Origin of the sequence: Methylobacterium sp. E-065 (genome assembly GCF_022829605.1) — a bacterium.
Classification (GTDB): domain Bacteria; phylum Pseudomonadota; class Alphaproteobacteria; order Rhizobiales; family Beijerinckiaceae; genus Methylobacterium.
In genome coordinates this window covers 56,659-111,815 of sequence record NZ_JAKSYD010000289.1, presented here as the reverse complement: position 1 = coordinate 111,815, position 55,157 = coordinate 56,659, and the positions used below count along the sequence as shown (strand labels likewise).

60 protein-coding genes and 1 tRNA gene are annotated in these 55,157 nt (G+C 66.0%); 45 read left to right on the top strand and 16 right to left on the bottom strand.

Translation table 11 applies throughout. The features are described 5' to 3' along the window. The first annotated feature begins 76 nt into the window (after positions 1-76). Both MKK84_RS32510 and MKK84_RS32505 read left to right on the top strand, forming a co-directional pair. Entirely contained in the window at positions 77-1,159 is a 1,083-nt protein-coding gene (locus tag MKK84_RS32510; protein ID WP_243926712.1) for a catalase family protein, read from the top strand. A gap of 54 nt (positions 1,160-1,213) precedes the next feature. After that, complete coding sequence (locus MKK84_RS32505; RefSeq protein ID WP_243926879.1) at positions 1,214-1,783, top strand: type 1 glutamine amidotransferase domain-containing protein; 570 nt, start codon at positions 1,214-1,216, stop codon at positions 1,781-1,783. Positions 1,784-1,895: 112 nt separating this feature from the next. Here the strand turns inward: MKK84_RS32505 and MKK84_RS32500 are convergent, their stop codons facing one another. Beyond that, positions 1,896-2,309: an ester cyclase gene (locus MKK84_RS32500; RefSeq protein WP_243926711.1), complete on the bottom strand. Its 414-nt coding sequence runs from the start codon at positions 2,307-2,309 to the stop codon at positions 1,896-1,898. 375 nt (positions 2,310-2,684) lie between these two features. Between MKK84_RS32500 and MKK84_RS32495 the strand changes: the two genes are divergently transcribed. The 3 genes from MKK84_RS32495 to MKK84_RS32485 all read left to right on the top strand — a co-directional run bounded on the left by MKK84_RS32495 (position 2,685) and on the right by MKK84_RS32485 (position 4,275). Beyond that, entirely contained in the window at positions 2,685-3,083 is a 399-nt protein-coding gene (locus MKK84_RS32495; protein WP_243926709.1) for a DUF1622 domain-containing protein, read from the top strand. 12 nt (positions 3,084-3,095) lie between these two features. Further along, entirely contained in the window at positions 3,096-3,428 is a 333-nt protein-coding gene (locus MKK84_RS32490; protein WP_243926707.1) for a DUF1622 domain-containing protein, read from the top strand. A 319-nt stretch (positions 3,429-3,747) separates the two neighbouring features. Then, entirely contained in the window at positions 3,748-4,275 is a 528-nt protein-coding gene (locus tag MKK84_RS32485; RefSeq protein WP_243926705.1) for a histidine phosphatase family protein, read from the top strand. Positions 4,276-4,335: 60 nt separating this feature from the next. Here MKK84_RS32485 and MKK84_RS32480 read toward each other — a convergent pair whose 3' ends face one another. From MKK84_RS32480 to MKK84_RS32455, 6 genes are all read right to left on the bottom strand, one after another. Continuing rightward, entirely contained in the window at positions 4,336-4,596 is a 261-nt protein-coding gene (locus MKK84_RS32480; protein WP_243926703.1) for a hypothetical protein, read from the bottom strand. 444 nt (positions 4,597-5,040) lie between these two features. Then, positions 5,041-5,697, bottom strand: coding sequence for a TetR/AcrR family transcriptional regulator (locus MKK84_RS32475; RefSeq protein ID WP_243926701.1), 657 nt, complete (start codon positions 5,695-5,697; stop codon positions 5,041-5,043). A gap of 188 nt (positions 5,698-5,885) precedes the next feature. After that, positions 5,886-6,374, bottom strand: coding sequence for a DUF892 family protein (locus MKK84_RS32470; RefSeq protein ID WP_243926699.1), 489 nt, complete (start codon positions 6,372-6,374; stop codon positions 5,886-5,888). 161 nt (positions 6,375-6,535) lie between these two features. Further along, a complete protein-coding gene (locus tag MKK84_RS32465; protein ID WP_243926697.1) occupies positions 6,536-7,207 on the bottom strand; it encodes a DUF2461 domain-containing protein in 672 nt (223 codons plus the stop codon). Continuing rightward, positions 7,204-8,568, bottom strand: coding sequence for an FAD-binding domain-containing protein (locus MKK84_RS32460; protein ID WP_243926695.1), 1,365 nt, complete (start codon positions 8,566-8,568; stop codon positions 7,204-7,206). Before MKK84_RS32460 ends, MKK84_RS32465 begins: the two co-directional genes overlap by 4 nt. Positions 8,569-8,979: 411 nt before the next feature. Then, positions 8,980-9,351 carry a DUF2958 domain-containing protein gene (locus MKK84_RS32455; protein ID WP_243926693.1) on the bottom strand — a complete coding sequence of 124 codons (372 nt, stop codon included), beginning with the start codon at positions 9,349-9,351 and terminating at the stop codon, positions 8,980-8,982. Positions 9,352-9,570: 219 nt separating this feature from the next. Here MKK84_RS32455 and MKK84_RS32450 point away from each other — a divergent pair, with 219 nt between their 5' ends. Next, entirely contained in the window at positions 9,571-10,140 is a 570-nt protein-coding gene (locus MKK84_RS32450) for a tyrosine-type recombinase/integrase (protein ID WP_243926691.1), read from the top strand. 337 nt (positions 10,141-10,477) lie between these two features. Beyond that, positions 10,478-12,247 carry a retron Ec67 family RNA-directed DNA polymerase/endonuclease gene (locus MKK84_RS32445; RefSeq protein ID WP_243926689.1) on the top strand — a complete coding sequence of 590 codons (1,770 nt, stop codon included), beginning with the start codon at positions 10,478-10,480 and terminating at the stop codon, positions 12,245-12,247. Between the two features lie 101 nt (positions 12,248-12,348). Here MKK84_RS32445 and MKK84_RS32440 read toward each other — a convergent pair whose 3' ends face one another. From MKK84_RS32440 to MKK84_RS32425, 4 genes are all read right to left on the bottom strand, one after another. Continuing rightward, positions 12,349-13,614 carry an argonaute/piwi family protein gene (locus tag MKK84_RS32440; protein ID WP_243926687.1) on the bottom strand — a complete coding sequence of 422 codons (1,266 nt, stop codon included), beginning with the start codon at positions 13,612-13,614 and terminating at the stop codon, positions 12,349-12,351. Between the two features lie 146 nt (positions 13,615-13,760). Next, positions 13,761-15,416 carry an SIR2 family protein gene (locus tag MKK84_RS32435; RefSeq protein ID WP_243926685.1) on the bottom strand — a complete coding sequence of 552 codons (1,656 nt, stop codon included), beginning with the start codon at positions 15,414-15,416 and terminating at the stop codon, positions 13,761-13,763. 241 nt (positions 15,417-15,657) lie between these two features. After that, a complete protein-coding gene (locus MKK84_RS32430) occupies positions 15,658-16,980 on the bottom strand; it encodes a tyrosine-type recombinase/integrase (protein ID WP_243926683.1) in 1,323 nt (440 codons plus the stop codon). Between the two features lie 204 nt (positions 16,981-17,184). Further along, positions 17,185-17,261: transfer RNA gene (locus MKK84_RS32425), tRNA-Met, on the bottom strand. Positions 17,262-17,504: 243 nt separating this feature from the next. Here MKK84_RS32425 and MKK84_RS32420 point away from each other — a divergent pair. From MKK84_RS32420 to guaA, 8 genes are all read left to right on the top strand, one after another. Further along, on the top strand, positions 17,505-17,936 hold the full coding sequence (locus MKK84_RS32420; protein WP_243926681.1) for a CHRD domain-containing protein: 432 nt from the start codon (positions 17,505-17,507) through the stop codon (positions 17,934-17,936). An 88-nt stretch (positions 17,937-18,024) separates the two neighbouring features. Then, positions 18,025-18,363: a hypothetical protein gene (locus MKK84_RS32415; protein WP_243926679.1), complete on the top strand. Its 339-nt coding sequence runs from the start codon at positions 18,025-18,027 to the stop codon at positions 18,361-18,363. 125 nt (positions 18,364-18,488) lie between these two features. Beyond that, positions 18,489-19,403: an aldo/keto reductase gene (locus MKK84_RS32410; protein WP_243926678.1), complete on the top strand. Its 915-nt coding sequence runs from the start codon at positions 18,489-18,491 to the stop codon at positions 19,401-19,403. Next, positions 19,393-20,136 carry an NADPH-dependent F420 reductase gene (locus MKK84_RS32405; RefSeq protein ID WP_243926676.1) on the top strand — a complete coding sequence of 248 codons (744 nt, stop codon included), beginning with the start codon at positions 19,393-19,395 and terminating at the stop codon, positions 20,134-20,136. The genes MKK84_RS32410 and MKK84_RS32405 overlap by 11 nt, the downstream gene beginning before the upstream one ends. 42 nt (positions 20,137-20,178) lie before the next feature. Further along, positions 20,179-21,546 carry an NTP/NDP exchange transporter gene (locus MKK84_RS32400; RefSeq protein ID WP_243926674.1) on the top strand — a complete coding sequence of 456 codons (1,368 nt, stop codon included), beginning with the start codon at positions 20,179-20,181 and terminating at the stop codon, positions 21,544-21,546. A 326-nt stretch (positions 21,547-21,872) separates the two neighbouring features. Then, positions 21,873-22,268, top strand: coding sequence for a hypothetical protein (locus MKK84_RS32395; protein WP_243926673.1), 396 nt, complete (start codon positions 21,873-21,875; stop codon positions 22,266-22,268). Continuing rightward, positions 22,265-22,684: a hypothetical protein gene (locus MKK84_RS32390; RefSeq protein WP_243926671.1), complete on the top strand. Its 420-nt coding sequence runs from the start codon at positions 22,265-22,267 to the stop codon at positions 22,682-22,684. Before MKK84_RS32395 ends, MKK84_RS32390 begins: the two co-directional genes overlap by 4 nt. A gap of 97 nt (positions 22,685-22,781) precedes the next feature. Continuing rightward, positions 22,782-24,338: a glutamine-hydrolyzing GMP synthase gene (gene guaA, locus MKK84_RS32385; RefSeq protein WP_243926669.1), complete on the top strand. Its 1,557-nt coding sequence runs from the start codon at positions 22,782-22,784 to the stop codon at positions 24,336-24,338. A gap of 4 nt (positions 24,339-24,342) precedes the next feature. Here guaA and MKK84_RS32380 read toward each other — a convergent pair whose 3' ends face one another. Next, positions 24,343-25,035 (bottom strand): SGNH/GDSL hydrolase family protein, encoded by a 693-nt coding sequence (locus tag MKK84_RS32380; RefSeq protein ID WP_243926667.1) that lies wholly within the window; start codon positions 25,033-25,035, stop codon positions 24,343-24,345. Continuing rightward, entirely contained in the window at positions 25,032-25,529 is a 498-nt protein-coding gene (tsaA, locus tag MKK84_RS32375) for a tRNA (N6-threonylcarbamoyladenosine(37)-N6)-methyltransferase TrmO (protein WP_243926665.1), read from the bottom strand. The genes MKK84_RS32380 and tsaA overlap by 4 nt, the downstream gene beginning before the upstream one ends. Before the next feature lie 178 nt (positions 25,530-25,707). Here tsaA and MKK84_RS32370 point away from each other — a divergent pair, with 178 nt between their 5' ends. Continuing rightward, entirely contained in the window at positions 25,708-27,201 is a 1,494-nt protein-coding gene (locus tag MKK84_RS32370; RefSeq protein WP_243926663.1) for an AMP nucleosidase, read from the top strand. Between the two features lie 134 nt (positions 27,202-27,335). Here MKK84_RS32370 and MKK84_RS32365 read toward each other — a convergent pair whose 3' ends face one another. Then, positions 27,336-27,482 carry a hypothetical protein gene (locus MKK84_RS32365; protein WP_243926661.1) on the bottom strand — a complete coding sequence of 49 codons (147 nt, stop codon included), beginning with the start codon at positions 27,480-27,482 and terminating at the stop codon, positions 27,336-27,338. On the opposite strand from MKK84_RS32365, the gene MKK84_RS32360 reads away from it, so the two are divergent. The 24 genes from MKK84_RS32360 to dprA all read left to right on the top strand — a co-directional run bounded on the left by MKK84_RS32360 (position 27,481) and on the right by dprA (position 49,746). Continuing rightward, on the top strand, positions 27,481-27,882 hold the full coding sequence (locus MKK84_RS32360; protein ID WP_243926659.1) for a hypothetical protein: 402 nt from the start codon (positions 27,481-27,483) through the stop codon (positions 27,880-27,882). The genes MKK84_RS32365 and MKK84_RS32360 overlap by 2 nt on opposite strands. Positions 27,883-28,116: 234 nt before the next feature. After that, positions 28,117-29,418 carry an SLC13 family permease gene (locus MKK84_RS32355; RefSeq protein WP_243926657.1) on the top strand — a complete coding sequence of 434 codons (1,302 nt, stop codon included), beginning with the start codon at positions 28,117-28,119 and terminating at the stop codon, positions 29,416-29,418. Positions 29,419-29,547: 129 nt separating this feature from the next. Beyond that, positions 29,548-29,949, top strand: a complete 402-nt coding sequence (sdhC, locus tag MKK84_RS32350; RefSeq protein ID WP_243926656.1) for a succinate dehydrogenase, cytochrome b556 subunit — start codon at positions 29,548-29,550, stop codon at positions 29,947-29,949. A 10-nt stretch (positions 29,950-29,959) separates the two neighbouring features. Then, on the top strand, positions 29,960-30,379 hold the full coding sequence (sdhD, locus tag MKK84_RS32345) for a succinate dehydrogenase, hydrophobic membrane anchor protein (RefSeq protein WP_243926654.1): 420 nt from the start codon (positions 29,960-29,962) through the stop codon (positions 30,377-30,379). Positions 30,380-30,411: 32 nt separating this feature from the next. After that, positions 30,412-32,229, top strand: coding sequence for a succinate dehydrogenase flavoprotein subunit (sdhA, locus tag MKK84_RS32340; protein WP_243926652.1), 1,818 nt, complete (start codon positions 30,412-30,414; stop codon positions 32,227-32,229). Between the two features lie 91 nt (positions 32,230-32,320). Next, on the top strand, positions 32,321-32,563 hold the full coding sequence (locus MKK84_RS32335) for a DUF433 domain-containing protein (RefSeq protein WP_243926650.1): 243 nt from the start codon (positions 32,321-32,323) through the stop codon (positions 32,561-32,563). After that, positions 32,560-32,934 carry a DUF5615 family PIN-like protein gene (locus tag MKK84_RS32330; protein ID WP_243926648.1) on the top strand — a complete coding sequence of 125 codons (375 nt, stop codon included), beginning with the start codon at positions 32,560-32,562 and terminating at the stop codon, positions 32,932-32,934. Before MKK84_RS32335 ends, MKK84_RS32330 begins: the two co-directional genes overlap by 4 nt. Before the next feature lie 24 nt (positions 32,935-32,958). Then, on the top strand, positions 32,959-33,783 hold the full coding sequence (locus MKK84_RS32325) for a succinate dehydrogenase iron-sulfur subunit (RefSeq protein WP_243926646.1): 825 nt from the start codon (positions 32,959-32,961) through the stop codon (positions 33,781-33,783). Between the two features lie 255 nt (positions 33,784-34,038). Continuing rightward, positions 34,039-34,623 (top strand): AprI/Inh family metalloprotease inhibitor, encoded by a 585-nt coding sequence (locus MKK84_RS32320; RefSeq protein ID WP_243926644.1) that lies wholly within the window; start codon positions 34,039-34,041, stop codon positions 34,621-34,623. Positions 34,624-34,710: 87 nt separating this feature from the next. Next, positions 34,711-36,624, top strand: a complete 1,914-nt coding sequence (locus MKK84_RS32315) for an ABC transporter ATP-binding protein (RefSeq protein WP_243926642.1) — start codon at positions 34,711-34,713, stop codon at positions 36,622-36,624. Between the two features lie 78 nt (positions 36,625-36,702). Continuing rightward, positions 36,703-38,097: an MATE family efflux transporter gene (locus MKK84_RS32310; RefSeq protein ID WP_243926640.1), complete on the top strand. Its 1,395-nt coding sequence runs from the start codon at positions 36,703-36,705 to the stop codon at positions 38,095-38,097. A 564-nt stretch (positions 38,098-38,661) separates the two neighbouring features. Then, a complete protein-coding gene (gene petA / locus MKK84_RS32305; RefSeq protein ID WP_243926877.1) occupies positions 38,662-39,168 on the top strand; it encodes a ubiquinol-cytochrome c reductase iron-sulfur subunit in 507 nt (168 codons plus the stop codon). 13 nt (positions 39,169-39,181) lie between these two features. Continuing rightward, positions 39,182-40,468, top strand: a complete 1,287-nt coding sequence (locus MKK84_RS32300; RefSeq protein WP_243926638.1) for a cytochrome b — start codon at positions 39,182-39,184, stop codon at positions 40,466-40,468. 24 nt (positions 40,469-40,492) lie between these two features. Beyond that, positions 40,493-41,398 (top strand): cytochrome c1, encoded by a 906-nt coding sequence (locus MKK84_RS32295; RefSeq protein WP_243926636.1) that lies wholly within the window; start codon positions 40,493-40,495, stop codon positions 41,396-41,398. Positions 41,399-41,698: 300 nt separating this feature from the next. Then, on the top strand, positions 41,699-42,574 hold the full coding sequence (locus MKK84_RS32290; protein WP_243926634.1) for an S-methyl-5'-thioadenosine phosphorylase: 876 nt from the start codon (positions 41,699-41,701) through the stop codon (positions 42,572-42,574). Between the two features lie 84 nt (positions 42,575-42,658). Continuing rightward, positions 42,659-43,246 carry an imidazoleglycerol-phosphate dehydratase HisB gene (gene hisB / locus MKK84_RS32285; RefSeq protein ID WP_091713594.1) on the top strand — a complete coding sequence of 196 codons (588 nt, stop codon included), beginning with the start codon at positions 42,659-42,661 and terminating at the stop codon, positions 43,244-43,246. 69 nt (positions 43,247-43,315) lie between these two features. After that, the gene (locus tag MKK84_RS32280) at positions 43,316-43,801 is read left to right on the top strand and encodes a DUF2628 domain-containing protein (protein ID WP_243926632.1); all 486 of its coding nucleotides are present in this window, start codon (positions 43,316-43,318) and stop codon (positions 43,799-43,801) included. Between the two features lie 19 nt (positions 43,802-43,820). Continuing rightward, positions 43,821-44,480: an imidazole glycerol phosphate synthase subunit HisH gene (gene hisH / locus MKK84_RS32275; RefSeq protein WP_243926630.1), complete on the top strand. Its 660-nt coding sequence runs from the start codon at positions 43,821-43,823 to the stop codon at positions 44,478-44,480. A 37-nt stretch (positions 44,481-44,517) separates the two neighbouring features. Beyond that, positions 44,518-45,261 carry a 1-(5-phosphoribosyl)-5-[(5-phosphoribosylamino)methylideneamino]imidazole-4-carboxamide isomerase gene (gene hisA, locus MKK84_RS32270; RefSeq protein ID WP_243926628.1) on the top strand — a complete coding sequence of 248 codons (744 nt, stop codon included), beginning with the start codon at positions 44,518-44,520 and terminating at the stop codon, positions 45,259-45,261. Between the two features lie 40 nt (positions 45,262-45,301). Continuing rightward, on the top strand, positions 45,302-45,781 hold the full coding sequence (locus tag MKK84_RS32265) for a DUF29 domain-containing protein (protein ID WP_243926626.1): 480 nt from the start codon (positions 45,302-45,304) through the stop codon (positions 45,779-45,781). A gap of 10 nt (positions 45,782-45,791) precedes the next feature. Continuing rightward, positions 45,792-46,595, top strand: coding sequence for an imidazole glycerol phosphate synthase subunit HisF (hisF, locus tag MKK84_RS32260; protein WP_243926624.1), 804 nt, complete (start codon positions 45,792-45,794; stop codon positions 46,593-46,595). Further along, positions 46,592-47,896, top strand: a complete 1,305-nt coding sequence (locus tag MKK84_RS32255; protein ID WP_243926622.1) for a dihydroorotase — start codon at positions 46,592-46,594, stop codon at positions 47,894-47,896. The genes hisF and MKK84_RS32255 overlap by 4 nt, the downstream gene beginning before the upstream one ends. Then, the gene (gene plsY, locus MKK84_RS32250; protein ID WP_243926620.1) at positions 47,896-48,498 is read left to right on the top strand and encodes a glycerol-3-phosphate 1-O-acyltransferase PlsY; all 603 of its coding nucleotides are present in this window, start codon (positions 47,896-47,898) and stop codon (positions 48,496-48,498) included. The genes MKK84_RS32255 and plsY overlap by 1 nt, the downstream gene beginning before the upstream one ends. Before the next feature lie 36 nt (positions 48,499-48,534). Next, a complete protein-coding gene (gene dprA / locus MKK84_RS32245; protein ID WP_243926618.1) occupies positions 48,535-49,746 on the top strand; it encodes a DNA-processing protein DprA in 1,212 nt (403 codons plus the stop codon). Here the strand turns inward: dprA and ruvX are convergent. Both ruvX and MKK84_RS32235 read right to left on the bottom strand, forming a co-directional pair. Continuing rightward, the gene (gene ruvX / locus MKK84_RS32240) at positions 49,736-50,248 is read right to left on the bottom strand and encodes a Holliday junction resolvase RuvX (RefSeq protein WP_243926616.1); all 513 of its coding nucleotides are present in this window, start codon (positions 50,246-50,248) and stop codon (positions 49,736-49,738) included. The genes dprA and ruvX overlap by 11 nt on opposite strands. After that, positions 50,245-50,814: an SMI1/KNR4 family protein gene (locus MKK84_RS32235; protein ID WP_243926614.1), complete on the bottom strand. Its 570-nt coding sequence runs from the start codon at positions 50,812-50,814 to the stop codon at positions 50,245-50,247. Before MKK84_RS32235 ends, ruvX begins: the two co-directional genes overlap by 4 nt. A 118-nt stretch (positions 50,815-50,932) precedes the next feature. Between MKK84_RS32235 and MKK84_RS32230 the strand changes: the two genes are divergently transcribed. The 5 genes from MKK84_RS32230 to gatB all read left to right on the top strand — a co-directional run bounded on the left by MKK84_RS32230 (position 50,933) and on the right by gatB (position 55,086). Further along, complete coding sequence (locus MKK84_RS32230) at positions 50,933-51,127, top strand: hypothetical protein (protein ID WP_243926612.1); 195 nt, start codon at positions 50,933-50,935, stop codon at positions 51,125-51,127. Positions 51,128-51,265: 138 nt separating this feature from the next. Further along, the gene (gene gatC / locus MKK84_RS32225; protein WP_243926610.1) at positions 51,266-51,553 is read left to right on the top strand and encodes an Asp-tRNA(Asn)/Glu-tRNA(Gln) amidotransferase subunit GatC; all 288 of its coding nucleotides are present in this window, start codon (positions 51,266-51,268) and stop codon (positions 51,551-51,553) included. A 72-nt stretch (positions 51,554-51,625) separates the two neighbouring features. Continuing rightward, positions 51,626-53,104: an Asp-tRNA(Asn)/Glu-tRNA(Gln) amidotransferase subunit GatA gene (gene gatA, locus MKK84_RS32220; protein ID WP_243926608.1), complete on the top strand. Its 1,479-nt coding sequence runs from the start codon at positions 51,626-51,628 to the stop codon at positions 53,102-53,104. Then, positions 53,101-53,400 (top strand): hypothetical protein, encoded by a 300-nt coding sequence (locus tag MKK84_RS32215; RefSeq protein WP_243926875.1) that lies wholly within the window; start codon positions 53,101-53,103, stop codon positions 53,398-53,400. Before gatA ends, MKK84_RS32215 begins: the two co-directional genes overlap by 4 nt. A 213-nt stretch (positions 53,401-53,613) precedes the next feature. Further along, positions 53,614-55,086, top strand: coding sequence for an Asp-tRNA(Asn)/Glu-tRNA(Gln) amidotransferase subunit GatB (gatB, locus tag MKK84_RS32210; RefSeq protein ID WP_243926606.1), 1,473 nt, complete (start codon positions 53,614-53,616; stop codon positions 55,084-55,086). Positions 55,087-55,157: the final 71 nt, after the last annotated feature.

The following is a 55,157-nucleotide window of genomic DNA, read 5'->3' as shown; positions in this document are numbered from 1 at the left end:
GATACGTCGAATCCCGAGTCCGCTGCTCTCTCCTGCCGCGATCCGCTTCAGTTCCCCGGTCACCGTGAGGAAGATCATGACCTATCTTCGATACGCCCCCGACATCGAGAAGCCTGCTGCGGACGAGCAGGAGACGATTGACGGCATCATCGCCGGCATGACGCAGCAATCCGAGACGGTGAAGAAGCGTGAGCACCATGCCGTGCGTGCCAGCCACGCCAAGAGTTCGGCCTGCGTAACGGGCAAGCTGGCGGTCGCCGCCGGCCTGCCGCCGGAACTGGCGCAGGGGTTGTTCGCCATGCCCGGGACGCATCCCGTGGCGGTTCGGTTCGCCCAAGGGCCGGGCGAGACCCTGGGTGACCGGGTGTCGACCCATCGTGGCATGTCGATCAAGGTTTTCGACGTCCCTGGGGAGAAGCTGCCCGGCCACGCGGTCGACACCCAGGACTTCGTGCTCGCGACCGGCACGACCTTCCCGTCCGGCACGGCGGCGGGCTTCCTGCGCGACGGCACGGTGATCGGCAAGTCGACGGGCCTGCCGGAGGGCGTGAAGAGCGCGGTGTCCTCCACCATGCGCAACCTGAACAAGGCGCTTCATGCTTTCGGCACCGAGAGCGCGTTCGCCGACTTCTTCGGGCACCCCTACAGCCATCCGCTGGCCGACAGCTACTTCAGCCAGGCGCCGGTCCGCTTCGGCGACTACGTGGCCAAGCTCGGGGCCGTGCCGACGGGCGAGGCGCAGCGCGCGTTATCCGAATGGCGGCTGGACCCGAACCAGGACGAGGACGGCTTCCGGCACGCTACGGTCGCCTTCCTAAGGGACAACGAGGTGGTGTTCGAGCTGAAGGCGCAACTCTGGGCCGATTCCGCGCGGCAGCCCATCGAGGACGCCTCGGTGGACTGGCCGGTCTCGGTCAGCCCCTACCGCACGGTGGCGACGCTGCGCCTGCCGCGCCAGGACGCCTACTCGCTGGAGCGGGTGCGCTACTTCGACGAGGTGATGACCTTCCGCCCGGCGCACAGCCTTGCGGCGCACCGCCCGCTCGGTTCGGTGATGCGGGCGCGCCTCCAGGTCTACCGGGCGCTGAGCGACTTCCGCCACCGCGAGAACGGCGTGGCGGCCGAGGACACAGCCGGCATCGACCGCATCCCGACGTGAGGAACGGCGTGAACGGCGCCTCCGTTGAACGACGACATCCAGAAGGACGATGACATGAGCTTACAGGGCAAGAAGATCGCGATCCTGATCGCACCGCGCGGAACGGAGGAGCCGGAGTTCGCCAAGCCGCATGAGGCCGTGAAGCAGGCCGGGGCGACCGTGACGGTCATCGGTCTGGAGGCCGGCGAGGCCGAGACGGTCAACAACGACCTCGATCCCGCCGGCCGGTACAAGGTGGACAGGACCATCGATGGGGCGTTGGCCGCAGACTACGACGGGCTCGTCATTCCCGGTGGCTGCGTCGGCGCCGACAAGCTCCGGGCGAGCAAGGATGTCGTGGCGTTCGTCCGGGACTTCTTCGCCGCGGGCAAGCCGGTCGGGGTCATCTGCCACGGCCCGTGGACCCTGATCGAGGCGGACGTCGTGAAGGGCCGGACGCTGACCTCCTACCCCACGGTCCGGCGCGACATCGAGAACGCCGGCGGCACCTGGGTCGACGAGGAGTTCGTCTGCGACAAGGGGCTCGTCACCAGCCGCACGCCCAAGGACCTGCCGGCCTTCTGCGCCAAGATCGTCGAGGAGTTCGCGGAGGGCCGCCATCCCGACCAGGCCCGAAGCGCCTAAGGGGTCGGGAAGCCAACGACTGGCCTCACTGCGTCCGGGGGCGGTCCATGGGCCGCCCCGTGCCAAGCCTTGACGACGTTCCGTGGGGGGGACGCCCTCGCGGAAGTCTCCATCAGCCCTCGATGGCGCCGATCTGCTTCAGGATGCCGAGTTCGTCGGACAATCCCCACCGCTCGACCATCTTGCCGTCGACGAAGCGGCCGATCTGCATGCCGCGGACCTTGATGGCCTTCCCGGTTGGCTTGTGGCCGTTGAAGTCCCCTTGGTGCGTGCCGGTGAGCGTGTAGGCGAAGGCGACGCTGTCCCCGTCGGCCACGAGCTTCTTCACCTCGACCTGCATGTCGGGAAAGGCCGAGCGGAGCTGCGTGAAGAAGACTTGGTATCCCTCGGGACCCATGTGCTGGCCCGGCGCCGGATCGTGGTCTTGGCAGTCCGGGGCTACGACCTCGGGGAATGCATCGAATCGGCCGGTGTTGACGAGTTCGCCGAACTTCTCAGTCGCCTGTATGCTGGTCTCGCGGGACATGATGTTCCTTGAAGCTTGAAGGTGGCCGGACGGTGCCGCGCCTCTCGATGCACCGGAAACTCCCTCCACGGCCGGACGCTGCCGGGGACGTCGTCCAAGACGGCGGATGTGGTCGACCCGTACGCCGTTGTCGGCTTCGATCGATTGAAACTCACGGAGCGAGCGATCGCCCGGCGCGGAAGGCTGCCGGCTGGGATGGACCGCGGGGATGCGGACGAACGTATTCGCCTGCTGCATCATCAATTGGGTCGGCTTTCAGATGACCGACGATCCCCTCGACTCCCTGCCGCCGGATCCTGCCGACGGCGACGACCATCGACGGGTGAGGCGCGAAATGGTGCCCCGCTCTGGGGGCGATCTTGTTCGAGGTTGCGTATGGAAGAGACGATCAAGGCGTTCACGCTGTGGCTCGCCGTCGGCACGGAGGCGGCCGCCGCACTGATCATCGGTTTGGCCACCATCGAGGCCGTCCTCTCGGCCCTGCTACTGTTCGTGCCCGGGGCAGCCTCGCGCATCGTCGGGGAGGGGCCGCAGGCCGCCAAGGAGCAGGTGCGGCTGAAGCTCGGACGGTGGCTCGCGGTCGCGTTGGAGTTCGAGCTGGGCGCCGACATCCTGCGGACGGCCGTGGCGCCGACTTGGTCGGAGATCGGCCAGCTCGCGGCCATCGCGGCGATCCGCACGATCCTGAACTACTTCCTTCAGCAGGAGATCGACAAAGCCGAACGGCGATCCCCCGCCGGGCCCTCAACCCCGCCGACCGCCGATCCGGGCTGAGGTGCCGTGTCCATGCTGCAACTCGACGCCTGGATCCGCACGTTGGCGACGCTGATCGAGTTCGGCGGCGGTCTGCTCGTCGTGTTCGGCTGTGCGCGAGGCTTGGTGCGACTCGCCGTAGGGTTCGGCAGCCGCACCAGCATCGTGGCCGCCCGGCTCGCCGTCGCCGATGGCATCGTGGCCGCACTCGGCTTCAAGACGGCGGCGACCCTCCTGAAGACGATCGAGCTGCGGAGTTGGGAGGCGATCCTGATGTTCGTGGCCGTGTTCGCGCTTCGCACATTCGTCAAGCAGGCCCTCGTACGCGAGGAAGCCGGGCTGAGGATCGACCGGCAGCTTGGTTGAACGCCGCCTGCGCGGTGACGACGAGATCCACGCGGTCGTCGACCGGACGCTCTTCCGGTCCACCCAAGCGGCAACACGAGCGACGCCCGCGATCCTGTGAGGGCAGGATCCGGAGCGCGGGCGTCTTCTGCTTACCAACCACGATCCGCTCCCAGCGGAACGGCGTGCGCGAACGTCGGCCCCAAAGGCTAGCTGCACGCATGCGACTCTGACTCGCCTTGCCTGGTTCGAAGCTGCGAGGGCGTCTCCAAGTGATCGGACCGCTCCGCACCGCGCTGTTTCCGATGGACAGGTCGAAAGGCAAGCCGCAAAGGACCCCATGGGCCCTGATCGCATCCTCATTATCCGTCACGCCGAGCAGCATGGCGCTCCCGGAATTGACGGCGATGGCCACCCCGATGGGCACAGCCTCACCGTGCGCGGTTGGCAGCGTGCCGGTGCGCTGATCCCCTTCTTCTGTTCGGGACAGGCGACGGTCTTCGCCCCGAATGCGATCTTTACCTCGGCGGTTGCCCCGGGTAGCGAGAGCCGTAGACCTAGGCAGACCGTCGCTCCCCTGCACGCCGTCCTGCGCGAGCGTGGCGAAGTCGCGTACGACGAGCGCTTCACCAAACCCGAGACCGAGGCTCTGATGGCCGAGGTAATGACCCGTGGCGGTACCGTGCTGATCGCCTGGGAGCATTCCCGCATCCCAGCCTGCGTCGCAGCGTTGCCCGATGCTCCGTCCGTCCCGTCCGAGTGGCCGAACGACCGGTACGACCTCGTCTGGGCGCTGGAGCGGCGCGGCAGCGGATGGGCCTTCACGCAGATCGCGCAACGTCTGCTCGCCGGCGACGGACGCGTCTGAACGCACCTGGGACGAAACCGGGAGGTGCCGGTCGTTGGGCGCGCGACCAGCATCAAGACTTCATTTCATCGGGTCGAGGATCTGCGCGCGGATCCAGGCCCACTCGTTCGTGGTCTTGTTAAACAGATCGTTCCTGTCCTCTGCGTTGAGATCCGCTCCGAAAAGATCGGACTCATTCGCGCTCTTCACGACCTGATCGAGATTGGTCACGACCGTTCTGACCTCGTTCGCATGCTGGGTACCCAGGATGGCGAACAGGCGCACGGTGAGTTGCTCCAGAATGGTAACGCGGGCTCGCAGGCGGAGGGTGGTGTCGTCCATGGAGCAGTCCTCGATATCGGGGGTCTTGCGGAGCAAGCTCCTCCCGAGAATGATTTCGTGGGCGCCGAGTTCGTCGTCCGGACACCTTTCGCGTACCGCGGGCGCCTCGATCGTCCGACAGCGGTCCATCGACGACCGGGTCGCTGCATTCTCCAGAGCGGACGGACAGCCTTCGGCTCGATCCGGCCAAGGTCCACGCGATCTTCCAAGCGGGTCCGAGGCCATCGGCTAAAGTCCGAGCGCTCGTGGATTACCTGGGTACATCGCTTGAACGGGCCTGATTAGACAACCCCCGCCCCAACCAGGGAGGCGAGGAGCGTACCGCTGCCAGATCCACAGTGGGATGGAAGTCCGCTTTTGAAAGCCTCGAAGCCTCGCGTGTACGGCTGGGTTGGGTGGAAAGCGGCGCGACCGCTTTCAGTCACGAAAAGCTCCAAGCGGACATCAACGCTGTCCGTTCAGCAGGATCTCGGCGACCTCGGGCACGTCCCGAGTCGCCCGCTCGCACAGTCCGGCAAGATCCGCACCTGAAAAGGCGTGCATGTAGAGGGGGTGGAGGGCCATCTCGACGAACCGTGCTGCCATTGGAGTTGCATCCGTCACCGCCGCGTCGGAGCCGTCCGTGGCCAAGCACTGCGCGATGCAGCGGACGCATCCGCCAAAGCCGATACGGAACCCCTCGCAACCGAGCTCGGGAAACGCCTTCGCCTCGGCGATGGTGAGGCGCATCAGGGCGATGCTCTCCTCGGCCAGGGTCAGGTTGGCGAGCTCGATGCCAACCTGGACGAGGCGTTCCTTGCGCGTCCCGTTCGTCGGGACGATGGCCATTTGGGCCTGCAGTTCGTCGACGTAGCGCAGCACCACCGCCGAGAAGAGCGCCTCCTTGGTCGGGAAGCGGCCGTACAGCGTCGTCTTCCCGGTGTGGGCGAGATCGGCGATCTGATCGACCGTGGTGCGGCCGAACCCTTGCTCCAGGAACAGGGACGAGGCGACGGTGATGATGCGTTCCTCGATTTGTCCGGCCTGGTCGGCACGGGGGCGTCCACGGCGCGGGCGGTCCGGCGACGAAGGGACGGGGGTACGCTTGCCGGACTGGTCCAAGATCTGAACCGATTTCACTGGGGGACGCATGCATCGAAGGTGGTGCGTTCGAACGGCCGAGCCAAGTCGTCCCGGACGGCCGTCCACCTGTGATGGTGAGTGGCGACCGACCTGCGCGAGGGGGCGGAGCGCAGGTCGGTCGCCGTCATCACGAGGCCGGTCGCCCCGTGATCCCTGTCGCCAACGAGCTAAGCGGCCTGCTTGGCGACCGTGGCCTCGGCGACCTTGGCGTAGCGCGCGTCGAGCGCCTTGCTCTCCTGGCTAAGCCGCGCGAACGCCTCGGCCTGCTTGGGCAGGTCCAGCGCCTTGGCGTAGATGGCGTGGTTCGCGAAGGCGACCTCGACGTAGGTCAAGCCGGCCCGGGCGCCGAAGCTCATGGCGACATCGTGGGAGTCGTCGTCGGAGGCGGCCTTGACGGCCATCTCGGTGCCCTCGGCGATGCCGGCCTGGATACGGTCCTTGAAGTCGTTCGGCTGGGTGTCGAGCTCCTTGAGAAAATCGATCATCGCCTGATGCTGGCGGCCGCAAAGCGCCGCGCCCTCGCTGGCCAGCTTCTTGAACTCGGGATCCTTGAACTGCCCTTCGGCCTGGGAGGCTGCCGCCTTGCCCTGCTCGGAAGCCGAACGATAGGCCTGGAGGCCGGCGATGTACCAGGTCTTGATCGTATCGTGGGACATTCGGATTGCCTATCTGTTGGGGCGTACGATCCGCCACGCCCGAGGGAGATGCGGTCCGCGGGGCGATGCCCGGAGCATTAAAAGGACGATGTCGTCCTATTATGGGAAGTCGTGGTTCGGCCCATGGTTCCTGGCCGGTGCCGCTCTTTCGACTGGGGCCTTCAGCCGGCGATGGCGTCGTTGAGGTAGCCCACCAGGGGCTGGGCCGCCTCGAAGGTCTCGACGACCATGTCCAGGGCATCCTCGTCCTGGAGCTGCTTGTTCGTCAGCTTCCGGTTGGCGCAGAACCCCTTCATGCGCAGGTACTCGATGGCCGGGTGGTCGGGCTCGTATCCCTGGGGCGCCCGTTTCAGCTCGCCCGGGCTCGTCAGCCCGTCGGGGAACATTGCCTTCATCTCGCGGGACTCGACCACGCCGGTCCACTTCGGCACCGACGCCGCGATCCGCTTGCGGATGTGGTCGAGTGCCTTCGGCTCGGTCGTGAAGATGCCGCCGCCCGCGTAGCAGCCGCCCGGCTCGACATGGAGGTAGTACGAGGCCGACCCCTGGTAGTCGCCGACGCTGTTGAGCATCACGAACAGGTCCGTCTTGTACGGCGGCTTGCCCTTGGCGAAGCGCATGTCCCGGTTGATGCGGGTCACGCACTTCGTCGGCTCGGCGTTCGCTTTCTTCACCTTTGGGTCGAAGCGGGACGCCGCGTCGATCAGGAGGCTGGCCACGTCGACGAGGTTAGACTTCGCGCGCTCGTAGTCGTCCCGATGCTCCTCGAACCATTCCTTGTCGTTGTGGGCCGCGATGCCCTTCAGGAAGTCGAAGGTGTGCTTCTCGATCATCTGGGGGCATTCCTATCGCCGAAATCGAACGATGGGGTTTCGTGCACCGGACGCGCCCCGAGCACCGATGACTTCGCCCCCCAAGCCGCACGGGCTGCGCGAGCGGCGGTCAGGTGGTCGACCAGGGGCGGCGGTAGGGGCGATGCTGGATGCAGCCATGGCTCGTGGGCGAACCCGGCCGGAAGGCTGGCCAGTTCCGGCAGCCAGGCGCGGACGTAGCTCTCGTCGGGGTCGAGGTCGCGGCCTTGCTTGACCGGGTTCAGGATGCGCGACCCGCGATCCTGATTGACCCGACCGTCGTTGATCGCGACCTGAAGCCAGGTGATGCCGGGCTCGTAGTCGTCGAACATCTCCGCCAGAACCGTCCCGACCTCGAACGGAGGCAAGCCCAGGAGCTGCACCGCATAGGAGGCGGCAAGCTGGCGGAGACGGAAATTGATCCAGCCGGTCGCCTTCAGCTCGCGCATGGCCGCATCAGGCATGGGAATGCCGGTGCATCCGTCCCGCCAGGCTTCGACCCTGCGCCGCATCTCCGGCGTGATCGGGAGCGGATGCAGGTCGTCCTCATAGCGGGAGAAGGTCGTCAGGAAGCCGGGACGGTAGCGGACGCGCCCCTTGAAGGCGCCGAAGGATTTCCCCGCGACCGTACGGGCCTGACCCGGGTTCGCGCGATGCCAGGCGCGTTCCGCCGCCTCCGTTTCGACCCTCGCCCTGTCGCTGGACAAGGTCCCCGCCGCAAAGTGGGTAGATAGCAGGCTGGTGCTCAGCCGGTCTCGGCCCGGCACCCACATGCCGGCCAGGTAATCCCGCTCCGGCAGAACCCTTAGGAAGGCCCGCAGCAAGGCTATCGGGTGATCGTCCGGCAACGCTCCCGGTGCGACCTCGGCCGCATCGGTCAGGAACGGCGCGTCCGGCCTGGCCCCTCCCGCTCCCTTACGACGTATCATCTCGCCGTTGACGGTCAGCAGCGGGATACAGGCCGCCGCCAACTCGTCCGCCCATCGCTTGTGATGGGCAAATTCGGCGGCCATGACATCGGCGGCGTTGCGGATGACCACGGTACATCCATGCCGACGATAGGCCGCCGCGACGGACGTGTCCTCACCAGAGCCGCGCACCTCGAAAGATATGCCTTTGGCCGAGAAATGCGCCTCAAGTCGCGCCTCGGCTGCCTCCTCAAGAGCGCGCCGATGCGGAGTCCGCCCGGGTCGCCCCCGCGCCTCCGGGGCGATGCGCAGCACCGCCAAGCCCCCGTAGCCGGTAATGGCCCGCTGGAGGGCAAGATTGTCCTCCAGCCTCAGATCTTCGGCAAGCCAGAGAAGGACCCTGCAATCGGTTTGTGGGACGGTCGCTGCACGCATTGGAGAGAAATAGGACGATTGCGTACTATTTCAACATCAGGTTCGCGGGCGGGATGCGGATCGTCCGCTTCTCGTGCCGAGCCGACGTTGCGGGGCGGTCGACGAACGACCGCTTATAGGAAGCGCCGATAGCGATCTTTGCGGCTGGGTTGGGTCGATAGGAGGCTGTCCGCTTTTCCGGCATATCTGCTCCCAAGCAGCCGTTCCGCTTACGGTCAATCTCAGTCATCCAGAGCGGCCAAGCTCAACGTCCGCTTCTGAGCAGCTTGTCAGGAAACGAGAATGACTGGATCCTAATCGGCCATGCAAATGGAGCCGTTCAGGAGCCGCTTGGTCCTCTGAGTGCGTGCCATGGTCGACGCACCGCCGAACGAGGCGAACGTCTCGTCTACCCACCGCACCCCCCTGGGTTCAGCGTCGGTTACCCGAGATGTTGGTTGTCAGTCGGCCAAGCTCCACGATCCGACCAGCGGCTCGCGCCGCGCGTGCGTAGGCTGAGATGGGGAGCGTGGCCCGGAAGGAGAGATCGCGTTCCAGCCCGATCACGAGGCCAGCACTGACCTCCTTTAGCTCCTCCAAGCTCACGTAACCCAGCTCGGGCTCGCCGAAGCCGAGGTCGCACAGCCCGTACAGGGTGTCCCCATCGGGCTCCATCGCGCAGATCAGCCAGGTGGCCGGACCGGTGGGGTTGAACAGCTTGAGCACTGGGTGATGATCGCGTTCTCGATCTCGTCCATTGGTCAGAAGCAGCTCGCGCGTGGCAACGTCGATCAGGGGCAGCATGAGCATCCTCGAAATTAATACGAGGAGCGTGCAGCCGTAGGAGCTTGAGGGCGAGCTAGCCAGTCCTGACGAGACCGCAATCCAGAACATCATAAAATACTACTTTTATGATGTTCTGCCCTAAGTCGTTGAATTAGCTGCGATCCACAAAACAATCGCCCTCGCGCGTCTCTGGAAACATCATGCTTTGCTGCAAACAGCGCAAAATGTGAGGTTTCGATGAAGCAGGCGCGCGTACCCACTGAGGCTGAGTTCAAGCGGCTGCTGGCGGTGGTAGGGCAAGGGAGGCACGGCCCTCGAAATCGAGCTGCGCTGATGCTCAGCTACCTCGCTGGCCTACGCGTCGGCGAAATCGCGGCTTTACGATGGGGCGATCTTCAGGACGGCGAGGGAAGGGTGCGTGAGCAGCTCCGGCTGAGCGCGGACGTGACAAAGGGTGGGCATGCGCGTGTGGTTTTCATGAACGCGCGCCTGCGTCGCGAGATCGAGCAGTTCCGTGCCAGCCTGTCCGCCGCGCCGGATCCGAAGGGGCCCGTTCTGATCACCCAGAAGCGTACGGCTTTCAGCCCGAACACGCTGTGTCAGCTGATGCGGAACTGGTACGATGACGCTGGTCTCGACGGTGGCTCCAGTCACAGCGGCCGACGCTGGTTCATAACGCGCTTGGCCCATGCCGGGATTTCACCCAAAGCCATCATGATGCTCGCAGGACATCGTCACCTCTCGACTACGCAGCGCTACATCGATGTGAACGACGAGATGATGCGCATTGCGGTAGAGGTACTCTGAACTCACCGGACTGATGGACCTAAACCTCAACTCAGGCGCTAATGGTGTTGCCCCCCTGATCGGCGCGCAGGCGTCATAGCGGCGATCAGCTTACGGGATCCGTTTGTCGACGTACCGGGATCCCCTCCCGCTGCTTGAAAGACCGCGATAAGTCGGCCACTATGCCATCGGCTTGCGGGCAGATTTGTTGTCGCGAATCGCGGCATAAGACAACGATGTCAGGGGGTACTTGCTCCCAGGCAACGATCCTAGAAGAGCATACTCGATGACGCCTAAAGTAAATCCGCGGCGTTGCATAGGAGTGCCCGCAAGCTTCACCTATAAAAAGGTCTGACTATTGTTCAAGTTGCAGGCGCTTCGCGATGCGAAGAAACTGGAAGATGTTGCCAGATTAGTCGGTTTCACGCCCAAAGGGTTATCATTCGTACTTTACAAGCTTCCAGATTCAAAAAAATATAATTCTTTCGAGATTGCAAAACGTGGTGGCGGCAAGCGCCAAATAAAGGCACCAGAGCCCAGCTTGTCGCTCCTGCAGCGAAGGTTGGCGACGCTTCTTACGGAATGCCTTGAAGAGCTGAAAAAGGCAGCTCCACCTCGCCGGTCGCTGGCCCATGGTTTTGAAAAGGGTCGCTCCATTATTACCAACGCGCAGCTACACAAACGCCGCCGTTACGTTTTTAATGTCGACTTGGCGGATTTCTTCCCTTCGATCAATTTCGGTCGCGTCCGTGGATTTTTCATCAACGACAAGAATTTTAGTCTGCAACCTCCGGTCGCAACAGTGCTGGCGCAGATCGCGTGCTTTGAGAATCAACTGCCACAAGGTAGCCCATGCTCACCAGTCATATCGAATTTGATCGGTCACGTCTTAGATGGACGACTTGCACGTTTTGCTAAGACGCACAAATGCACCTATTCGCGTTACGTTGATGACATCACGTTCTCCACTAGTCGCAAACACTTCCCGCCAGAAATCGGGACACCAATTGCTGGCACCGCTGCATGGCAGGCTAGTAACGAACTTCGCTCGCGGATTGAGAATGCGGGCTTCAAGATCAATGATAAAAAGACGCGAATGCAGTACCACGCATCTCGACAGGTTGCCACCGGCCTCGTAGTGAACGAGAAGGTCAACGTTAGGCAAGAGTATTTTCGCGCCGCACGAAATATGTGCGACGCGTTATTCAAAACGGGCAGCTACTTCCGTATGGTGCCCGCTACCCTTACCGGCGGCGCCGTCGGTGACCCACCAGTCAAGAACGTGATCACCAGCCACAACCAACTGGGTGGAATGCTCGCGCACATTTACCAGGTCAAAAACAGCACCGATCTGCGCGCAGACGACGTAAAGAAAGCGAAGCCGACGGCGACGCGATCGCTTTATTTCCGATTTCTTTTCTACAAAAACTTTGTTGCAAACAAAACGCCAGTCATCGTCCCGGAGGGCAAAACGGATACGGTTTATCTCCGTGCAGCAATTCGCTATTCTTCAGCTTATCATCCTCGGCTTGGCGAACTAAAAAGTGGCAAGCTTGAAACTAAAATCAGATTTATGAACTTTTCGAAAATTGTGCATGATGTGATGCAGCTCGGTCATGGCACAAGTGAGCAGAAATTTCTAATTGCTGATTACGAGCGAAATCTTCGCGGTTACCGGCACGCTCCACTCGCGCACCCCGTCATCGTTCTTTTCGATAATGACGATGGAGCCAAAAGTCTTTTCGGATATGCCAAAAATAAGCGCCATTCGAAGATCGGCCTCGATTCGACAGATCCGTTCTATTATCTCGGCTATAACCTTTATCTGGTCAAAACTCCTGAGTTTGGCGGCGGTAAAAAGAGCTGCATCGAAGATCTCTTCCCATCGGGTCTTCTTAAAACGATCATAGATGGCAAAGTCTTTGATCCAAATAAGGAGCACGAGGAGGCCGGCAAATATGGCAAGGTCGTGTTTGCCAAGCAGGTTGTGACACCCAACGCATCCACAATCGACTTCAGTGGCTTTGCGCCGCTACTCGACCGGATCGTTGCCGTGCTCGATCACCACGCGACGCTTAAAAAGGCACCTCCGGCGCCGCTTGCAGCCGCGTTAGTGGCAACATCTTAGGTTGCCTGAGTTCACTTCAAAAGGGAGGCAGAATCATCAATTTGGAAAAGCACTCACATCCTTTATCAGCGCATTGCTCAAAGTCTTATTGCTTTGAAAGCCTATATGAAAAATCGGAACTGAAATGTTCCTTTTCCAATGGCGGGCATACGTTTTATTACCTGGGCCAGCGTTTTTGCGTAACTCATCGTTACTGGGAGAGGGTCGTAAAGGCCATCGTTGTTCCAGTTCATCTTGGATAGCGCCAGAGCCGCACGAGCAGTGTCGTCCCATGGTCCATGGCCAGCATGTCTGACGAGGCGGATAGGCCGGGGTGTGCTACGCCCTCCCTGAAAGTATGGGCGGCTACCGATTGAATCGACCGTGCCGTGCATCCAAAGCAGCGCGTCTTTGCCACTAAGGCCGAGCAGCGTGCCGCGCTTTACGGGATAACGATCAGCCTGGGAGCTCCCCAGTTGGTTTCCCGTCTTCTCCCATCGTACCGCCTGCCAACCTACGTCCTCAACAACTTGTACCAAGTCGACAGCTTCGCAGTGCTTTAGTGCTTCGAAGCTACCGTTAATTTCTGCGTCTTTAAATTCGGTCGATTTGTGAACCATTACTCGCGTTGGGGATCGGCCACCATGACGCCGTCGATACACGTCCAACGACCGAGTTAGAACACGAAACATTTCTGTCTGAGAAAGAAATGGATTCTCCCGCTGTACATCCACTTCCGTGGTGTCATAGGCGAGAAACTCTAAGCCAGCACCGTCAGCGTTGAAGATTTGACTACAGCAAGTTACGAAACGCGGTTGAGCAGATTGCATTGGACGCAGCGCGTATGAAATGCCGATGTACGCGGTATCGGGCATGACATCGGCAAGCCTCCATGGAACGCCGCCGGCTTTTGCATAAAGTGCAAGTCCGATGCGCCACATTACACTTGCACGGCAACGGTAGGCGAGCGCGCTTCCTTCGCGAACGATTTGGATGGGAATGCGTCGCCCTGCTGTGAACGCCTTCAATTGGTGATGCAGATCAAAATCGTTCGGGCCATAGAAAGCGTTCGCCCAGCGTTCTGGCAGATATATGAAAAGCACGTCGAACTCTGAGCGCTCAGCATCGAGCAGCTGGATCGAACGAACGATGCGCTCATTTAAAAGCAGCTCGGGTGCGGCACATTCTTCGAGTTTATGGTCGAGATCAATATCCAATTCGTTCAGGCAGGAACTCGTCGCTGGCGCGAGGTGTGTCTGAAATACGCTATTGAAACTTGTCCAGTCCGGCAGGTAATCCGTACGTTCGCGTGGCTTGGCGGGTCGATTAAGCTCTTTCAGGAAGTTGAAAAGTCGGCGAGACTCGCCAGCCGGAGTGAGTGTCGCCACCCGAATTGGCGATGGCGTGAACGTGCTTGAAAATGGCCCAAACCGCGCGAGGCCTCGAAGAGGGTGGATGTCCGCATCTCCTGGTCGATCGGGATGGAACAGCAGTCGAGCTTCCGGAAGCCGAACATGTGGCTGTAGTTCGCTTCTCACGGCTTAACCGATCTCGAGAACGCCGTGCGCTCGCCCACCGTGAATACAGCATCGAGCCCGTCACCGATACCAAGAGCGCGCAAGTTTTCACCTGCCATGCATTGCGACCAATAATCAACAAGTTTGTCAAATGTAGAGTTATAGCGACGAGCAGTCCTTTCACGAGCAAAGTCAGATGTTATTGCCTTTGTCGCTTCGCTTGCGCCTGTGAAGACAATGCGGGGTTCGAATAATAGCCACAGCTGATCGCTTGCCCAGTCGAGCCGCAGCCCTATGCCTTCACGCCACGAAATGGCGTGATCCTTTGGAACGCTGCCGCTAATTCTTTCTAATAAATTGCGCAAACCGTCCCAGCGCTCGTCCGATGGTTGCTTGGGAGCGAGTAGATCGTGATGACCCCGCGTCTGTACGTCCATCTGACATGCTTTTGAAATTGCAGCTACAAGTGCGCGTCGTAGCAGATTTCGTTCCTGTGAGTCATAACGTATCCGCCGAGCTTCGAAGGTCAAAATACCAAACTCTGCGATTCCAAACGGCTTGAACAACCGCCTGAACTCGTGATCGCTTCCAAAGCCAAGCACACCCGATTTCGAGCGTGTGACGATCAAGCTACTATCAGCAGCATCAACGAGTTCGCGCACCTTCTTTACTCCCCCAATTTGGCATACGACTTTTCGGCAATTGGTTGGGTATGTAACAGGGAGGGCGTTCATCCGGAGGAGAGGATATGACCTCATACCGGTGGGAGGCGGCGCGAAAGAAAACCGCCTGCGCTCTTGTGCCTCGGCACGCAGGTGGGTCGTGTCGACCTTTGGTAGGAGTCGGAGCAGGTCGAGCATCACCTCATCGAAGTTTTCGATCCGTATGAGGCCGCACTCGACCCCTAAAGCGCTCGCCCGCGAGAGTAGGCGGCTAACGCGCGAGAAAGGAGCATTATCTCCACGGTGGAACCAGAACAGGCCGCCAGGATAGGCACCAGGCTCAGCTAGGCCCGCTTCCAGAGCGTCCATTACGGAATCGTCTCGGCCGCTATACCCTGCCACGATCAACCCGAACCTACGACAAGCGTCGATGAGCTGCTGACGAAACTTAGCGTCCTGATGACGGAGTTCTTCACCGGTGTTCTTTAAGCGTCGTGAGCGGAAATCACCGTGTAGTTTGACCTCTATTGGCCACTGTTGTTCCGAGATAAATTCGCCGGCGAGCACACTTCCATCTAACGATGCTGTGCTTAGCGCAGCCGTGGTGCCGTATGTCCGCGCGCATGCGTCGGCAAGCAAGTGATCGAAGTTAGTCGTCCACACGAGGTTGGTATGCTTTGCTTTCATCAAGGCCGCCAGGGCTAGATGACCTTGTGTCGGCTTCATATTACGGACCATATCTTCTATATAAGTCCGCCTGTCCTGTTCCTGCGGGTACGTTGCCTCGAAAAGCGCCGAATATTCCTCTGGGGCACCAGGCATGGGTAGTGTTTCGGATTCTGCAATGAAGGCGTCCAATAACGCCTGGACGGCTACATGCGCGAGATCGTCGAGAGTTTGCCGCGATACTTTACGTTGTGTGACGTAAAGCTCGCGCTTGAATCTCCAGATCATATCCCAAGCGGTCGGTATGCCTGCGGCTGCCGATACGCCGGCGCCGAGCAACCACATCAATCTTCCTGGCCGCAGTGAGAAGCGTCTCGCGAAATCGTCTGAAGCTATCTCTGCAGAATCGTATGCATCGCTCATTGACGCGTGAGCGTAGCGGATCGATGGCTAGTTGCTAGGCCCACCTCCACCGTGGTTGCAGTTAGCTGTGGGCCCGATGGCAAGGTGGCCCCTTTGAGTTGCGTTACAAGAACCGTGTGCCGACTTGCTCTTTTGATGCCTTACGAGCAGCCGCAGACCTGAATCAGGCGCGCGTCCACTCCGGACGGAGTCGATCTACAACGCGCTCGAGCCGCACCTGACCATAATGCTTGTCGATCATAGCGAGGGAGGTTCGGCAGTTACGCGCCACGTCCAGAACCTCGGCTCCGTTCGCGAGCTGTTCGCTGATGTAGAAGTGGCGCAGCGAGTACGGCGTGCGCTTGATGCCCCTGTGATCCCGCTCAAGACCGGCAGCTTTTACCAATTCGGTAAAGCCGTTGGCGACCGAGGCGATGCGCTTGCCCTGCTCGTTGGCGAACACCGGATCCGAATCATCAGGCTCTCGGCTCATGCTGCGCTGGAACAGCATCCAGAGCGTATCGAACCATGGGATCGCGGCCTTCTGCGGGATGGCTTTGCCGCTCTTGCCCTTGCCCCGCACCTGCAGCCGGATGTCTCGGTCGTCCACGCTCTTACCGCGGCCAGCGCGGTAGCTCAGCACGTCGCCCCAGGTCAGATTGTACATCTCGGTAGGGCGCAGGCCTGAGAACGCGCCAATCATAACGTAGGCGTGCAGCACAGTGCGATCGCGCCGAGTGTGGTCGTCCAGCCGCTTGATGCGCCAGGTGCGTCGATCGCTGGCCCTCACTTCAGCGCCGGTGCCGTCCATGATTGGGTCCACCAGCCGGCTGAGGCTCACCGCCTCCAGCTTAGCGAACTCGTGCGGCTCAAAGCTTGGCCGCCGGTTGTCGGGCGAGCGTCGGGCCTTGATGCTGATCTCCGGCGGCGTCTTCAGATAGCCCTGCCGCGAGGCCCAGCGAAGCAGCCCACGCAGCACCACGCTCTCACCGCGCTGGCGGCTCAGGGACGGCGCAGATCGCCGCACGGGCCGCCGCAGACGGTGGCCATCCCGCTCGTACTCGATGTGTGTGATGAGCTTGCCGGGACCCTCGGTCCAGTAGGTGCGCCGCCATTCCGCGTAGCGCTCGAGATCCGTCTCGGTGACCGCGTCGATGGGCTTCTGGCCGAAATAGCCGATGAAGTAGCGGCGAATCACGGCGGGCTCGCTCTTGCCCTGGTCGGCTCGGCGCTCGCCTCGTTCCACCTCACGGAGGATCTGCGCGATATACGCCTCAGCCACGCCGTCGAAAGTGTGGGTTTTGGCCGTGAGCCCCTGCTTGGCTCTGTAGGTGGCCTCGTACCAGATGGCCTCGGCACGGCGCTCTGCCTCTCGCTCGTCATCGGTGTCGAGCGAGCGCTTGAACTGCCCCTGCCCCTTGATGCTGAAGCGCACCTGCCACCGGGTGCTGCCGGTGCGCCGGAACAGCTGGTAGCGCTCGGCTTGGACGTTGCCAGGGGTGCTCAAGATGCGGCCCTGTTTGGTTACTGCGGTGCAGAGGACTGCGCTAGAAGTGCGCTAGGCTGCTCCGAGAGCCCCCAGCAAACCGTTACGCCCGCACGACAATTTTTTCGGCTGCGCTAGCGCTGTTCTAGGATTTAAAGCCGAGATCTGCAGAGAGCAAGGCAAACAAAAAGCCCCGCTAAGTACTTGGCGGGGCTTCGGAATTGTTGGTAGCGAGGGAGGGATTTGAACCCCCGACACAAGGATTATGATTCCTCTGCTCTAACCAACTGAGCTACCCCGCCACGCGCCGAAACCGCGCTGCGCACGGTCGACGTGGGCGGTATAGGGAGGGCCGGCGCATGGTGTCAACGGTCTCACGCGGGCAAATCGCGCGAGCGCGCGGGGCGATGGTTCGCGCTGCGGACATGAGACCAAACGAAACCACCGTCCCGCCCCGCAAGCGGTCGGGCACTGTGCCGGCCGACGCGTCGCGCTAGGATGTAAATCGGGCTCGCTGAGACCCGACTCAACACCTGGAGCGTTCGATGACGCGTCACGCCTGCCGATATCTCGCTGTTGTGCTGGCCTTGGCGGCGCCTGCCGCCCAGGCGGCCGGGGCGGGAGCCACTTACCGGGCGACCCTGGACGCAGCCGGCGAGGTGCCGCCCACCCAGTCGAAGGGGACTGGCGAGCTCACCGCCACGTTCGATCCGGCCACCAAACGCCTGAGCTGGAACGGGAGCTACAGCAACCTCACCGGTCCTGTGACGGCAGCCCATTTCCACGGGCCAGCCAAGCCAGGGGAAAATGCCGGGGTCCAGGTGCCCGCGACGGCCGCGGCCAGCCCGTTCACCGGCGAGGCGACCCTGGACGATGCCAAGGCTGCGGATCTCGAAGCCGGCCGCGTCTATTTCAACATTCACACGGCGGCGAATCCGAAGGGTGAGATCCGCGGACAGGTTCTGCGCGCACGCTGATGGCACGGGCACGCTGACGGCCCGGAAGCGCCATCTCGACGCGTGGCGGCAGTGCCGGTAGGCCGATATCTCCCTGCCGGAGGTGTCGATGAAGCAGACCGAAGCCATCATCGCTTGGACGCCCGCCCGTTGGTCCGAGCTCAAGCCTGAGACGGCCGGGCAGGTTGTCGTCCTGCCCGCGCCCGACGAGGCCGGGGTGGCGAAGCGCTACGTCATGCGCGCGGGCGCCAGTTCGTCCGCGCTGGCCGGGCTCTCGGAAGAGGCGCGCATCGCCCGGCTGTTCATCGATTTCCAGACGCTCGTCGTACGCGACGGCATCGATCCGCAGGTCGCCCACCGCGCCTTCCTGGCGATCGACGAATACCGGTTCCGCATCGCGCCCGATACCGAGGGCGCCGAATTCGAGGACCCGCCCGAGGAGGATTAGTCGGGCGCATACCCAGCGCTGGCCGACCTCGGACATCCGATCGCGCAAGCGTGAGAATAAGGAATACAAAATCGCACGCAGTGCCCTATCTCGAAGGGGCGTCCCGACCTCTCCGGATATCGGCCATGCCCCTCTCCCGCCGCGCCGTCATCGCCGCCGCGGCCCTCGCGCCGCTCGCCCGCCGCGCGGCCTTCGCGGCCTTCGCGGCCGAGCCACTGATCCGCCGGCCCATCCCGTCGAGCGGCGAGATGCTGCCAGCGATCGGCATCGGCACCTCCCGCCGGTATGAGGTGGAGCCGACCGCCGACAGGATCGCGCCCCTCAAGGAGGCGGTCCAGACCTTCGTGTCCCTTGGCGGGACCGTGATCGACACCGCACCGAGCTATGGCACCGCTGAGGACGTGCTCGGCGCGATTCTGGCAGAGACCGGCCTGCGCCAGAAGGTCTTCCTCGCCAGCAAGGTCGACACGACCGGCCGAGACGAGACCCTCAAGGAGTTCGAGCGGTCGTTGAAGCGGTTGAAGGTCGAGACGCTGGACCTCGTCGCGGTCCACAATCTGATCGACGTGACCGAGAATCTTGCTGTGCTGCGCGACCTGAAGGCCGCGAAGCGGATCCGCTACGTCGGCATCACGGTCTGGCGCGACAACCAGCTCGACGCCCTCGAAGCCGTGATGAAACGCGAGGCGCTCGATTTCATCCAGGTGAACTACGCCATCGACAACCGCGCCGCCGCCGAGCGGGTGATCCCGCTGGCTGCCGAGCGCGGCATGGCGGTGATGACCAACGTGCCCTTCGGCCGCGACCGCCTGTTCAAGGCGGTCCAGGGCAGGGAGCTACCGCCCGTGGCGAAGGATCTCGGCTGCACGAGCTGGCCGCAGGTCTTCCTCAAATACGTGCTCGGCAACCCGGCCGTGACCTGCCCGATCCCCGGCATGGCGAAGGCCGCCTATGTCGAGGACAACCTCGCCGCCGCCCGCGGGAAACTCCCCGATGCGGCCCAGCGCAAGCAGATGGAGACCTTCATCGATGCGGTCTGATCGTTTCACCCGCCGTACGGCGCTTGCCCTGGCGGCCGGACTATCCCTGGCGGCCGCGGTTCCCGCCCTCGCGCAGGACGGGACCAAGAAAATCCGGATCGGCGTGATCGGGGCCGGCAACATTGGCGGCACGATCGGAAGCCTCTGGGTCAAGGATGGCCATGAGGTGATGTTCGCCTCACGCCATCCCGAAACGCTCGCTCCCCTGGTGTCAGAGCTGGGTCCGATGGCGAAGGCCGGCACCCCGGAGGAGGCGATCAAGTTCGGCGAGGCCGTGTTCATCGCCGTGCCGTACAAGGCCTATCCGGATCTCGCGAAGGAGATCGGTCCTGCGCTCAACGGCAAGATCGTGCTCGACGCCGGCAATGCCACGCAGAAGCGGGACGGCGCACTGTACGACGAGGTCCAGGCCGGCGGCATCGGTACGACGTCGGCCAAGTATTTTCCCGGCGCGAAGCTGGTGCGCGCGTTCAATGCGGCCAACTACAAGGTCTTCGCCAAGGAGGGCGCCGATGGCGGCAAGGGCCGCGCCGGCGGCCGCATGGCGATCCCGATCGCAGGGGACGATCAGCAAGCCCTGAAGGTCGCGGCAAGTCTCGTTCGCGATGCCGGCTTCGACCCGGTCGTGGTCGGCCCGCTCAAGGATGCCGACAAGTTCGCGATGGGATCGCCCGGCTTCGGTCACGACGTCACCGCACCGGAACTGCGTGAGAAGCTCGGGCTCACTCAGTGAACCGATGCGGGTACGCAGCCATCGTCCCGGCGGGGCGCGCTCATGCCTGATCCGGTTCTCCACCGCGGTCCGCTGGCGCGGTTGATCGACGTGAAGCCCGGCGAAGGCCGGGCGCTCGCCTGGGCGTGGGCCTATATCTTCTCGATCCTGGCCGCCTACTACGTGCTGCGCCCGATCCGCGACCAGATGGGCGTGGCGGGCGGCATCGAGAATCTACCTTGGCTGTTCACCGCGACCCTGGTGGGCATGCTCTGCCTGAACCTGCCCTTCGCCTATCTGGTGAAGCGGATGCCGCGGGCGCGGTTCGTGCCGATCACCTACCGGTTCTTCGCGGCCAATATCCTCGCCTTCGCGCTGGTCCTGTACCTCGCCCCGCCGGACTGGAATATCTGGATCGGCCGCGTCTTCTTCGTCTGGCTGTCGATCTTCAATCTCTTCGTCGTCTCGATCTTCTGGGCGACGATCGTCGACGTCTTCTCGAACGAGCAGGGCCGGCGCCTGTTCGGCTTCATCGCGGCCGGCGCGACACTCGGCGCCATCGCGGGCTCGGCCACCACGGCGATCCTCGCCAAGAACGTCCCGACCTGGGGCCTGATGCTCTGCGCCGTGGTGCTGCTCGAAGTCGCCGTGTTCTGCATGCGCGGCTTGGCGGCCCTGTCGAGCCAGCTCCACGAGGTGCCGGGCAGCAGCACGATTCAGAAGGGCGACCACGATCGAACGATCGGCGGCAGCGTGCTGGCGGGCGTGACCCGGACCTTCGCGTCCCCCTACCTTCTCAACATCTCGCTGTTCCTGCTGCTGTTCTCGGTGACCTCGACCTTCCTGTATTTCGAGCAGGCCGGCATCGCGAAGCGCAGCTTCCCGGATCGCGGCGCGCAGACGGCTTTCTTCGCGAGCGTCGATCTCGCGGTGAACGTCCTGACCCTCGGCGTGCAGCTCTTCCTCACCGGCCGGATCGTGAACCGGCTCGGCGTTGCGCTGACGCTCGCCATCCTGCCGGCCTTCAGTATCCTCGGCTTCGCAGCGCTGGCGATCTGGCCGACGATCGGCGTCATCGTCGCTTTTCAGGTGCTTCGGCGGGCGGGAAACTACGCCATCGCCCGGCCAATCCGGGAGGTGCTGTTCACGGTCGTTCCGCGAGAGGATCGCTACAAGGCCAAGAGCTTCATCGACACGGTGGTCTATCGCCTCGGCGATCAGATCGGCGCGTGGTCCTTCACGGGCATCCAGGGGCTGGGACTCGGCAGCACCGGGATCGCCGGGGCGGCGATCCCGCTCTCCGCCGCGTGGCTCCTGAACAGCCTCTGGCTTGGGCACGCGCAGGATCGGCGCCGGACCGCCCGTGAGACGGAGAGCGGCGAGACGGCTGAGCCTTCGGCGCCAATGGCGCGTGCGGCTCCGTCCGCATGAGCAGCTTCGCGAAAGCGGCCGCCGGTTTTGCGATCAAACCTTGCGATTAATCAAGGACTTAGCAGGGGATCCGCAACCTACCGGTGCTGCATCCAGTCCCAGGCCAGGTAGGCCGGGACGGGGAGCATGATGGCGAAGAAAATCCAGTCGAACATCTGAGGCATCGGGCAGTCCTTCGTTTGGTCCGCCCCTGGTTCTACCGGCGCCGGCGACCGAAGTTCCGGCTGCGGCAGACCCGTTGGGGCCATCTCGGAGCCGCGGCTTCGTTAAGCGCTGGTTTACCTTACGGGGCGACGTATCACGCTGGGTTCGGCCGGGAGGGACGCATGGCCAGTCTTGCTGCGCCGGCACCGACGCGGTCGTACGGGCTGGGTCGTCACATCCTGGTCGTGCTCGGACTGCTCATGCTGGCGCCGGCCCCCGCGATCGCGCAGGAGCCGCTCTTCCTCCGCATCCGTCCCATCGCGGACGCCGAGGCCGCACGCGCGGCCCGGGAGGCCTTGTGGCTGCGCCGGCAGGCGCATGCCCGAGCGGTGATCGAATCGGTTTGCACGGGATGCCTCGCCGCCTGGAAGCCCACGGGTGAGCCGGCCCCCGTCGCGCCGGCCGCGCCACCCGTGGGGGCGGTGGCGAACCTCACTGTCCGAATAGGGGTTGAAACCGACCCCGGCCCCGTTGCATCCGACGACCCCGATCCACCGATCCCCGAGAGGCAACCATGACGCAATCGCACCCGACAAGCGGCGCCGAGCCCGAAGTCGATTGTCCCGTGAGCCTCGAAGTCCTGGGCTCCGTGTACCGTGCCGACGATTTCGACCTGCCGCTGATCCTCGAGCAGATCGAGCCCCTGAAGCGCGCCCAGCTCGCCACCTACCTTTACGGCAAGAGCCACATGCACAAGCTCGGCTTGAAGGTGGCCCGCTCCTGCGACCGGGACGACCTGATTCGCGTCGCCGGCGAGATCGGCTCGGTCATTCACGGCCAGGCGCATCTGAAGCCGTCCAAGCCGGCACCGGTCGCTGCACCCGAGCTCCGCGCCAAGACCATGCCGGGCCAGAAGAAGGTCAGCCTTGCGGGCGCGCCGGCGAAGCCTGCAATCAGCCTGGGCGGCTCGGCCAAGGTCCGCAACTTCGACTGAAAGCGCGACAGGGCTGGCGCGTGCCTTGCGCGGCGATCCCCAGCCCGCATGGGGGGTGCGCGTTGCGCGCGCCCCGGGCTTCGGATAATCGCCCGCGATGAACACCGACCACGACAAGATCCTGATCGTCGATTTCGGCTCCCAGGTGACGCAGCTCATCGCCCGGCGGGTGCGGGAGGAGGGCGTGTATTGCGAGATCGTGCCCTTCACGAAGGCCGAGGCCGCGTTCCGCGAGCAGAAGCCGAAGGGCGTGATCCTCTCCGGCGGCCCCGAATCGGTGACCGTCGAGGCTTCGCCCCGGGCGCCGCAGTCGGTGTTCGATTCGGGCGTGCCGGTCTTCGGCATCTGCTACGGCCAGCAGACGATGGCGGCCCAGCTCGGTGGCGCGGTCGAAGGTGGGCATCACGCGGAGTTCGGCCGGGCCGAGGTCGAGATCCTGGCGGATTGCCCCCTGTTCAAGGGCGTCTGGCACAAGGGCGAGACCTACCCGGTCTGGATGAGCCACGGCGACCGGGTCACCAAGCTGCCGGACGGCTTCACCACCGTGGCGATTTCCAAGAACGCCCCGTTCGCGGCGGTGGCGGACGCGGCGCGCAACTACTACGCGGTGCAGTTCCACCCGGAGGTGGCGCACACGCCCCACGGCGCCCTGCTGATCCGCAACTTCGTGCGCGACATTGCGGGCTGCTCGGGCGACTGGACCATGGGCGCCTACCGCGAGGAGGCGATCGCCAAGATCCGCGAACAGGTCGGCACCGAAAAGGTGATCTGCGGCCTCTCGGGCGGCGTCGATTCCGCCGTCGCGGCGGTGCTGATTCACGAGGCGATCGGCGATCAGCTCACCTGCGTGTTCGTCGATCACGGACTGCTGCGCCTGGGCGAGGCCGAGCAGGTCGTGGCTTTGTTCCGCGACCACTACAACATCCCGTTGGTCCACGTTGAGGCGTCGGGGATGTTCCTCTCGGCGCTCGAAGGCGTCTCCGATCCGGAGGTGAAGCGGAAGACCATCGGTCGGCTGTTCATCGACGTGTTCGAGGCCGAATCGAAGAAGATCGGCGGCGCGAAGTTCCTGGCGCAGGGCACGCTCTATCCGGACGTGATCGAGAGCGTGTCGTTCACCGGCGGCCCCTCGGTGACGATCAAGAGCCACCACAATGTCGGCGGCCTGCCCGAGCGCATGGACATGAAGCTCGTCGAGCCGTTGCGCGAGCTGTTCAAGGACGAGGTCCGGGTGCTCGGCAAGGAACTCGGCCTGCCCGAAGCCTTCGTCGGTCGCCATCCGTTCCCCGGTCCGGGTCTGGCGATCCGCTGCCCCGGCACGATCACCGGCGAGAAGCTGCAGGCCCTGCGCAAGGCCGATGCGATCTACCTCGACGAGATCCGGCAGGCCGGGCTCTACGACACGATCTGGCAGGCCTTCGCGGTGATCCTGCCGGTGAAGACCGTGGGCGTAATGGGCGACGGCCGCACCTACGATCATGTCTGCGCGCTGCGGGCCGTCACGTCGGTGGACGGCATGACCGCCGATTTCTACCCCTTCGACATGGCGTTCCTCGGCCGGGTCGCGACCCGCATCATCAACGAGGTGAAGGGCATCAACCGGGTGACCTACGACATCACCTCGAAGCCCCCCGGCACCATCGAGTGGGAATAGGCGTTCACGGTCCGCACAGGACCGGTTCAAGCGCCTTCAGCGCGGGCCGGTAAGCGGCGAGGTGAAGACCGTCGCGCATGGCGCCGGGCTTGGCGAAGCCTGTCTCGCCATCGCGCAGATCCGCGAACGGATCTGCGAAGGCGCAGCCGATCCGCCCGCAGAGGACGTGCAGCCGCTGCGAGTAATCCGCGACCGCGGCGGCATCGACGAGCGTACCGAGTTCGCGTCCGAGCGGGGGGAGGGCGGTGACAACCACCCGCGGCGCGAGGCTCTGCAGGCGCCGTACGATGATCTCCGCAGCGGCCTCGAACCGCGCGGCCGGCTCGGCAGTGCGCGGCTTGTTCTTCGCGAGGATGTCGTTCGTCCCGATCGTCAGCACGGCGGTCGAAGGATGTCGGGCGAAGGTCAGCTGCTTCAGGTGATCCGCGTAAGCCGCTGCCGTTGATCCGCTCACGCCGCCATTGACCAGCGACAATCCGCAGACCTGCTGGCCACCCGGCTGCAGCTCGACCTGCGAATCGCCTCCATAGAAGACGAAGTCCGGCGGCGCCTCGTCGAGGCTCACCTGAATGGCGATGAGGCGCATCACCGCGTAGGCACGCGCATCGGCAGCCGGCCTGTGCAGACGCCAGCCCACAAGCCCGCCGAGAACGAGCAACCCGATACCCGCGACGATCAGGAGAGCGAGACGCCTCACCGCTCAGCACCGGCACGGCCGACCTGCGCATTCGGACGGGAATCCGTCGATGCGTAATAGGGCTTGATGTCGAGGAGCGGCGTACCGTCGATGCAGTCAAGCCCGCGCACCCGCAGCACGTCGCCCTCCCGGCCGAGCAGGTCCACCACCGACAAGGCAATCGGGTTCGGCCGCGCCGGTGAGCGCAGCGAGAAGGTGCCGCGCGGGCCATCAGCGTGGCGCGGCTGCTGGACCACGAGGCCGCGGGTCGCCCGGTCCATCCAGTAGAGCAGGATCAGGTGCGTGCAGCCTGTAATGGTGCGCAGACCCGGAACGTAGGGCGCATCGATCTCCACCGTGCAGAGCGCCTCGGTCTGCAGACCGTTCTTCGGGCACCCGGAACGCGTCCGCCAGGGAGTGCGCAACCGGCCGATGAAGTGAAGGCCTGCATCGAAATCCGCGGGCAGATTTGCCATCTCCTCGCCGGGACGGATCCCGAACTCGTCCGCGTTCATGCGACCTCGCTCTGCCTCAGCGGGCTTCTCGGCCAAGCACCCGGCGCCCGCAACCCCACATCTCGCAACCCCACGTCTGGCGGTGTAGAGCCGGCCCTACAGCGCCCCCCCCGCTGAAGTGGGCAGCGGTTCGGCGCAAGTGAGCGCATCAAAACAAGACCTTAGACCCGGAGGCGACATGATCGAGCGGGAATTGCGGCCGATGCAGGCCGTGGCGGATGCCGGAACTGCGATCGATCGCTTGGTCGAGCTCTACGACGGGGCCGTCGGCGCTTTGCGCCAGGCCCTGGAGCGCTACCTCGCCGGGGGCCCGCCCCCGGACGCCACCGAGCGCCTCGCCTTCCGCTACCCCGAATTGCGGATCAGCTACCGTCCGGACGGTCCACTGCCGCGGGTGCGGCGCGCCACCGCGAAGCTCCAGGCCGCCGGCACCTACGCGACCACGGTCACGCACCCCGCCTTCTTCCGCCACTACCTGACCCGCCAGCTGGAGCCGCTGATCGCCGATTACGGGATCACCCTCGAAGTGGGCCTGAGCGCACAGGAAATACCCTATCCCTACGTGCTGGAGGCCGGGCTCGACGCGCGCGGACGCGCCGTCGACGGCGCGGACCTTGCCACCTACTTCCCGGTGCCGCTGCTGTCGCTGGTGGGCGACGAGATTGCCGATGGCATCTTCGACCGCGCCGCGGGTGAGCCGCTACCGCTTGCCCTGTTCGATGCGGTGCGGGTCGATTACTCGCTGCGTCGCCTCGTCCACTACACGGGCTGCGACTGGCGCGAGGTCCAGCCCTGGATCCTGCTGACCAACTATCACCGCTACGTCGATCAGTTCGTCCGCCACGGGCTGGACCGGTTGGCCTCGGGTGCGGAAGGGTTCGAACGTCTGGTCCTGCCGGGCGGAATTTCTGTCTCGCGCGCCGAGGCCGCGCAAGCCGACCCGGCGGCGGTGATCGCGGCCTCACCCTGGCACCGGCACCAGATGCCGGCCTATCACCTCGTCACCCGGGGCGAAGACGGGACGCATCAGGGTACGACCCTGGTCAATATCGGCGTCGGTCCCTCGAACGCGAAGACGATCACCGATCACCTCGCGGTGCTGCGCCCGGATTGCTGGCTGATGGTCGGCCATTGCGGCGGCCTGCGGCAATCGCAGACCATCGGGGATTACGTGCTGGCGCACGCGTATCTCCGTCGCGACCGGATCCTCGACGAGCTTGTGCCCCCGGACGTGCCGATCCCCGCGCTCGCCGAGGTGCAGGTCGCGCTCCAGAACGCCGCCGCCGCCGTGACGGGCGAGCAGGCCGAAGCCCTCAAACGGCGCCTGCGCACCGGCACGGTCGTCACCTACGACGACCGCAATTGGGAATTGCGGTTCAGCCAGGAGCGGCGGCGGATCAACCAGTCCCGGGCGGTGGCGGTCGACATGGAGAGCGGCACCGTCGCCGCCCAGGGCTTCCGCCTGCGCGTGCCCTACGGAGCTTTGCTCTGCGTGTCGGACAAGCCGCTCCACGGCGAGATCAAGCTGCCGGGCGCCGCCAACGCGTTCTACGATCGGGCAGTCTCCGAGCATCTCAAGGTCGGGCTCGCCGCGCTCGACGCCCTGCGTGCCGATCGGCACGGGCTGCACTCGCGCAAGCTGCGGAGCTTCGACGAACCGCCCTTCCGGTGAACGACCGGCCCGATTCGCGCAGCCACGCTCTCGAGCGACCATGCTGTCGGCCCAGTGCAGCGAAGGAACGACACGCGCGCGTCGATACCGAAGCTTGGATACGCGCGGATTTAGCGCTGTTGGACAATCAACGATCACATGAAACGTTGGGTTGTTCGATGGAGTATCTGGCATTGGTATCGACCGCATTGCTTGCGGTCGCGGCTTTCAACCCGGCCGGCGCGGATGCACGCGGCTTTGGCGGCGGATTTCATCGCGGCGGCTTCGGCGGCGGATTTCATGGCGGTGGGTTCCATGGCGGCGGTGCAGGCTTCGGCGGCGCCCGCGCGGGCGGGCTCGGCGGCGGCTTCCGCGGCACAGGCCTGGGCGGGACCGGCGCAACCGCCGGGGGCGGTCTTCGGACCGGGGGATTCGGCAATTCCGGCCGCGTCGGCGCGCTCGGGACCCGCGGAGTCATCGGAAACCGGGGGGGGCATCGGAACCCCCGGGCTGGCTGGGCGGGGCTTTGCGGGCCGTCACTCTGGCCGCGGCTACGGACGTGGTCTCGGGTATGGCCTTGCGGGCGTAGGGCTCGGCCTCGGCGTTGGAAACGGACTCGGTGGCTTCGGCGACGACAGCTGCAACACCGAGTATGGCTACGGCGCCTACGATCCGGCCTCTTGCGGCACGTACGGCTACTGAACCCCTCGGAATGGCTCGTCCGGACTCGAATTCGGGAGGCCCGGCCGGTGTACGGCTGGGCCTCCGCGTGTCGAGATCCCTCGGCGCGCGTCGGATCGCCATCGGCACCATGTCGGTCTCGAAGCGCGGGCCTTCGCGGTTGAAGAAGGCTCCGTCCATCACTGCCGAATTGCGAACCTTTCCAAACCGGCCAGGATGTTCGCATTGTCGGGGGTGTGGAGAGGGGAGGATCGCGTGAGCGGGGTTGCAGCTGTGCCGGCGACCGCCGCTCTGCTCGTGCTGTGCATGAGCCTGTGGGCGACTGCGCTGTTGCCCGAGGTCGTGACGGCGCTCGCCTTCTTCGGACTGGCGATGCTCTTCCGCCTGGGCAGCGCCACCACGGTCTTTTCCGGCTTCTCGGCTTCGGCCTTCTGGCTCGTCCTGTCCGGCATGGTGGTTGGGCAGGCCATGACGCGTACCGGCTTGGGCAGCCGTGTGGCCCGCGCGCTGGCGCTTCGCCTCTCCGGCTCCTACCCGCAGTTGATCGCCGGACTGGTCGGTCTCAGCTTCCTGATCGCCTTCGTCATGCCGTCGAATCTCGGGCGGATCGCGCTGATGATTCCGGTGACACTGGCGCTCTGCGACGCATTCGGACTCGTCCAGGGTCGCCCAGGGCGGACCGGGGCGGTTCTGGCCGTGGGCGTCGCCACGCCGATTCTCTCCGCCGCGATCCTGCCCGCCAACGTACCGAACCTCGTGATGGCCGGATCGGCCGAACATCTGCTCGGTGTCCACTTCTCCTACCTGTCGTATTTCCTGCTGCACGCGCCCGTCCTGGCCGGGGTCAAGGGCGTCATCCTGGTGCTGTTGGTCGTGCGGCTGTTCCCGGATCGGCTGGCGCACGGTGCCCCGGCCTTGCCGGCCCTGCCGCCGATCTCCGCCGGCGAGCGGCGCCTCGCCGCGATCCTCGCCTGCACGCTCGCGCTGTGGATGACCGACAGCCTGCATGGGCTCGCCCCGGCCTGGGTCGGCCTCGCCGCCGCCGTCGTCTGCCTGCTGCCGCGGGTCGGCGTTCTTCCATCCGAGAGCTTCCAGCAGATCAATCTGCGGATCTGCTTCTACATCGCGGCCCTGCTGGGGCTCGTCGCCCTCGTCAACGAAACCGGGCTCGGCGAACGCCTCGGGCACCTCGTGTTGTCGGTGGCGCCGCTCGAGCCCGGCGCCCCAGTCCAGAACTTCGCCGTGCTGACGGGCCTCGGCACGGGCCTGACGCTGCTTCTAACCGCCAACGGCGCACCGGCGCTCTACACCGCGCTGGCGCGCGACATGACGGCCGCTAGCGGAATGTCACCCTACGCGGTCGTCTCGCTACAGGTCATCGGCTACTCGACGGTCTTCTTCCCGTACCAAGCGCCGCCGATCGTGTTCGCCAGCGAACTCGGCGGCGTCCGGCTCCGGGATGCGACGCGACTCACCCTGAGCTTCGGCGTGGTTGGGCTCATCGTGGCTGCCCCCCTCGATTATGCATGGTGGCTGCTGCTCGGCATGCTGAAGTGACAGAAACCGATTTGTGTTGCCCGCGTGGGCACATTGCGTCGCACCATGATGGATTGCGGCTTGCCCGCGCAGGCACTAGCGCTACCAGATTAGAGACGGTCCAGTTCGCAGCTGCGAGGCTTCATCCCGATGGCACCCACCGCACGCCCGACAGTGGCACAGCCGCTTTCGCCGCATCTCCAGATCTATCGCTGGACCTGGACCATGGCGATGTCGGTGTTTCACCGCATCACCGGAACGGCGCTCTACGGAGGGACTGCACTCGTTGCCATCTGGCTGCTGGCGCTGGCTTCCGGACCGATCGCCTATTCTTATGTCGCCGGGTTTTTCGGCTCCGTGATCGGGCGCCTGATCCTGTTCGTCTACACATGGATCCTGATGCACCACATGCTCGGCGGCCTGCGCCATTTCGCCTGGGACTTCGGGATCGGCTTCGATCGGGAGAAGCGGCTGGCGATGTCCCGTCTGACCCTGATCGGGTCGGTGGCGCTCACGCTCGTCATCTGGGCGGTCGCCCTTCTGGTCCGCTGAGGAGGTCGTCATGGCCAAGGAAAAGATCCGCCAGGACACGAGCGTCTCGATCCGCACCCCGCGGGCCCGCGTCCGGGGCCTGGGCGTCGCCCATCACGGTGTCAGCCATTGGTGGTTGCAGCGCGTCACCGCGCTGACCAACACGGTGCTGATGCTGGCGTTCGTGGTCATCATCGCGAACATGGCCGGCCGCGATTACGCGGGCGCAGTCCATATCGTCGCAAACCCCTTCGTCGCGATCATCCTCATCCTGGCACTCCTGTCGGTGACGCTCCACATGCGCATTGGCATGCAGGTGGTCATCGAGGATTACGTTCACGCGCAGGCGACCAAGATCGCCGCGGTGCTCGCCAACAACGTCTACGCGGTCCTCGTGGCCGTCGCCTGCCTCTACGCGGTCCTGCGCATCGGCTTCGGACAGCCGGCCTGAACCCCGCCATCACGACATTCGAGGAGCCGAACATGGCCGCCAATGGCACCAACGGCAGCGGGCCTGCCTACACCATCCACGATCACGCCTTCGACGTGGTGATCGTCGGCGCGGGCGGCGCGGGCCTGCGGGCGACCGTCGGCTGCTCGGAGGCCGGCCTGCGCACCGCCTGCATCACCAAGGTGTTCCCGACCCGCTCGCACACCGTGGCGGCGCAGGGCGGCATCTCGGCCTCGCTCGGCAATATGGGCCCGGATGACTGGCGCTGGCACATGTACGACACCGTGAAGGGGTCGGACTGGCTCGGCGATCAGGACGCCATCGAATACTTGGTTCGGAACGCACCTGCGGCCGTTTACGAGCTTGAGCACTGGGGCGTGCCGTTCTCCCGAACGGAAGAAGGAAAAATCTACCAGCGCCCGTTCGGCGGCATGACCACCGATTACGGCAAGGGCACCGCCCAGCGCACCTGCGCGGCGGCCGATCGGACCGGTCACGCCATGCTGCACACCCTCTACGGGCAGGCGGTGAAGAACCAGACCGACTTCTTCATCGAGTATTTCGCCCTCGACCTGATCATGGACGACGAGGGCCGCTGCCGCGGCGTCATCGCCCTCGACCAGGCCACCGGCGAGATCCACCGCTTCCGCGCCCAGACGACCATCCTGGCGACCGGCGGCTACGGCCGCGCCTATTTCTCGGCGACCTCCGCGCATACCTGCACGGGCGACGGCAATGCCATGGTTCTGCGTGCCGGCCTGCCGCTGCAGGACATGGAGTTCGTGCAGTTCCACCCGACCGGCATCTACGGCGCGGGCTGCCTGATCACCGAGGGCTCGCGCGGCGAGGGCGGCTACCTGACCAATTCCGAGGGCGAGCGCTTCATGGAGCGCTATGCACCGTCGGCCAAGGATCTCGCGTCGCGCGACGTGGTCTCGCGCTCGATGACCATGGAGATCCGAGACGGCCGCGGCGTCGGCAAGAACAAGGACCACATCTACCTGCACCTCGATCACCTGGATCCGAAGATCCTGCACGAGCGCCTGCCGGGTATCTCGGAATCGGCAAAGATCTTCGCCGGTGTCGATGTCACCAAGGAGCCGATCCCGGTCATCCCCACCGTGCACTACAACATGGGCGGCATTCCCACGAACTATCACGGTGAGGTGCTGACGCTGCGCGACGGCAACCCCGACACGGTGGTTCCCGGTTTGATGGCGATCGGCGAGGCGGCCTGCGTGTCGGTGCACGGCGCCAACCGCCTCGGCTCGAACTCGCTGATCGACCTCGTGGTGTTCGGCCGGGCAGCCGGCAAGCGCTGCGCCGAGATCGTCGAGCCGAACGGGCGGGCGATGGAATTGCCGAAGGGCGCCACCGACAAGGCGCTCGAGCGCCTCGACCGTTTCCGCCACGCCAATGGCTCGACGCCGACCGCGGATCTGCGCGCCGAGATGCAGAAGACCATGCAGAACAACTGCGCTGTGTTCCGCACCGGTGAGGTTCTGGAGGAGGGCAAGGGCCTGATCCACAAGGTCTGGAACGCCGCCGCCGACGTGAGGATCACCGACCGGTCGCTGGTCTGGAACACCGACCTCTTGGAGACCCTGGAGTTCGACAACCTGATCGGCCAGGCGGTGGTGACGATGGAATCGGCTGCCAACCGAACCGAGTCCCGCGGTGCCCACGCCCGCGAGGACTTCCCGGATCGCGACGATAAGGACTGGATGAAGCACACCCTGTCCTGGCTCGACGAGAGCCGGCATCAGGTGAACATCGATTATCGCCCGGTTCACACCTACACGATGTCTAACGAGATTCAGTATATCGAGCCGAAGGCCCGCGTGTATTAAATTGACTGCCCGTGCCGTGGGTGCCGAAAACCGGCATTCACGCCGTTTTCGGACCGTTCACCGGTCGAATCGAGGTGTGAGGAGTGTTGTTGTGCCGCATACCTACCAGGGATTTCCCCGGATCTCGGTTGATACCGCGGTGATGGGTGGCAAGCCGTGCATCCGCGGCATGCGAGTGACGGTCGGGATGATCCTGGGTGAACTCGGTGGCGGAACGACGATCGACGAACTCCTGGCTGGCTATCCCTACTTGGAGCGAGAGGACATTCTCGAAGCCCTTCGCTTCGGCGCGTCACTCGCAGGCTTCCGGGAAGTTGGCCTGGTCGCCGCATGAAACTCGTCGTCGATATGAATCTGTCGATCGCCTGGGTCGGAGGGCTGGAAAGCCAAGGATTCTCTGTCGCCCACTGGAGCACGATTGGGCTTCGGGATGCGACCGACGAGGCGATCATGGATTGGGCACGCGCCAATAGCGCGATCGTGCTCACGCGAGACCTCGATTTTGGCGTCGCCCTGACGCGACAGGGGTTGATCGCCCCGAGCGTGATTCAGCTTCGGTGCGGACGCATCGAGCATGAGCGCCACCTCACTGTCGTAGCACGCGTCCTGACGGATCACCGCGGCTCCCTAGAAGCCGGCGCGATCGTCACGATCGAAGATGAGCGCGTTCGCGTGCGAATCCTCGATCCCGACTTTCCTACCTGACCGATACTGCCGGACATCGACCCAATGGCCCAGTTCAACCTTCCGAAGAACTCCCAGATCACGCAGGGCAAGTCCTGGCCGGCCCCTCCGGGCGCCCGGAGCCTGCAGACGTTCAAGATCTACCGCTGGAACCCGGATGACGGGGCCAATCCGCGCATCGACACCTATCAGGTCGATCGCGAGGATTGCGGCCCGATGGTCCTCGACGCGCTCCTGTGGATCAAGAACAAGGTCGATTCGACCCTGGTCTTCCGCCGGTCCTGCCGCGAGGGCATCTGCGGCTCCTGCGCGATGAACATCGAGGGCCAGAACGCGCTCGCCTGCACGATGGGCATCGACGAGTGCAAGAGCCCCGACAATGCCCTGCCGGTCATGACCCGCAAGGACAAGGATGGGGCGATCCGCATCTATCCGCTGCCCCACATGCCGGTGCTGAAGGACCTCGTGCCGGACCTCACCAATTTCTACGCCCAGCACGCGGCGATCGAGCCGTGGCTACAGACTGAAACCCCGGCTCCCGAGAAGGAGTGGCGCCAGACCCCCGAGGACCGCTCGCGCCTCGACGGCCTCTACGAGTGCATCCTGTGCGCGTGCTGCAGCACGTCCTGCCCGAGCTACTGGTGGAACGGCGACAAGTTCCTCGGCCCAGCGGCTCTGCTCCAGGCCTATCGCTGGCTGATCGACTCACGCGACGAGAATACCGGTGACCGGCTCGACAACCTGCACGACCCGTTCCGGCTCTATCGCTGCCACACGATCATGAACTGCGCCAATACTTGCCCGAAGAGTCTGAATCCCGCGAAGGCGATTGCCGAGATCAAGAAAATGATGATCGAGCGCGCTCTCTGATTAGACGGCGCGATATTCGCCGAAGTGAATTCCGTCTCGGCGCCAAAGAGCGCGTCAACGCAGGAACTCAGAGCCGGTCGCGATCGGGACCGGCCCTGAATTTGCGGCCTGAACGCCACACTCCCTTGAAAAGGCGCGCCTCCCGCGACGGACTCACCGGGCATCGCCAGGGCCGCCTTGCCGTCAGCGCATTTGCCGCCGAGTCAGGAGGGACGCGCGGAAGCGTGCCTGTTCAAGCCTGACCCAAGTGGATCGATGCTGCGCCCGAGCCTGTCGACGTTCGCCGTTCTCTGCCTGGCCGCCAGCCTTGGTGCCTGCGCGTCCAGCCGGCTCGACGCGCCGCGCACCCGGGCGCCCCAGGCCGGCCTCGAAGCCGTCCAGGCCGTTCCGTCGGGGACGGTGACGGCAGCGCCGCTTGCCCCGCCGCCGGGCGTGGCGGCAAGCCCCGACGCGTCGCCCCCTCCCGGCCCGCAAGCGGCCCTCTCGCCCGCGGCGCCAACGGTGATCGCCGAGCCGGTCACCCCGCCGGCACCGCCGCCGCCCGTGGTCGCCACCGGGCGCGCCGCCGTGGTCGGGAGTTGGGACGCCCGGGACGCGACTGGGGCGAACTGCAAGGTCACGCTCTCCAGCGCCCCCGCGCTCGACCTCTACAAGGCGTCGGCCTCGGCCTGCCCGAACAAGGATCTCGCCAAGGTCTCGGCGTGGGATTTCCGAGACGGCGAGGTCTATCTCTATCAGCCCGGCGGTACCGTGGCGGCACGCCTGCGCCAGGGCGGGGGCGGAGGCGGCCTGGAAGGCGCGCTGACCAAGTCGGGGGCCGCCCTCGCGCTGAACCGCTAAGGCGGTTGGCGCGACCTCCGCGCGCGGTTGGCGCGGCGCGCCCCGCGCTTACATGAGGGGCTCCCGTAGCGTCACGCCCCAGGCAGCATGTTCCTCGATTGGCTCGAGCGCCGCGTGGATCCGTTCGCGCCCTTCGACGAATCCCAGATGCCACCGCGTACGGTGCTCGGGTTCGCGTGGTTCTACCTGCGCCCGATCCGCGCTGCGCTGGCGGCCCTGTTCGTCATCGCGGTGCTCGCCGGCACGGTCGAGGCCTCGCTCTACCTCGTCATGCGGTGGTTCATCGATTTGCTCGGCACGGCTGATCGCGCCACCGTTCTGTCGGATCACGCCACCGGCCTCGGCTTGGCGGTGCTGCTGATCGCGGTGATCAGGCCGGTCTCGATCTGGGCGCACGAGGTGCTGTCCAACCAGCTGATCGTGCCGCAATCGACCAGCCAGATCCGTTGGCGGGCGCATCTCTACACCCTCGGTCACGCGCTGTCGTATTTCCAGGGCGACTTCTCAGGGCGCCTCGCGAACCGCGTCGTGCAGGTCGGGCCGGCGGTACGCGAACTCGCGGTCGTGTTCATCGACACGCTGCTCTACGTGGCGATCTATGCCGTGACGGCAGTCGGCCTGTTCGGCTCGATCTCGGCCTGGCTCGCCCTACCGGTCCTGGTCTGGATCGGCGTCTACGCGTGGCTGACCGCATGGTTCGTGCCCCGAGCTCGGGCTCGCTCGCACAAGACCGCAGATACGCGCTCGACGCTGATCGGCCGCATCGTCGACAGCTACACCAACATCCTGACCGTGAAGCTCTTCGCCCGGGACCGGGAGGAGCGGGCCGCCGTGCGCGACGCCGTGGACGTCCATACCGAGGCGTACCTGCACCAGTTCCGGCTGGTGACGCTCACCACCAGTCTGCTGGGTATCCTCAACAGCGCACTGCTGATCGCCACGGGCGCTGCCTGCATCGTCCTGTGGCGCGGCGGCGGCATGACGACCGGCGAGGCGTCGGCGGGGCTCGCTCTGGTGCTCCGGCTCATCGCGATGTCGGGCTGGGTGATGCAGACCGTGCGCGGCGTGTTCGAGAATGTCGGCGTGGTCCAGGAGAGCATGCAGACCATGGCGCGGCCCCACGCGCTGGTCGATGCGCCGGACGCGCGGGAACTCGTCGTCACCGGCGGCGAGGTCCGGTTCGAGACGGTCGGCTTTCACTATGGCCGCGGCGACGCAACCGTGATCGAGGACTTCTCGCTCACGATTCGCCCCGGCGAAAAGGTCGGCCTCGTCGGCGTCAGCGGCGCGGGAAAATCGACACTCGCGAGCCTGCTGCTGCGCCTCTACGACGTCGAGAGCGGTCGCATCCGCGTCGATGGGCAGGACATCGCCACGGTGACGCAGCAATCCCTGCGCGAGGCGATCGCGATGGTCAGCCAGGACACGTCGCTGCTGCACCGCTCGATCCGCGACAACATCGCCTACGGCCGGCCGGACGCCTCCGATGAGGAAATCGCGCGGGCCGCGCAGCTGGCCCATGCCGATGGTTTCATCGCCGATCTCGTCGACCACAAAGGGCGGCGTGGCTACGACGCCCAGGTCGGCGAACGCGGCGTGAAAGTCTCGGGCGGTCAGCGTCAGCGGATCGCCATCGCGCGGGTGATCCTCAAGGACGCGCCGATCCTGATCCTGGACGAGGCGACCTCGGCTCTCGACAGCCAGGTCGAGGCAGCAATTCAGGAATCCCTCGACACGCTGATGGCCGGCAAGACCGTGCTGGCGATCGCTCATCGGCTCTCGACCATCGCGGCTCTCGACCGGCTTATCGTGATCGAGCGCGGGCGAATCGTCGAGGAGGGGACGCATGCGGAACTCGTCGCCCGCGGCGGCGTCTATGCCGGCCTGTGGTCGCGGCAATCGGGCGGCTTCCTGGCCGACCAGTCGACGCTGGGGGCACCCGATGCCGAGCATCCGCCGGACCGACGCGCGCGACAGGTTTCCGACGCGTTACGCGGATAGAATCTCACCCTGAAGGTCGTTGGCTGCCACGCGAAGACAGCCGATCCGTCCAAATCCCGCACACACCGAGAGTTTTTCATGTCGGCACTCGACCTCGCGGATCTTCCCGCGCGGGAAGGGGCCCCGTCACACCGCCCTTGGCTCCGTGAACTGCGCGCGACACTCGCGCTGTCCGGGCCGCTCGTGCTCACCAATCTCGCCCAGCACGGCCTGATCATGGCCGATGTGGTCATGCTCGGCCGCCTCGGCTCCGAGGCGCTGGCGGCGGCGACCCTGGCGCACGGACTCTACTTCATCCTGTTCATCGGCGGCCTCGGTCTGACCGGGACGGTTGCGCCGCTGATCGCGGCGGCGCTCGGGCACGACTCAGGGGCGACCGACGCCGCGCGCCGGACCCTGCGGGCGGGCTTCTGGGCTGCCACCCTGGTGGCGGTGCCCCTCATGGCGATCCTCTGGCACACCGGCGCGCTCCTCGCCGCGATCGGCGAACCGCTGCCCCTGGCCGAGGCCGCCGGTGCCTACATGCGCGTCCTGCAATGGGCGATGTGGCCAGCCCTTCTGTTCATGGCCCTGCGGGGAGCGCTCGCTGCCTTGGAACGGCCGGGCTGGGCGCTCGCCGCGAGCCTCGCGGCGCTCCCGGTGAACGTCGCCCTCGGACTCTGGCTCGCCTTTCCGACGGGCTTCGCCCTCGGCATGACGGGCATCGGCGCCGCCACGCTGTGCTCGGCCGTGTTCAGCCTCACCCTTCTGGTCGTCGTGGTGCTGTGTGATCCGCGTCTCCGGCGCTACCGGCTGCTCCAGGGGTTCTGGCGCTTCGACGGCGCGCGGCTCGCTGCCGTGTTCCGCCTCGGCCTGCCGATGGCGGCCACCGGCCTCGCCGAGGCGGGATTGTTCGAGGCTGCCGCCCTCGGCATGGGCCTGTTCGGGGCCAGCCAGCTCGCAGCCCACGCCGTGGCGATCCAGATCGCGGCCGTCTGCTTCATGGTGCCGAACGGTGTCGCGCAAGCCGCGACCGTCCGCGTCGGTCTGGCCTTCGGGCGACGGGACGGAAGCGGCGTGCGCCGGTCCGGCGCGGTTGCCCTCGGGCTCGCCTTCGCCTTCATGGCCCTCTGCGCGCTCACGCAGCTCGCCGCCCCGGACCGACTCACCGGCCTGTTCCTCGACCTCGCTGACCCAGCCAACGCCGGGGTCCTACCGATCGCCGTGGCCTTCATCGGCTTCGCGGCCCTCTTCGCGGTTGCGGACGGCATCCAGTCGGTGGCGCTTGGGATGCTGCGCGGCCTGCAGGACGCCACCGTTCCGATGTGGATCGCGATCGGCGGCTATTGGGGACTCGGTGTACCGCTGGGCGCCGCCCTAGCCTGGGGCGCGGGTCTTCAAGGCTACGGCATCTGGCTCGGATTCTGCGCGGGCCTGTTCGCGGTGGCGAGCCTGCTGGTCCTGCGGTGGCGACGCCTCACCGCCGCCTGCTGATTCGGGAATCGATCCAAGCGTCGTCTTGAGTGACCGGTCATATCCCCGTCGGTCGCGACGCGATGCAAACCGAGGTTGAGCATCCCCGTCAGATATCGCCTGGCTTGAGACAGTTCGCGTCGCCCGGGATGGCGGAGGGAACGCCACAACCGGCGCATGCGCGTGAAAACCCAATCCGGCGGACTTCGGACGCCGGATGTGATCAGTGCTGCGGCGCCTGGATCGACCGCGGAGTGCCGCCGACGCGAGCCGAGGGAGGCCCCTCCGGGCAATCGGCACGATATCTGGACAGAGACGTCCGATCCGTATCGCTGCGCCGCAAACCGTCGCTTGACTCGGGAGCGGCAGACGGTCTCATTGCCCCGATTAGAACGATAATGCTTTGATCCTGGCTACAGCCGGGAGACCAGGGCAGGGCGCCTGCGGCCCTCACGCCGACGCACGGAGTTCATGAACTTGGCGAACACATCAGCCGCCGCGCCCGTGGCCCACGGGCAGGATACGCACGGGCAGGGCACTCATGGGCAAGGCACTCATGGGCCGGAGGGTAGCCGGCGCGACTTCCTGTTCCTGGCAACGGGCGCTGCGCTTGCCGTCGGAGCCGGGTCCGTGGTCTGGCCGCTGATCTCGTCCATGGCGCCCGACGCCGACACGATCGCGGCCGGCGCACCGATCGAGGTCGACCTGACGCCGATCCAGGACGGACAGATCGTCAACGTCTTCTGGCGCGGCAAGCTGATCTTCGTGCGCAAGCTGACCGCGAAGGAATTGACCGACATGAAGGCGGTCCCCCTCACGGCAATGATCGATCCGGCCGCCTTCACGACCCGTGTCAAGAATGGGCACGACCAGTGGTTGGTGGTGTACGGCAATTGCACGCATCTCGGCTGCGTGCCGATCGGCCACCAGGGTAATTTTGAGGGCTGGGCTTGCCCCTGCCACGGTTCGCAGTTCGACGCGGTGGGTCGCGTGCGCCATGGACCGGCGCCGATCAACCTGCCCATCCCGCCCTACGCCTTCCAGACGGATGCCAAGATCCGGATCGGCGAAGGCGGCAAGGAAGCGGCCTGAGGAGGACGGAAGCATGAGCGGTACGGCCAGCACCTACGTCCCCAAGAGCCGCGTAGCCAAATGGTTCGAGGCGCGCCTGCCCATCGCCGGGCTGGTGCACTCGTCCTTCATCGCCTACCCGGTTCCGCGGAACCTCAATTACTTCTGGACCTTCGGCGCGATTCTCGCCGCCTTCCTCGGCATCCAGATCATCACCGGCGTCTGGCTGGCGATGCACTACGAGCCTTCCGCGACTGGCGCTTTCAACTCCGTCGAGAAGATCATGCGCGACGTGAACTACGGCTGGCTGCTGCGCTACGCGCACGCCAACGGCGCGTCGATGTTCTTCGTGGCGGTCTACGTCCACATGTTCCGGGCGCTCTATTACGGGTCGTACAAGGCCCCCCGCGAGGTGCTCTACATCCTCGGCGTCGTCATCTACCTGCTGATGATGGCCACGGCCTTCCTCGGCTACACGCTGCCATGGGGCCAGATGAGCTTCTGGGGCGCCACCGTCATCACCAACATCCTGGCGGCGATCCCGGTGGTCGGCGACACGATCCAGACCCTGCTCTGGGGCGGCTACTCGGTCGGAAACCCGACGGTGAACCGCTTCTTCTCGCTGCATTATCTCCTGCCCTGGATGATCGCGGGCGTCGTCGTGCTCCACGTCTGGGCGCTGCACGTCACGGGTCAGAACAACCCGGCCGGGATCCCGATCAAGTCGGGCAAGGACACGGTGCCGTTCACCCCCTACGCGACGGTCAAGGATGTGTTCGCGACCTGCGTGTTCATGATCCTGTTCGCGTGGTTCCTGTTCTTCCAGCCGAACTTCCTCGGCCACGCGGACAACTACATCCCGGCGAACCCCGCCGTGACGCCCGCGCACATCGTGCCGGAATGGTACTTCCTGCCGTTCTACGCGATCCTGCGCGCGGTCCCGAGCAAGCTCGGCGGCGTCATCCTGATGTTCTCGGCGGTGCTCATTCTGGCCTTCGCGCCGTGGCTCGACACGTCGCGGATCCGGTCGTGCAACTACCGGCCGATCTACCGCCAGTTCTTCTGGGTGTTCATCGGAACGACCCTTCTGCTCGGCTGGCTCGGCTCGCAGCCTCCCGAGGGTGGCTACGTGATCGCGTCGCAGGTCTGCACGGCCTACTACTTCGCCCACTTCCTGATCGTCATGCCGCTCTGCGGCCTGTTCGAGACACCGAAGAAACTACCCGGCTCGATCCTCGAGAGCGTGACCGGACCGGGCAAGCAGGTCAGCGGATCCGGCATGCCAGCGGGCGCCGCCGCCGCTCCGACCACCAAGGGCTGACGGGCTGACGACAGGACCATGAACATGACCCGCGTCCTCCCGATGACCGCCGCGGCCGCCCTTGCGGCCTTCCTGATCGGCACCGTGCCGTCCTCCGCCGAGGAAGGCCATGGTGGCCCGATCCCGGCCCGCGTAAAATGGAGCTTCGCCGGCACGTTCGGCCGCTTCGACGCCGCGCAGCTGCAGCGCGGCTTCCAGGTCTACAAGGAAGTCTGCTCGGCCTGCCATTCGATGAAGCTGGTCTCCTTCCGCAACCTCGCGCAGGAGGGCGGACCCGACTTCACCGCCGGCCAGGTCAAGGCACTCGCCGCGACCTATCAGGTCAAGGACGGGCCGAACGATGCGGGCGACATGTTCGAACGCCCCGGTCGCCCGGCCGACACGTTCCCGCCACCCTTCCCGAACGATCAGGCCGCGGCGGCGGCGAACGGCGGCAAGGCGCCTCCGGACTTTTCGGTGATCGCCAAGGCGCGGACCTTCTCCCGCGGCTCGCTCTACTTCCTTACCGACTGGCTGCCCCTGATCGGCTACTCGGAGCAGGGCCCCGACTACATCCATGCGCTGCTCAACGGCTACGAAGAGGCGCCGAAGGACTTCACGGTTCCGGATGGCGGCCACTACAACAAGTACTATCCCGGCCACATCATCGCGATGCCGCCGCCGATCTCCGACGGGCAGGTCACCTACCCGAAGGACGACAAGGGCCAGCCGGTGGCGCCCGAGACCGTCGATCAATACGGCAAGGACGTCGCGGCCTTCCTGATGTGGTCGGCCGAGCCTCACATGATGGACCGCAAGGCCCTGGGCTTCCGGGTGATCCTGTTCCTGATCATCCTGTCGGGGCTGCTCTACTACGTGAAGAAGAAGATCTGGGCCGATGTCGGCGGCGAGGTCCACGGCCTCCAGCCGGAGCTGCACAAGGCCTATTGAGCCGATGCACCAGATCGATGATGCCGGTGGGCCTCCCTCGTGGGGGCCCATCTTTTTTTTGGCTGGCTGTCCATGCTACCGCTCGGCTGTCGCGGCGTACGCCAGCTTTCGAGACCGCCTGTCTTGTCCGTTACCTCATCCTGAGGTGACCGCGTCAGCGGGCCTTGAAGGCGGGCTGCAGGGATCGCTGCGGCTTTCGGAGATCTCCTTCGAGGCCTCCGCTTCGCTCCGGCACCTCAGGATGAGGTGTTGGATGGGACAGGGGGGCCATCTGCGCCGCCCGATGACAGGATTCCCGGCATGACGGCAGCGGTACTCGGGGTTATGGGCGGCTCCGGCGTCTACGACCTGCCTGGGCTCGAAGATGTCCGCGAGGAACGTGTAGCCTCCCCCTGGGGCGAGCCTTCGGATGCGCTGCGCATCGGGCGGATCGGCGACACCAAGATCGTGTTCCTGGCCCGGCACGGCCGCGGCCATCGCTTCTCGCCCGCCGGCATCAACTACCGCGCCAACATCGACGCGATGAAGCGCGCCGGGGTCACCGATCTCGTGTCGCTCTCCGCCTGCGGCTCGTTCCGCGAGGAGCTGCCGCCGGGCCTGTTCGTGCTGGTCGATCAATTCGTCGATCGCACTCATGGCCGGGCCAACTCGTTCTTCGGCGACGGCTGCGTCGCCCACGTCTCGCTGGCCCATCCGGTGGGGCCCGGCCTCCAGGGACGCATCGCGAATGCCGCCAAGGCCGAAGAGATCGCGGTCCATCGCGGCGGGACCTACGTCTGCATGGACGGGCCGCAATTCTCCTCGCTCGCCGAATCCCGGGCCTACAAGGCGCAGGGCTTCGACGTGATCGGCATGACCAACATGCCCGAGGCCAAGCTCGCCCGCGAGGCCGAGATCACCTACGCGACCATCGCCATGGTGACCGATTTCGATTGCTGGCACCCCGGCCACGACGCGGTGGACGTGGCCGCCGTGGTGGCGGTGGCGCGCGCCAACGCCGACAAGGCAGCGCGGCTCGTCGCGCGGCTGGCGCGCGATTTCCCGACCGAACGCGAGCCCTGTCCGGCAGGTTCGCACCGGGCGCTCGACGGGGCGATCATGACGGCGCCGGCCGTCCGCGACCCCGCGCTGCTCGCCAAACTCGACGCCGTCGCGGGGCGGGTGCTGAACGGATAGGCAGCGGCCCTTTCCCTTTCGGCGGGACTCCCTCTAGAAGGCGCGGGCGGCAACGGCCGCCCTCGACGCGAAATCCGAAGACAAATGCGTAGCGCCACCATCACCCGTAAGACCGCGGAGACCGACATCGCGGTCACCGTCGCCCTCGACGGGACCGGCCGATCGACGATCGCCACCGGGATCGGCTTCCTCGACCACATGCTCGATCTGCTGGCGCGGCACGCCCTGTTCGACCTCGACGTGAAGGTGGACGGCGACCTGCACATCGACCAGCACCATTCCGCCGAGGATTGCGGCATCGCGCTCGGTCAGGCCTTTGCGAAGGCGCTCGGGGACAAGCGTGGGGTGACGCGCTATGCCGACATCCACCTGCCCATGGACGAGGCGCTGACCCGCGTCTGCGTCGATATTTCCGGGCGCCCGTTCCTGGTGTTCCGCACGACATTCCGCGTCGAGAAAATCGGGCAGTTCGACACCGAGCTGGTGCGCGAGTGGTTCCAGGCCTTCGCGATGAATGCCGGCCTGACCCTTCACGTCGAGACGCTGTACGGCGACAACGCCCACCACATCGCGGAGAGCTGCTTCAAGGGGCTGGCTCGAGCCTTGCGGAAGGCCGTGGCGATCGATCCGCGGGAGGAGGGGCGCGTTCCCTCCACGAAGGGCTCCCTGTAGAGCATCTTGTCGTCGCGCTCCTCGACCGCCTCGATGGCGGTTTGAGAGCGCCGTTGTCGGAGTCCCGCGATGCGGATGCGCAGCTACACGCTCCACCTGCCCCCCGATGCGCGCCCTGGCGAGGCGATCGGCCTCGATCGGGCCGTGCTGGTGCCGGACGGCTTTTCGTGGTCGGCCTTTGCGTTCACGGTGCTGTGGTTCCTCTACCACCGGCTGTGGATCGTGGCGCTGATCGTGCTGATCGGCCTGATCGCGCTCGCCGGCGGGGGGATCCTGCTCGGGCTGCCGTCCGGCGCCGGCCTGATCGTCACGCTGCTTTTCGGATGGCTGGTCGGGCTGGAAGCGTCGAGCCTGCGTCGCTGGACCCTCACCCGTCGGGGTTGGCCGGCGCGCGATGCCGTGATCGCCGGTACGTCCGAAGAGGCCGAAGCGCGCGCGCTCAATCGCTGGCTGGGCGCGAACCCGGCGGCGGCACGCGCCCCCTTCCCGAGCGGGCCGAGCCGCCGGGGCGAACCGGTGATCGGCCTGTTCCCTGCTCAGGAGGGCGCCCGGTGATGGGGCGGACGACACGCGCATGAGTACCGAGACGGTCGCGATCATCGATTACGGATCGGGCAACCTCCACTCCGCCGCCAAGGCCTTCGAGCGTGCCGCCCGCGAGTCCGGGCACGCTGCGCGGATCTGCCTGACGGCGGACCCGGAGGTTGTGGCCGCCGCCGATCGCATCGTCCTGCCCGGCGTGGGCGCCTACGCGGATTGCCGCCGCGGGCTCGACGCCGTGCCCGGCATGGTCGAGGCGATGACCCAGGTGGCTCACCGGGACGCGCGGCCGTTCCTCGGCATCTGCGTCGGGATGCAGCTCCTGGCGACCCGCGGGCTGGAATATACCACGACGCCGGGTCTCGGCTGGATCCCCGGCGATGTCGGCCCGATCAAGCCGTCGGATCCGACATTGAAAGTCCCCCACATGGGCTGGAACACCCTGCGGCCGGCCCGCGATCACGCGCTGCTTGCCGGCATTCCCATCGGCGAGGACGGCCTGCACGCCTATTTCGTGCACAGCTACGCGCTGTCACCCGAAAGTCCCGACGACGTGGTCGCCCGCGCTGATTACGGCGGACCCATCACCGCCCTGGTCGCCCGGGGCAACGTCGCCGGCACGCAATTCCACCCGGAGAAGAGCCAGCGGCTGGGCCTCGCGCTCATCGCGAATTTCTTGAACTGGCGGCCCTGACGGCGGCTCCGCCCCGGCAACAAGGACAGATATTCCCGTGATCCTCTACCCAGCGATCGACCTCAAGGAGGGACGCTGCGTCCGCCTCATCCAGGGCGACATGGCCCAGGCCAAGGTGTTCGGCGACGATCCGGCCGCGCAGGCCGCAATCTTCGAGGGGCAGGGCTTTCCCTGGCTGCACGTGGTCGATCTCGACGGGGCCTTCGCGGGCGCCCCTCGCAACGCCGCGGCGGTCGACGCGATCCTGCAGCGCGTGACGATCCCGGTACAGCTCGGCGGCGGCATCCGCGAGATGAAGACCCTGGAAGGCTGGCTCGCCAAGGGCGTGTCGCGGGTGATCATCGGCACTGCGGCGGTGCGCGATCCCGAATTCGTCCGCGAGGCTGCCCGCCAGCACCCGGGGAAAATCGCGGTCGGTATCGATGCCAAGGACGGGCGCGTCGCCGTCGAGGGCTGGGCGCAGACCTCCAGCATGACCGCCGAAGACCTCGGCCGACGCTTCGAGGACGCGGGCGTCGCGGCACTCATCTATACCGACATCGCCCGGGACGGGATCCTGAAGGGCCTCAACGTCGAGATGACCCTGGCGCTGGCGCAGGCCGTGCGCATCCCGGTGATCGCCTCGGGCGGCCTTGCGTCGATCGACGACGTGCATCGCCTGCTCCAGCCGGATTGCGCGCTGATCGCCGGTGCCATCACGGGGCGGGCGCTCTACGACGGGCGGATCGATCCGCAGGCGGCTCTGGCGGCGATCGCTGGAGCGCGCGGCCCGGCTTCGTGATAGAGGAAGCGCAGCGAGGGCGCCGAGACCGGAGGCTTCGATGACTGCATTGAAGACTCGGCCCGCGCCGGCCGGAACGGCCTACGCGGACGATTTCTACACCTGGACCCAGGAGCAGGGTGCGCGTTTGCGGGCCGGAGACGTCTCAGGGCTCGACCGCGAAAATCTTGCCGAGGAGATCGAGAGCTTGGGCAGGAGCCAGTATGACAGTCTGGTCAGCCTCTGGCGCGTCGTCTTGCTGCACATGCTCAAGTTCGATTACCAGCCGGAACGCCGAAGCCGCAGCTGGACGGTCTCGATTCGGATGCATCGAAACAGAGCGGCCGATGTGCTTGAGGACAATCCCGGGCTCAAGAGCCGTCTGGTCCAGGCCTTCGAGCGCGCTTACCGAGATGCGCGGGAAGAGGCGGCCGCCGAGACGGGCTTGCCTTTGAGGCTGTTCCCAAAAGAATGTCCTTACTCGCGAGAAGAGTTGCTGACGCGACCCTTCTCAGCCGATCCAGAAGACACTTCGGACTGAAGAGCCGCCCTTGCTCAAGACTCGCATCATCCCCTGCCTCGACGTGAAGGACGGGCGCGTCGTGAAGGGCGTGCGCTTCGAGGGCCTGCGCGATGCCGGCGACCCCGTCGAGGCCGCCAAGGTCTACGACGCGGCCGGCGCCGACGAGCTGTGCTTCCTCGACATCACCGCGAGCCGCGAAGCCCGCGGCACGCTGCTCGACATCGTCAGCCGGACCGCCGAGGCTTGCTTCATGCCGCTCACCGTCGGCGGCGGCGTCCGCACGGTCGAGGATGTCCGGGCCCTGCTGCTCGCCGGGGCCGACAAGGTCGCGATCAACACCGCGGCCGTGAAGGATCCGGACCTCGTCGCCCGAGCGGCGGAAAAATTCGGCGCCCAGTGCATCGTGGTGGCGATCGACGCCAAGCGCGTCTCGCCGCCCGGGGCGCCCGCTTCCTGGGACATCTTCACCCATGGCGGCCGCGACCCGACGGGGATCGATGCCGTCGCCTTCGCCCGATTGGTCGCCGGCAAGGGCGCGGGTGAATTGCTGGTCACCTCCATGGACAAGGACGGGACACGCTCCGGCTACGATCTCGCCCTCACGCGGGCGATCAGCGACTCGGTCTCTGTGCCGGTCATCGCCTCCGGTGGCGTCGGCGGCCTCGACGATCTCGTGGCCGGCGTGGCCGAGGGCGGGGCGAGCGCAGTGCTGGCGGCCTCCATCTTCCATTTCGGACAGGCGAGCGTCGCCGAGGCCAAGGCCCATATGGCGGCGGCCGGCCTTGCCATGCGCCTCGATGGTCCGGCCTCATCCGCGAGGACGCCCCTGTGAGCAGCTACCTTCTGGCGAACGCCAAACTCCTCGACCCGGCGACGGGACGGGAGACCCCGGGTGCGGTCTTGGTGCGGGACGGCCGGATCGCCGACATCGTCAGCGGCGCAGCCCCGGGCACGCCGGAGGGTACGAGAAGAATCGATTGCGTCGGCCGGGTCCTGACCCCCGGCCTGATCGACATGCGCGCCTTCGTGGGCGAACCCGGGGCTGAGCATCGTGAGACCCTGGCCTCGGCGAGCGCCGCCGCCGCCGCGGGGGGCGTGACCACCCTGGTCTGCATGCCGGACACCAACCCGGTGATCGACGGGCCGGCCATCGTCGATTTCGTGCTGCGGCGGGCCCGCGACACGGCGAGCGTCAACGTCCTGCCGGCCGCCGCGATCACCAAGGGGCTCGCCGGCCGGGAGATGACCGAGTTCGGCCTGCTCAAGGAGGCCGGCGCGGTGGCGTTCACGGACGGGCTGCGCGCTGTCGCCAACGCCCAGGTGATGCGGCGCGCCCTGACCTACGCCCGGGACTTCGACGCTCTGGTGATGCAGCATGTCGAGGATGCGGATCTCGTCGCCGAAGGCGTGATGAACGAGGGCGAACTCGCCTCCCGCCTCGGCCTGATGGGCATCCCCCGCGAGGCCGAGACCGTGATGCTGGAGCGCGACATCCGCCTCGTGCGGCTGACCGGCGCCCGCTACCACGCCGCCATGATCTCATGTGCAGATTCGGTGGAGATCGTCCGTCGGGCCAAGCAGGACGGTCTGCCGGTGACCTGCGGAGTGTCGGTCAACAACCTCGTGCTGAACGAGAACGACATCGGCCATTACCGAACCTTCTGCCGGCTCTCGCCGCCGCTGCGCGACGAGGCCGACCGGCACGCGATCGTCCAGGCTTTGGGTGAGGGCGTGATCGACGTGGTCGTGTCCGATCACAACCCGCAGGATGTGGAGACCAAGCGCCTGCCTTTCGCGGAGGCAGCGGACGGCGCCCTCGGGATCGAAACCCTGCTGGGTGCGGCCCTAAGGCTCGTCCACACCGGTGACCTCGATCTGGCCAAGCTCGTCGCCGCGCTGACGGTGAATCCGGCCCGGATCCTCGGGCGCGAAGCCGGCCGCCTCGCGATCGGTGCGCCGGCCGATCTCGTGCTGATCGACCCCGATCTGCCCTATGTTCTCGACAAACGGCGGTTGAAGTCACGTTCGAAGAACTCGCCGTTCGACGAAGCGCGCCTCCAGGGCGCTGCGGTGCTGACGCTGGTTGGCGGCGCGATCGTCCACGCAGCCGATGACCTGGCAGCAGCGGCCTGATGTTTCCCGACCCGACAGACCCCCTCGTCCTCTTCGGTCTCATCCTGGGATACGCCCTGGGCTCGATTCCGTTCGGCCTCATCTTCACGCGGCTGGCCGGGCTCGGCGACGTGCGGGCGATCGGCTCCGGCAATATCGGCGCCACCAACGTGCTGAGGACGGGCCGCAAAGGCCTCGCCGCCGCGACCCTGCTGGGCGACGCCCTCAAGGGGACGGTATCGGTCCTAGTCGCCCTGCATTTCGGCTTGGGACCGGCCCTGGCGGCTGGTCTCGGGGCGTTCCTGGGACATCTCTTTCCCGTCTGGCTCGGCTTCAAGGGCGGCAAGGGCGTCGCCGTCTTCATCGGCGTGCTCCTCGCCTTCTCCCCGCCAGCCCTCGGAATCTTCGCGTTGATCTGGCTCGGTCTCGCCTTCGCGCTGAAGTATTCGTCGCTTGCGGCGCTCGTCGCCTCGGCCGCGACGCCCCTGGCATTGTGGGCGCTCGGCGCGCCGGCGCAAGCTGTGCTGTTCCTGCTGCTGGGCGTGCTGCTATGGTGGAAGCACGCGCCCAACATCCGCCGGCTGGCCTCCGGCACCGAGGGGCGCATCGGCCAGAAGGGCTGAGCGCACGCACGGGATGCGCGGTCCTTGGGGGATCGCATGCAGCTCACCGATGCCCAGCGTCTCGATTGGCTGCGCCTGATCCGCACCGAGGGCGTCGGGCCGCGCACCTTCCGCACCCTGATCAACCGCTTCGGCGGAGCGGCCGCCGCCCTCGAGGCGATGCCCGATCTCGGCCGGCGGCAGGGCAAGCGGCTGGAGCCGCCGACCCGGGCGCAGGCCGAGGATGAGATCGCGGCTTTGGCGCGCCTCGGCGGCAGGCTGATCGCCACCGGCGAGGCGGATTTTCCGCGCCTTCTTCAGCAGGCCGATGCGGCGCCGCCACTCCTCGCGCTCCGCGGCGCCGCGATCCTGAACCGTCCGGCGGTGGCCCTGGTCGGCTCGCGCAATGCCTCGACGGCCGGGCTCGCCTTCACGGAGCGGCTGGCCCGGGGCCTCGGCGAGGCCGGCCTGACGGTGGTCTCGGGCCTCGCCCGGGGTATCGACGCGCGGGCCCACAAGGCGAGCCTCTCGACCGGCACCGTCGCGGTGATGGCCGGCGGGCAGGACAAGATCTACCCGGCCAACCACGCCGCCCTGGTCGACGCGATCCTGGAGGAGGGTGGGGCGGTGCTCGCCGAGATGCCGATGGGCTGGGTGCCGCGCGGGCGCGACTTCCCGCGGCGCAACCGCATCATCTCGGGCCTGTCGTACGGCACCGTGGTGGTCGAGGCGGCCCGCCGCTCCGGCTCGCTGATCACCGCGCGCTACGCGCTGGAGCAGAACCGCGAGGTCTTCGCGGTTCCCGGCTCGCCGCTGGATCCGCGGGCAGAGGGCACCAACGATCTGATCCGCCAGGGAGCAGCGCTCGTCTCCGAGGTGTCGCATGTCCTCGACGTGCTCGGCCCGATCATCGAGCACGGCCCGGATGCGGACGCCGCCCCAGCGCGCGACCGGCCGGATCTCCGTGAGCAGCCGGACTTCTGGGACGAAATCGACCTCGACGGGTCGATCCCGCAGGATTTTTTCGCTGCGGACCTAGGCAAACCGCCGGAGAGAGCCGAGTCGGACGACATGGACGAGGAGCCCGGGCCGGCCGACGAGCGCGCCCGCATCGTCGCGTTGCTCGGACCGAGCCCCGTCGGCACCGACGAGTTGGCGCGCAGCGCCGGCATCGAGATTCGGGTGGTGCAGACCGTCCTGCTGGAGCTGGAACTCGACGGGCGGATCGAGCGCCACGGCAGCGGCGCGGTCTCGCTGCTCAGCCGCTGAACGGGTCCGCGTCGGCCGCCGCATCGGCGTCGACGTCGGCGAGATGGCGCATCACGTCGAGGCAGCCCTGGAGGATGTAGGCGGCGGCGAGCTTATCCACGAGTTCGCCGCGCCGGGCCCGGGACGCGTCCGCCTCGATCAGCGCCCGGGTCACAACCGCGGTCGAGAGGCGCTCGTCGAAGAACACGTGGGGCAGGGGCAGGATCGGCGCGAGGTTGCGCACGAACGCCCGGGTCGATTGCACCCGCGGGCCTTCGCTGCCGTCCATGTTGAGCGGCAGGCCGACCACGAGACCGCCGACCGCGTGCTGGCGGCACAGGGCCGCGAGGCGCTGCGCGTCCGGCGTGAACTTCACCCGGCGGATCGTCTCCAGCGGCGTCGCGATCTGGCGGCCGAGATCGGACAGCGCGAGGCCGATCGTCTTGGTACCGAGATCGATGCCGATCAGCCGCGTCCCGCCGCGTGAGGCCGTTGCGAAAGCGCGGATCGCGTCGTGATTCATGGGTCCGCCTGTGTGCTGCGTGCCAGCGTGGCCTCCGCAAAGCCCTCGAATCGCGCGGGCAACGGCTCGAAGCCTGGCCCGAGCACCAGGGCGGCGGCGGGCGCGGTGACCCGCGTGAAGAAGTCGTCCAGGCTCTCGCCGCCGAACCGGATCGTCTCGAGATCGGGGGCGAGCAGCCAGATATCGTATTCCGGGCCGCTTCCGGACACGTCCCAGAACAGAAGCCCGCCATCCTCGCCGCGGCCGAAGAAGCAGGCCCGTTCGACGATGGCCGGATCGCCGCCCTCGACATCGAACCGGTGCGTTTCGGCCCCGTCCTCCAGCATCCCGATCGTGGTTCCGACGCTGTGGGCGATGATGCCGGCCTGCGTGATCAGATCGCTGGCCTCGTAGGGGCCCGGAACCGCGATCCTGAACTGGTCCCCCGCGAGGCCGACGCCGCATGTCCGGCAGAAGCTGCGGTAGGAGGCCGGCAGGGCGAAGCCGAGTTCCGCCGCTGCACGGTCGAGCTCCGTCTCACCCGGCGTGAAGCCCGGGGACAGGCTGGTGAAGATCCGCTCCCACATCGATCCCGGTCTCTCATCCACAGGCTTGCCGCTCTCCGTAGATCGCCCCGGATGCACGCGAGGCGGTTCACGGTTAGGTAGGTAAACACATCGTTAAACCATCATGCGGGTTCCTGCCGTGTCGACACTTGGCCAGCCCACCCGTTTTGCGCCTCTCCGCTCGCCGCTGGCGATGCCGCGTCGGCATCGCCTGATGCTGCTGCTGGCTTTCGAGATCCTGGTCTTGGGCTTTGCCCAGGCCATGGTCCAGCCGGTTCGGCAGACCGGAATCACCATCGAGATGTCGGTTACGCCGCATCACGTGGTGACCTGACCCGGGGCATGCCCACCCGATCTCGAAGGCGGTCGGACGCCTAGCTTTCCACACCGCGCGTTGCGGCGCGTCGAACGCCGATGCTATAGCCCGGCCGATCGCGGGAGGCTGCTCCCGGACTGGGACGAACGGGACGGCATGTCGGTCGACGAGAAGACGGTTCGGCGGATCGCGCATCTGGCGCGCATCGCGGTCACCGACGACGAGGTCGGGCCGCTGCAGGGTGAGCTGAACGCGATCCTGGCCTTCGTGGAGCAACTCGGAACCGTCGACGTGTCCGGCGTCGAGCCCATGACCTCCGTGACGCCGATGGCGATGAAGAAGCGCGCGGACGTGGTCACCGAGGGTGGCCGCGCCGCCGACGTGGTCGCCAACGCGCCCGAGACCGAGGACAATTACTTCCTGGTCCCGAAGGTGGTCGAGTAGGCTGATCTCGGCGCGAACCGAGCGGACCGGATTTCTGAGGGGCGTGCCGCGGCGCGCGGGGACGGGAACAGCGTGAATCCGAACGAACTCACCCTGGCCGAGGCGCGCGACGCCCTCAAGGCGAAGCGGCTCTCGGCCCGCGAGCTGACGCAGGCGCATCTCGACGCCATGGGCAAGGCCCGCGCGCTGAACGCCTATCTCCTGGAGACGCCGGACCGCGCCCTGGCGATGGCCGATGCGTCGGACCAGAAGCTCGCCACCGGCGAGGCCCGGCCGCTGGAGGGCATCCCGCTCGGCATCAAGGACCTGTTCTGCACCGACGGCGTGACCACGACGGCGGGCTCCAAGATCCTGCAGACCTTCGAGCCGCATTACGAATCGGCGGTCTCGGCCAATCTCTGGCGCGACGGCGCCGTGATGCTCGGCAAGCTGAACCTCGACGAATTCGCCATGGGCTCGTCCAACGAGACCAGCGCCTACGGCAACGTCGTCTCGCCCTGGCGGCGCACGGGCTCGGACGCGCAGATCGTGCCCGGCGGCTCCTCGGGCGGCTCGGCCGCCGCGGTCGCGGCGCGGCTCTGCCTCGGCGCCACCGCCACCGACACCGGCGGTTCGATCCGCCAGCCCGCGGCCTTCACCGGCACGGTCGGGATCAAGCCGACCTATGGGCGATGCTCGCGCTGGGGCACGGTGGCGTTCGCCTCCTCGCTGGATCAGGCCGGCCCGATCGCCCGGACGGTGCGCGACTGCGCGATCCTGCTCGGCTCGATGGCCGGCGCGGATGCCCGGGACACGACCTGTGCAGACCTCGCGGTGCCCGACTTCGAGGCGGCGGTCACCCGCGGCGTGAAGGGCCTGACCATCGGCATCCCCAAGGAGTACCGGGTCGACGGCATGCCGGCCGAGATCCAGAAGCTCTGGGACGAGGGCGCGGCGTGGCTGAAGGCCGCCGGCGCGACCATCAAGGAAATCTCGCTGCCGCACACGTCCTATGCGCTGCCGGCCTACTACATCGTGGCGCCGGCCGAGGCCTCCTCGAACCTCGCCCGCTACGACGGTGTCCGCTACGGCCTGCGGATCCCCGGCAAGGACATCGCCGGGATGTACGAGAACACCCGCGCCGCCGGCTTCGGCCGCGAGGTGAAGCGCCGGATCATGATCGGCACCTACGTGCTCTCGGCCGGCTACTACGACGCCTATTACGTCCGCGCCCAGAAGATCCGCACGCTGATCAAGCGGGACTTCGAGCAGGCTTACGCCTACGGCGTCGATGCCATCCTCACGCCGGCGACGCCATCGGCCGCTTTCGGTATCGGCGAAAAGGCCTCGGCGGACCCTGTGGAGATGTACCTCAACGACGTGTTCACCGTGACGGTGAACATGGCCGGGCTCCCGGGCATCGCGGTGCCGGCGGGTCTCGACGGGCAGGGGCTGCCGCTGGGTCTCCAGTTGATTGGGCGGCCCTTCGATGAGGAGACGCTATTCGCCGTCGCCCAGGTGATCGAGGATTCCGCCGGCCGCACCGCTCTGCCGGAGCCCTGGTGGGCATGACCGTCCCGTATTACCCCTGGACGGTCTGGATCTGGGCCGGCTTCGATCCGGCGCTGATCGTGGTCGCGGTCTATCTCGGATGGACCGCCAGCCAGTTCGGCAAGGTGTTCATCGCGGCGATCGCGGCGCTCGGATTCTCGGTCCTGTTCTCCTACGCGGTGAGCGCGGCCGGGATCCCATGGCCAGCGCCGGTGACCCATGACGGGCCGACCTTCTTCCCGGTCCGGGCAGGGGCGGCTTTGCTCTGGGCGATCCTCGGCTACGGGGCTCGCCGGGCTGTCGGACGGCGCGCTTGATCTTTTCGCGCCGCGGCCCGTAAGTGACCGCACGACATCGGACCCCCTTCGCGACCTCATCCTGAGGTGCCGGAGCGCAGCGGAGGCCTCGAAGGAGCCCTTCAGCCAGCCGCGCGATCCCTGGAGCCCTCCTTCGAGGCTGCTGTGCAGCACCTCAGGATGAGGTCGCAGGTGGGAGGAACCCGCCACGCACCTCTCTCGGCCCGGACGACCATGAACGCATCCGTCGACCCCAAGAAGCTGATCAAGGGCGGCCTCCACGATTGGGAGGTGATCGTCGGCATGGAGGTCCATGCCCAGGTCTCCAGCCGGGCGAAGCTGTTCTCCGGCGCCTCAACCGAGTTCGGGGCCGAGCCGAATGACCACGTCTCGCTGGTCGATGCCGCGATGCCCGGCATGCTGCCGGTGATCAATGCCGAATGCATCGCCCAGGCGGTGCGCACCGGCCTCGGCCTCAAGGCCCAGATCAACCTGCGCTCGGTGTTCGACAGGAAGAACTACTTCTACCCGGATCTGCCGCAGGGCTACCAGATCTCGCAGTACAAGGACCCGATTGTCGGCGAGGGCGAGGTGCTGGTCGACATGGCCGACGGTTCGTCGATCACGGTCGGCATCGAGCGCCTGCACCTGGAGCAGGACGCCGGCAAGTCGCTGCACGATCAGGACCCGACCCGCAGCTTCGTCGATCTCAACCGCTCGGGCGTGGCGCTGATGGAGATCGTCTCCCGGCCGGACCTGCGCTCGTCCGAGGAGGCGAAGGCCTACGTCACCAAGCTACGCACGATCTTGCGCTATCTCGGCACCTGCGACGGCGACATGGAAAAGGGCTCGCTCCGCGCCGACGTGAACGTCTCGGTGCGCCTTCCCGGCGAGCCTTTGGGCACCCGCTGCGAGATCAAGAACGTCAACTCGATCCGCTTCATCGGGCAGGCGATCGAGACCGAGGCGCGCCGCCAGATCGCGATCCTGGAAGATGGCGGCAAGATCGATCAGGAAACCCGCCTGTTCGATCCCGGCAAGGGCGAGACGCGCTCGATGCGCTCCAAGGAGGAGGCGCACGATTACCGCTACTTCCCCGATCCGGACCTGCTGCCGCTCGAGTTCGATCAGGCCTTCGTCGACGGCCTGGCGGAAGGATTGCCCGAGCTGCCGGACGCCAAGAAGGCGCGGTTCGTCGCGGATTACGGCCTCTCGCCCTACGATGCCGGCGTGCTGGTCGCCGAGCGGGCGTCGGCCGACTACTACGAGGCGGTCGCCAAGGGCCGAGACGGCAAGGCCGCAGCCAATTGGGTCATCAACGAGCTGTTCGGCCGCCTCAACAAGGAGGGCCTGTCGATCGAGGCGAGCCCGGTCTCGGCCGCGCAGCTCGGGGCGATCGTCGACCTGATCGGCGAGGACGTGATCTCGGGCAAGATCGCCAAGGATCTGTTCGAGATCGTCTGGACCGAGGGCGGCGATCCGCGCGCTTTGGTCGAGAGCCGCGGCATGAAGCAGGTGACCGATACCGGCGCCATCGAGGCGGCGATCGACCAGATCATCGCGGCCAATCCCGACAAGGTCGCCCAGGCCAAGGAAAAACCGACGCTGCTCGGCTGGTTCGTCGGACAAACCATGAAGGCCACCGGCGGCAAGGCGAACCCGGCCGCGGTGAACGCGCTGCTGAAGGCCAAGCTCGGGATCGCGTGAGCGGGTCGCAGCGAGCGACCATCTCATCCATAACCTCATCCCGGGCCAGGTGCACGCGCGGCTCAGGAGAA

Excerpts from the sequence above, each read along its gene's own strand:
- plsY (WP_243926620.1), top strand. The coding sequence starts at position 47,896 with ATGTTTCCCGACCCGACAGACCCCCTCGTCCTCTTCGGTCTCATCCTG.
- MKK84_RS32265 (WP_243926626.1), top strand. The coding sequence starts at position 45,302 with ATGACTGCATTGAAGACTCGGCCCGCGCCGGCCGGAACGGCCTACGCG.
- MKK84_RS32415 (WP_243926679.1), top strand. The coding sequence starts at position 18,025 with ATGAAGCAGACCGAAGCCATCATCGCTTGGACGCCCGCCCGTTGGTCC.
- gatC (WP_243926610.1), top strand. The coding sequence starts at position 51,266 with ATGTCGGTCGACGAGAAGACGGTTCGGCGGATCGCGCATCTGGCGCGC.
- MKK84_RS32405 (WP_243926676.1), top strand. The coding sequence starts at position 19,393 with ATGCGGTCTGATCGTTTCACCCGCCGTACGGCGCTTGCCCTGGCGGCC.
- MKK84_RS32495 (WP_243926709.1), top strand. The coding sequence starts at position 2,685 with ATGGAAGAGACGATCAAGGCGTTCACGCTGTGGCTCGCCGTCGGCACG.
- MKK84_RS32315 (WP_243926642.1), top strand. The coding sequence starts at position 34,711 with ATGTTCCTCGATTGGCTCGAGCGCCGCGTGGATCCGTTCGCGCCCTTC.
- ruvX (WP_243926616.1), bottom strand. The coding sequence starts at position 50,248 with ATGAATCACGACGCGATCCGCGCTTTCGCAACGGCCTCACGCGGCGGG.
- MKK84_RS32410 (WP_243926678.1), top strand. The coding sequence starts at position 18,489 with ATGCCCCTCTCCCGCCGCGCCGTCATCGCCGCCGCGGCCCTCGCGCCG.
- MKK84_RS32310 (WP_243926640.1), top strand. The coding sequence starts at position 36,703 with ATGTCGGCACTCGACCTCGCGGATCTTCCCGCGCGGGAAGGGGCCCCG.
- MKK84_RS32295 (WP_243926636.1), top strand. The coding sequence starts at position 40,493 with ATGACCCGCGTCCTCCCGATGACCGCCGCGGCCGCCCTTGCGGCCTTC.
- MKK84_RS32465 (WP_243926697.1), bottom strand. The coding sequence starts at position 7,207 with ATGATCGAGAAGCACACCTTCGACTTCCTGAAGGGCATCGCGGCCCAC.
- MKK84_RS32365 (WP_243926661.1), bottom strand. The coding sequence starts at position 27,482 with ATGAAATCCGCCGCCGAAGCCGCCGCGATGAAATCCGCCGCCAAAGCC.
- MKK84_RS32290 (WP_243926634.1), top strand. The coding sequence starts at position 41,699 with ATGACGGCAGCGGTACTCGGGGTTATGGGCGGCTCCGGCGTCTACGAC.
- MKK84_RS32215 (WP_243926875.1), top strand. The coding sequence starts at position 53,101 with ATGACCGTCCCGTATTACCCCTGGACGGTCTGGATCTGGGCCGGCTTC.
- hisB (WP_091713594.1), top strand. The coding sequence starts at position 42,659 with ATGCGTAGCGCCACCATCACCCGTAAGACCGCGGAGACCGACATCGCG.
- sdhC (WP_243926656.1), top strand. The coding sequence starts at position 29,548 with ATGGCACCCACCGCACGCCCGACAGTGGCACAGCCGCTTTCGCCGCAT.
- MKK84_RS32235 (WP_243926614.1), bottom strand. The coding sequence starts at position 50,814 with ATGTGGGAGCGGATCTTCACCAGCCTGTCCCCGGGCTTCACGCCGGGT.
- gatB (WP_243926606.1), top strand. The coding sequence starts at position 53,614 with ATGAACGCATCCGTCGACCCCAAGAAGCTGATCAAGGGCGGCCTCCAC.
- MKK84_RS32330 (WP_243926648.1), top strand. The coding sequence starts at position 32,560 with ATGAAACTCGTCGTCGATATGAATCTGTCGATCGCCTGGGTCGGAGGG.
- tsaA (WP_243926665.1), bottom strand. The coding sequence starts at position 25,529 with ATGAACGCGGACGAGTTCGGGATCCGTCCCGGCGAGGAGATGGCAAAT.
- MKK84_RS32320 (WP_243926644.1), top strand. The coding sequence starts at position 34,039 with ATGCTGCGCCCGAGCCTGTCGACGTTCGCCGTTCTCTGCCTGGCCGCC.
- MKK84_RS32280 (WP_243926632.1), top strand. The coding sequence starts at position 43,316 with ATGCGGATGCGCAGCTACACGCTCCACCTGCCCCCCGATGCGCGCCCT.
- hisH (WP_243926630.1), top strand. The coding sequence starts at position 43,821 with ATGAGTACCGAGACGGTCGCGATCATCGATTACGGATCGGGCAACCTC.
- MKK84_RS32400 (WP_243926674.1), top strand. The coding sequence starts at position 20,179 with ATGCCTGATCCGGTTCTCCACCGCGGTCCGCTGGCGCGGTTGATCGAC.
- MKK84_RS32490 (WP_243926707.1), top strand. The coding sequence starts at position 3,096 with ATGCTGCAACTCGACGCCTGGATCCGCACGTTGGCGACGCTGATCGAG.
- MKK84_RS32390 (WP_243926671.1), top strand. The coding sequence starts at position 22,265 with ATGACGCAATCGCACCCGACAAGCGGCGCCGAGCCCGAAGTCGATTGT.
- MKK84_RS32460 (WP_243926695.1), bottom strand. The coding sequence starts at position 8,568 with ATGCGTGCAGCGACCGTCCCACAAACCGATTGCAGGGTCCTTCTCTGG.
- sdhD (WP_243926654.1), top strand. The coding sequence starts at position 29,960 with ATGGCCAAGGAAAAGATCCGCCAGGACACGAGCGTCTCGATCCGCACC.
- MKK84_RS32360 (WP_243926659.1), top strand. The coding sequence starts at position 27,481 with ATGGCGGTGGGTTCCATGGCGGCGGTGCAGGCTTCGGCGGCGCCCGCG.
- MKK84_RS32505 (WP_243926879.1), top strand. The coding sequence starts at position 1,214 with ATGAGCTTACAGGGCAAGAAGATCGCGATCCTGATCGCACCGCGCGGA.
- MKK84_RS32300 (WP_243926638.1), top strand. The coding sequence starts at position 39,182 with ATGAGCGGTACGGCCAGCACCTACGTCCCCAAGAGCCGCGTAGCCAAA.
- MKK84_RS32485 (WP_243926705.1), top strand. The coding sequence starts at position 3,748 with ATGGGCCCTGATCGCATCCTCATTATCCGTCACGCCGAGCAGCATGGC.
- MKK84_RS32500 (WP_243926711.1), bottom strand. The coding sequence starts at position 2,309 with ATGTCCCGCGAGACCAGCATACAGGCGACTGAGAAGTTCGGCGAACTC.
- dprA (WP_243926618.1), top strand. The coding sequence starts at position 48,535 with ATGCAGCTCACCGATGCCCAGCGTCTCGATTGGCTGCGCCTGATCCGC.
- sdhA (WP_243926652.1), top strand. The coding sequence starts at position 30,412 with ATGGCCGCCAATGGCACCAACGGCAGCGGGCCTGCCTACACCATCCAC.
- MKK84_RS32395 (WP_243926673.1), top strand. The coding sequence starts at position 21,873 with ATGGCCAGTCTTGCTGCGCCGGCACCGACGCGGTCGTACGGGCTGGGT.
- MKK84_RS32455 (WP_243926693.1), bottom strand. The coding sequence starts at position 9,351 with ATGCTGCCCCTGATCGACGTTGCCACGCGCGAGCTGCTTCTGACCAAT.
- MKK84_RS32435 (WP_243926685.1), bottom strand. The coding sequence starts at position 15,416 with ATGTGGTTGCTCGGCGCCGGCGTATCGGCAGCCGCAGGCATACCGACC.
- MKK84_RS32480 (WP_243926703.1), bottom strand. The coding sequence starts at position 4,596 with ATGGACGACACCACCCTCCGCCTGCGAGCCCGCGTTACCATTCTGGAG.
- guaA (WP_243926669.1), top strand. The coding sequence starts at position 22,782 with ATGAACACCGACCACGACAAGATCCTGATCGTCGATTTCGGCTCCCAG.
- MKK84_RS32510 (WP_243926712.1), top strand. The coding sequence starts at position 77 with ATGACCTATCTTCGATACGCCCCCGACATCGAGAAGCCTGCTGCGGAC.
- MKK84_RS32420 (WP_243926681.1), top strand. The coding sequence starts at position 17,505 with ATGACGCGTCACGCCTGCCGATATCTCGCTGTTGTGCTGGCCTTGGCG.
- MKK84_RS32470 (WP_243926699.1), bottom strand. The coding sequence starts at position 6,374 with ATGTCCCACGATACGATCAAGACCTGGTACATCGCCGGCCTCCAGGCC.
- MKK84_RS32370 (WP_243926663.1), top strand. The coding sequence starts at position 25,708 with ATGATCGAGCGGGAATTGCGGCCGATGCAGGCCGTGGCGGATGCCGGA.
- MKK84_RS32325 (WP_243926646.1), top strand. The coding sequence starts at position 32,959 with ATGGCCCAGTTCAACCTTCCGAAGAACTCCCAGATCACGCAGGGCAAG.
- MKK84_RS32450 (WP_243926691.1), top strand. The coding sequence starts at position 9,571 with ATGAAGCAGGCGCGCGTACCCACTGAGGCTGAGTTCAAGCGGCTGCTG.